Here is a 54244-nt window from a genome sequence, read left to right as displayed (position 1 = left end):
GGTCCTGAGGCGCGATGCTGGAGGCATGACCGGTCCGTCCCGCTCCTCCGATGCCGACTCCGCCGTCGCCGCCGTGGAGGGTGAGCTCAGCACCCTGTTCAACCGCGTGCGCGCGGCGATGCGCTCGTACGCCGAACGGCTGCATCCCGAGCTGACCCCGCTGGGGTACAAGACGCTCTCCGCCCTCGAACGGCGCGGCCCCGTGCACTCCGGTGCGCTGGCCGAGCTGCTCGAGATGGACAAGTCGGCGCTCAGCCGCCAGATCACGGCGCTCGACCGGCTCGGCTTCCTCGAGCGCGCCCCCGATCCGCGCGACGGGCGCGCGACGATCCTCTCGGTGACTCCGCAGACAGCAGAACGGCTGCGCGAGATCCGCAGCTCGAACCAGGCGCTGATGCACGAGGAGCTACGCAGCTGGGACCTCGCGGAGGTCGAGCTCTTCGCCGAGCTCCTTCACCGGATCAACGCCCTCGACATCTGACGCTTAGCATCCCCCCGAGCCGGGGACAATCGGCCGCTGCGGGCCCTCGGACTGCGTAGTTTCGGAGTCGATGGATCCGCACGCACCCGCCTCTCTCCCCGCGTCCCTCCCGGACGACGTCGCCGGGGCTCTCGCGCTCGCGCGCACCCTCAGCACCGACGCTCCCCGGCCCGGCACCGGGCGGACGGCCGAGCTGCACGCTCTGCTACAGCGGCTCGCGCGGCACGACCTCGGCGTCGCCCGCACCGTCGAGCCGCACCTGGACGCGCTCGGGATCCTCGGCGAGGCCGGGCTCACCACCGACGACCTGGGCCTCGCGTCCGACACCGCCTGGGGAGTCTTCGCGGCGGAGGGCGGAGACGAACCGCTCGTCGCCCGGCGCGAGGGCGGGACCTGGCGGCTCGACGGGGTGAAGCCGTGGTGCTCGCTGGCCGACCGCCTCGATGCCGCGCTGGTCACCGCGCCCGCGGGCGACGCCTCCGGGGAGCGCCTCCTCTTCGCCGTGCCGCTGCGGGAGGGAACCGCGCTGCCGGTCGACGGCGCCTGGCACGCGCGCGGTCTTGCAGAGGTGCCGAGCGGCCCCGTCCGCTTCTCCGGCGCCCGAGCCGAGCCCGTGGGCGCCCCCGGCTGGTACCTCTCGCGACCCGGCTTCGCCTGGGGCGGGATCGGCGTCGCCGCCTGCTGGCACGGCGGTGCACTCGGAGTCGCGTCGGCCGTCGCCGTGGCCGCCGCCCGACGCGACGACCCTCACCTCCTCGCGCAGCTCGGCTCCGTCGACACCGCGCTCTCGGCCTCGCGCCGCGCCCTCGACGAGGCCGCCGCGGCGATCGACGCGGGCCGGGCCGACGGCGTCAGCGGCTCCCTGCTCGCCAAGCGCGTGCGAGCGAGCGTTGCCGGCGCAGTGGAGGAGATCCTCGTGCGGGCCGGCCGAGCGCTCGGCCCGGCGCCGCTTGCCCTCGACGCCGAGCACAGCAAGCGCGTCGCCGATCTCACTCTCTACGTGCGCCAGCATCACGCCGAGCGCGACGACGCGGCCCTCGGTCGCGCGGTCCTCGCTTCAGGTGCGGCGGACCGCTGGTGAGCCGGCCCTTCGACGGGCGCCTCGAGGGAACTCCGCTCGAGCGCTGGAGCGAGGACGGCCGGCGCGACCGGCTCCCGCTGCTGACCCTGCCCTCCGGGGTGGACCGGGTGCTCGCCGTCGTCGCGCACGCCGATGACGAGACGCTCGGCTGCGGAGGCACCCTCGCTCTAGCGAGGAGGCGCGGCCTCCCCGTCGACGTGGTGATCGTGACCGACGGAGCCGCCTCGCACGGCGAGCGCGACTCCGGACTCGTGGCCACTCGGCGAGCCGAGGCGGAGGCCGCTCTCGCTCAGCTCGGAGACGGAATCGGGCTGGCGTTCCTCGACGTGCCCGACTCCGCGACGCCCGGGCACCGCGAGCGCATCGGCCGGGAGGTGCGCGAGCGCGCCGCGGGAACCACCGGCTCGGTCCTCCTCCTCTCGACCTGGGCGGGCGACGGGCACCGCGATCACCGGGTGGTCGGCGAGGTCTGCGCCGAGGCAGCCGGCGATCTCGGACATCCGCTGCTGGCCGCGCCGATCTGGCTGTGGCACTGGGCCGAGCCGGAGGACGCCGAGGTGCCGTGGGAGACGCTGGTGCGCGTGGGGCTCGACGACGAGCTCCGCGAGCGGACGCGGCGAGCGCGAGCGTGTTACCGGAGCCAGACAGACCGCGGGCCGGAGGGCGCAGATCCGGTGCTGCATCCTCTCTTCCTGCGGACCTTCGCGGGAGACGACCGGCTGGTGAGGATCCGATGAGCTACTTCGACGAGTTGTATGCGCGGCACGAGGACCCGTGGGGCTACACCAGCCGCTGGTACGAGCAGCGCAAGCGGGCCCTCACGCTCGCGAGCCTCCCCGAGCGGCGCTACGGCTCGGTGCTCGAGATCGGCGCCTCGATCGGGGTGCTGGCCGAGGACCTCGCGGTGCGCGCCGACCGGCTGCTCGCGATCGACGTGTCCGCCGCCGCGGTCGAGCGGGCCGAGCGGAGGCTCGCTCCGCTCGACCACGTCCAGGTCGCGCACCACGACATCACCCGAGGCACGCCGGCCGGACCCTTCGACCTGGTGGTGCTCTCGGAGGTGGGCTACTACCTCGGCCGAGAGGCGCTGACGAGCGTGCTGCACAGCATCCGCGACTCGCTCGCTCCCACCGGCGAGCTGGTCACCGTGCACTGGCGCCACCCGATCGATGGGCTCGAGCTCGACGGGGACGCGGTGCAGGCCGCCGTCGCCGGGCTGGGCCTGCACCGTCTCGCGCGGCACGAGGAGGAGGACCTGCTGCTCGAGGTGCACTCCCGGGACGGCCGCTCGGTCGCCCGGCGGACAGGGCTGACGTGAACCGGATCGAGCAGGTCCTCGTCGTCATACCCGCCCACGACGAGCAGGGGCGGATCGGCTCGGCGATCGCCTCGGTGCAGGCCGGCGCGGCCTCCCTCGCCCGCACGGCGCCGGACGTCGCGGTCCGAATCCTCATCGCTGCGGACGGCTGCACGGATGCGACGGCGCAGCACGCCCGGGCGGCGGGCGCCGAGGTTCTGGAGCTCGCACGCTGCGGCGTCGGGGCGGCCCGCTCCGCCGGGATCGCGCACGCGCTCGCCTCCGTCGCGACACCGGCCGAGCGGGTCTGGATCGCCAGCACCGACGCGGACACGGTCGTGCCCCGGGACTGGCTGGCGGCGCACGTCGAGCACGCGCGCTGGCACGACGTTCTCCTCGGGACCGTGCGGCCCGATCCCGCCGATCTCTCCCCCGGGGCATACGCGCGCTGGCGCGACATCCGGGCGCGGGAGGAGTCGATCGGCAGCATCCACGGAGCGAACCTCGGGGTGCGGGCGAGCGCGTACCTCGCCGCCGGCGGCTTCGGCTCGGAACCGCTGCACGAGGACGTGCTGCTCGTCGAGCGGCTGCGGGCCTGCGGCGCGCGGATCGGAGCGACCGACCGCGGCGAGGTCGTCACCTCCGGGCGCCGCGACAACCGCGTCGAGGGCGGCTACGGGCGCTACCTGCACGCGCGCTTCTCGACCGGGACAGCGTCCAGTCCTGTGTAGAGCGGATGTCCGTGCCGAGTCCGCCACCTCGGCCGAGTCGGGTATACGCGCACGCGGAACACGACGAGAGGGGGCCGTGTCAATGGTCGGGCACCGGTTTGTCACGACTTGCGCAGGAGAGTCAAATGGATGTCGAGCACGACCCGGTGCTCTCCCACGGAAGGGTCACCGCATGAATCCCCGCCTCGTCCTGCTGGCACTGGTCGCCTTCGCCGCGTACGTCTTCGGCGCCCGCGCCGGTCGTGCTCGCTATGAGGAGCTCCGTCATCTCGCTCTCGGCGTGTGGAACGACCCGGCCACGAAGAAGACGCGCAAGAAGCTCAAGAAGACCTCGAAGCGTGAAGCGAAGCACTTCGCCAAGGTCGCGGCCAAGGCTCGCGACAAGGTGCAGCGCTCCCTCCGCTGACCGTCACCACTCGACTCACGACGCCATCACGACCGGCGTCGACGCTCGCATCGGAACGGCCGATCGAGCATTGACACGAAGGAGAAAACACCATGGGCATCATCGGTTGGATCGTCCTCGGCCTCATCGCCGGGGCACTCGCAAAGCTCATCCTCCCCGGCAAGCAGGGCGGTGGCTGGATCATCACCATCATCCTCGGCATCGTCGGCGCGCTGCTCGGCGGATTCATCGGTGGAGCGCTCTTCGGGCGCGACGACCCGATGGGCTTCAACGTCGTCAGCATCATCCTCGCGGTGGTCGGCGCGATCATCGTCCTGCTGATCTACGGCGCGATCACGGGCCGCAAGTCCCGCGCGTAAGCATCACGCGACTCGAAGGCCCCCGCGTCCGCGCCGGGGCCTTCGTCGTGTTCGCGCGCCGCGCAAGGCCTTGCAGCCGAGAGGCTCCGGGGCCTGGACTGGAATCTGCACACCGACGAAAGGACGCTCGAGTATGAGCACGGACGAGAACACTGTCCCCACGATCACCCTGAACAACGGAATCGAGATTCCCCAGCTGGGATTCGGCGTCTTCCAGATCGACCCCGCCGAGACCAAGGACGCCACCCTCGCGGCGCTCGAGGTCGGCTACCGCCACATCGACACCGCCGAGATGTACGGCAATGAGGCCGGCGTGGGCGAGGCCGTCCGCGCCTCCGGCCTGAACCGCTCGGAGGTCTTCGTCACGAGCAAGCTGAACAACGGCTTCCACGCTCGCGAGGACGCTCTCGCCGCGATCGACGTCACCCTCGGCGAGCTGCAGTTCGACTACGTCGACCTCTTCCTGATCCACTGGCCGCTGCCGAACGTGGGCGACTACCTGGAGACCTGGAAGGCGATGGAGGAGATCTACCGCAGCGGCAAGGCGAAGGCGATCGGCGTCTCCAACTTTCAGACCAACCACCTCAACCGGCTCCGCGCCGAGGCGACCATCGTCCCGGCCGTGAACCAGATCGAGGTCCACCCCTACCTGACCCAGGAGGAGCTGCGCGCCTACGGCACGGAGCACGGCATCGCCACGGAGGCGTGGTCGCCGATCGCGCAGGGGCTCGTCCTCGACGACGAAGCCATCACGCGCATCGCCGGCAACGTCGGCCGCTCCCCCGCCCAGGTCGTGTTGCGCTGGCACCTCCAGCGCGGCGACATCGTCTTCCCGAAGTCGGTGACGCGCGCCCGCGTCGAGGAGAACTTCGCGCTCTTCGACTTCGAGCTGGACGACGAGTCGATGACGGCGATCACGGCGCTCAACCGCGACCAGCGGACCGGGCCCGACCCCGACTCGTTCAACTACATCCCCGACTGAGGTCTGACCTCCTGAGCTCCGGCTCGTGACACCACGTTCGGCTCGCAGAATCCGCGGATTCCTGCGAGCCGAACGTGTTTCTGCGAGCCGGAGGTGCTCCCGGTGGGGCGTCAGCTCTGCGAGTCGCGCCAGGAGTGCTCGGGGGCGTAGCCGAGGACCTCGCGGGCGTGGTCGATCGAGAGCAGGGTGTCGTTCACTCCGAGCTCGCCGTGGATCTCGACGCCGGGGAAGACCTCGGCGACCAGCTCGGCGTTGGGCCGCGTCATGACGGTGTCGGCGGCCGCGATGATGAAGCGGTCGTAACCGGTCGCGTCGAGCTCGAGCGCCTTCTCGACCGCCTGGGCACCGTCGCGGCCGTCGATGTAGCCCCAGAGGTTCCACTTGCGGGCCAGGGCGTCGGAGTCGAACGACGGGAACTCGGCGTAGTCCGCCTCGTCCATGACGTTCGAGAAGCGCAGGCCGATCATCGTGAGGTCGGGGTGCCAGCGGCAGAGCTCGACGGCGAGCGCCTCCTCGAGCACCTTGGTCAGCGAGTACACCGACTCCGGGCGGGCCGGGTACTGCTCGTCGACGGGGATGTAGGGCGGTGCCTCGTCGAACGGCAGGCCGAGGACGGTCTCGCTCGACGCGTGCACGATGGTGCGGATCCCCGCGCGGATCGCCGCGTGGAAGACGTTGAACGTCGACGTCATGTTGTTGTGGAAGGTGGCGATGTCGGGGACCATCCCGGGAGCCGGGATCGCGGCGAGGTGCACCAGGGCGTCGACTCCGTCGTACTGGTCGTTCACCGACTGCAGGGCGTCGACGACCTGGCCGTAGTCGGAGACGTCGGTGCGGACGAAGCCCGCCCCGCGCTCCCCCGCACGGTCGAGGTTGAACACGTCGTGGCCCGATGCCCGGAGGCGGGTGACGACGCTGCGGCCGAGCTTGCCGGATCCACCGGTGACTGCGATTCTCATGCCTCGAACGCTAGCGACCCCCGTGGATGCGGACGAGGGGTGGCGGATCAGTCGCGGGAGTGGAGCGAGATCCCGCCGCCGACCTCGGGGGTCGTCTCGTCGGCGACGAGCTCGGTCCAGCGCTTCAGCACGCTCGCGCCGGCCTCGTCGTTGACCAGGCCGTCGACCACGAGCACGGGGTAGGGCTTCTCGGGCACGCCCTCCGCCGGGCGGACGTCGACGTGGGCGACGTCGTACGCGTGCTCGAACAGCCAGTCGGCCATGGCGTAGTCGCTCCGGGAGTCGCCGACCGTGCGCCAGCGCTGCGGGATCGCCCCCGTCGCGCCGAGCAGCTCGACGGCGCGCTGGGCGCCCAAGTCCTTGCCGAGGCGGTTCGACTCGATGTCGGTCGAGATCACCGTCGGGTCGATGCGGTAGTCGACCGTCCCCTGCTCGTTCGGGTAGCGGATGCCGCGGCGCTCGACTCCGAGGCCCGCGGCCGTCATGATCTGCAGCGCGTCGGCGTCGAAGACCAGCTGGCGCTCGAGGTAGTCCTCGCTTGGGAGGTCGACGAGCTGCTCCGCCGAGACCATCGCGCGCTTGGTCTCGTCGAAGAAGACGAGGTCGTCGTAGTCGGAGCGGATCATCCGCTCGAGGTCGCGGGCCACCGCCTCGGGGATCGCGAGCGACTCGTCGACGATCGGCTCCGAGGTGCCGCGGTAGTCGACGGTGAACCACACCGCGCCCTTCTCGCAGACGCAGACGATGCGCGCCTCGGGCGAGACGCCCCGCTCGAGGAGCGAGGGCAGCACGCGCTCGCGCAGGAACGCGTCGGAGCGACCCGTGTTGAACACGAGCGGGATCCCCGCGTTGGCGAGCGCGACGAGGTCGTCCGCGATCGCCGGGATCGAGATGGTGCGCGTCACGGGGCTGGCGATGGGGCCGTCGACGTCGAGGAGGAGGCCGAGCGGAGGCGGTGTGGAGGTCATCCCGACCCATTCTGCCGTGCACGCGCCTCCGGCCGGTGCGCGGCCGCGACGATCACGCGGACTCGCCGATCGGGAGGATGCCGGCGAACCGGTCCAGGAAGTCGCGGATCGTCGTGAGGGTCGCCGAATCGTAGTCCGCGAGGGCGGCGTCCAGCTCCTCGGCACGGCTGCCGAGGAACCCGCTGCTCTGGCGCCGCGCCGTCTCGGTGACGCGGAGGCTGACGATGCGCCGGTCGGTGCTCTCTCGGCTGCGGCGGACGAGGCCGCGCTCCTCGAGGCGGTTGACGAGGGCGTTCGTCGCGCCCGACGTCAGACCGATCCGCAGCCGGAGTCGCGCCGCCGAGAGCGGGTCGCCCGCGTTCTCGGCCCAGAGGATCTCGCCCAGTGCCACGCCGTCGGTCGTGGGGAGCCGCATCCATGTCGCGAAGTGGTGCGACGACTCCTGGTAGCGCACCGCGTAGCGACGGAGGGCCTCGAGCGTCTCGGAACGGAGGTCTGTCATGCAGGGGATTCTGCCGTGTCACGGCCGACGCGCGTCACGCCCTGAGGCTCGGGTAGGCCGGCAGCTCGGGCACGTTCCGCGCGCTGGTGAGCAGGGCGCTCTGCGCGAGGCGGCGTAGCGGTGCGGCGGAGGCCGCGCGGTGCAGGGTCTGCATCGCCCTGACTCCCGCCCGGGACGACGGGTGCAGCAGTCGCGCCCCGCCGCGCGGAAGGCCCTGCGCACTGTCGGCGTACCGGCGCAGCAGTCGCTCGTAGCGGGCGAAGGCCTGCTGCGGAGGACCGGCCGCCGCGAGCTCTCCGGCCAGGATGTGAGCGCCGACGAGCGAGAGCGTCGTGCCCATGCCCGTCGGACCGGATCCCCACGCCGAGTCGCCGAGGAGGACGACACGGCCCTTGCTCCAGCGCGACACGACCACCTGCTCCATCCGCTGCGTGTAGAACTCGTCGGGGCGGGCGGCGAATCCGTCGAGGATGCGCTCGGTCTGCCAGCCCGCACCTCGGAAGCGCTCGCGCAGGATCGACATCTGCGCGTCGACCGGCAGCTTCTCGAACCCCATCGGCTCGGACTCGAACGACATGCTCGCGCGGATCGTCCCGAGGTTGTCCGGGCGGATCGAGGCGACCCGGCCCTTCGTGGCGGTGTACCAGTCCCACTGGTCGACGTCGGAGTCGAGGCGGTCGATCGTGCCGTAGGTGATGCTGACGCCGAAGTCGCGGTACTCGGTCTCGTCGGCGAAGAGGAGCCGCCGTGTCCGCGAGCTGCGCCCCTCGGCGACGACGACGAGATCGAAGCGCTCGGCGGCTCCGCTGTCGAACCGGACGTCGACACCGGTGGAATCCTGCTCGACACCGGCGATGAAGTCGCCGTATCGCAGGTCGACAGAGTCCGAGACGAGATCGACGAGGATCTGGGCGAAGGCACCGCGGAGGATCTCGATCTCAGCGGTCGGGCCGTCCTCCCCCTCCGCTCGGGGGAACAGGGCGTAGGGGCGCCCGGAGTCGTCGACGTACCGAGTGCCCTGCTCCCCCGTGAGGTTCTGCAGCACCGTCTCGCGGATGCCCATCCGGTCGACGACGTCTCTGCCGATGCCGCGGACGTCGATGTTCTGCCCGGTCTCGCGCTGGGCGGGCGAGCGCTCGAGCACCGTGACGTCGAATCCGGAGCGCTCGAGACCCCAGGCGAGCGCGGGTCCGGCGATGCTCGCGCCGGTGACGAGGACGCGGGGGGTGGAGGTGGTGGGCATCGTGGATCGCTTCCGTTCCGTGACGACCTCGTGCCGCCTCCGATCATGATAGCTTCATGGTGATAACACTTCACTGTGAATGCACCCCGGAGGCAGGCTCCTCCGCCTACCCTGGACCCGTGAAACCCGCGCTCGCCCCGGCCGCGGGGATCTCGCTCTCGGCACTGCTGCTGTTCGGTCTGCGCCTGCCGATCGCGGGCTACCTCGTGCTCGCGGCGAGCCTCCTGCTGGCGCTCCTGATCGACCGCACTCTCGCCGTCGACCTGTCGCTGATCGCGGCGGGGCTCGTCATCGTCAGCACGATCTCGGTCGAGGCCAACCTCGACTACCCCAACATGGCGCTGATGGGGTTCGTGCTCTCGGCGGCCGTCGCCGTGCCCTGGGCGATCGACCACTACGGGACGAAGCGGCGGATCATCCGCTTCCCGCTGCGGACCGGTCAGCGCTGGACGACCCTCGAGAAGTCGTATCTACCGGCGGTCGTCGTGCTCGGCTGGATCCTGCTGCCGTTCTACTTCATCCGCTCGGGCGCCTACCTGAACTGGCCGGCGATCTCTGCGCCCGACGAGATCGCGCGCCTGTTCGTCGGCGTCGGGTTCGTCGGCATCTGGGACGAGCTGTTCTTCATCTGCGTCGTGTTCGCCGTGCTGCGCCGCCACCTCCCGATCTGGCAGGCGAACATCCTGCAGGCGGTGGTGTTCGTGTCGTTCCTCTGGGAGCTCGGCTACCGCGAGTGGGCTCCGGCGTTCACGATCCCCTTCGCCCTGCTGCAGGGCTACATCTTCTCGAAGACGAAGTCGCTCACCTACGTGATCTGCGTGCACTTGCTCTTCGACCTGGTCGTGTTCCTCGCGCTCGTGCACGCGCACAACCGCGAGTGGCTGCAGTGGTTCGTGTACTGACGTCGTCCTCGGTCAGGTCGTACCGGATCGTTATCGCGCAGCATGCCTGATGGGGGCTCCTCGGCCCGAGGATGAGCGGAGGGGGACGATCCGGGGCCCCCGCCCTCCGTCTCCGAAGGCCCTCCACCATGCGCATCCGTTCCCGCACCCTCGCGGCCGCCGTCGTGACGGCCGTCGTCGCCGCCACTCTGGCCGGCTGCGTCCCCGTCGAACCGGGAACGGAGCCGACGTCCTCCACCGGGGAGGCTGCCACCGCTCCGGTCTCGACCGACCCCGCGCCGGCCTCCTCCACCGCTCCGACGGCGAGCGATCCCGGATCCCCGACGCCCACCCCTGGCGTATCGGGCCCACCGGAGCCCGCGATGTCGGACGCGACGAGCCTGCTGATCGGCCCGACCTCGTTCTCGCTGGTGGACGCCTCCGGAGCCGGGCTCGGCACCTGGGACTACCGCAACGGGACAGGCGCGATCGCGGCGCTCACGGAGGCGTTCGGCAGCACTCCCACCGAGTCGGACGACGTGCCCTACGAGGGGTTCCGCTCGCGCGCCTACACCTGGCCCGGATTCACCGTCAAGGACACCGAGGTCTACGACGCGGGCGATCCGGAGCCGGAGTACCCCGAGCCCGACTTCCTGGTCGGCGCAACCGCCCCCGCGGTCGGCGATGTCGCGGTCAGCACCCTGGGCGGAGTCTCGGTGGGCGACGCGACCGCCGACGTGCGCGCAGAGCATCCCGAGAGCGCAGGCGCCGGGGCCGCCGGGCTCTTCCTGTTCGACGCGACCTCGGTCGGGTCCTCCGACGGCTCCGATCTGGTGAACTCCGTGATGGCGATCGCGGACGACGAGGTCACCATCTCGGCGATCCGCGCGCCGTCGGCGAACTGGGGCGTCTGAGCGCCGCAGGGCCGACCCCTGTTTCCTCGACAGCGGCCCCGTCGATCTGACGTTCGCACCGACGGGGTGTTTCCACTCGGGCACGACGTCCTCCTCCGGTCGTCGCACCGAACGCGGTCGCACCCGGGGCGTCGCGGCTGCCGAGCGAGCGCAGGACTCGAGCATCCGGGACGACACGTCCCGGAGTCTCGTGGCGGACGAGAGCGGGGCGAGCCGCGGAGCTCGGGATAGCGTGGACGAATGGCACTGACGCTCCCGGAACCACGGCTCCCCTCCCTCCTCGACTCCCCCGCTCGGAGCTTGCCTGTTCTGGGCTGGGGGGTCGTCGCTCCGGGCTCGATCGCCGGGAGCTTCGTCGGCGCTCTGCAGAAGCACAGGCGGCAGCGCGTCGTCGCCGTCGGCTCCCGGTCCCTCGAGCGCGCCCAGCAGTTCGCTCAGCGTTTCGGCTTGGAGTCCGCGGTGTGGATCCTTGGCGGCGTCCCGTTTGGGGATCGTCCAGCGGGACGCTCCGGGCGCCTGCTGTGCTCTGCGTGTGGAGTTGCTCATTCGGTGGCGGCACTCTGTGCTCACTCGGAGTCGCTGGCTAGGACTGGGGACGAGCATGCTCGCGGCGACCTCCCCGTCTCGAAGCCGAACACGGAGCCGGTCTGGGTGAGAGTGCCGACTCGGCCAAGAAGAACGGCGAGGTGACGACCTGGAGCGGTCACCACCTCGCTGCTCAATACGAGGTGCTATCGCACCCGGCGTGATTCATCGGGATTTTGCTCGATCGCGCCCTCTGCGCTTAGCGATGAGTGGCACAAGAATCCCGATCGCAACTACACCGATTAAGGTTGGGAACGACCAGTTCATGGTTTTGTAAGCCGATTCAAGTTCTGGCGTGGTCGCGAGTCCGGCGTCGCCTCCCGGAATCTGATCGACGAGAATTGTCGCGGTTATCACGGCGATGAGTAGCGTGATGAGCAGGGCGAGCGCAATAAGACCAACTACAACAATCCACGCAACAAGCCTTGCTCGTGAGTTCCATTGGGATGTAATCACGGCCAATTGCAGTCCTTCGGGTCAGTAAACCAATTCGGGTGGGATTGGCGAGCAGTCTCGAAGTCCCACCAGATCCCCGCTTTCCAGATTGCGTATCCGAAGACCGCATGGCAGTCAAACTGCTGGTGAATAGTGGTCGTGGTCGGGGCAACTCCGTTGACCCACTCGACCCAGCCCTGCGTCTTCACCGTCTGGTGTCCGACGAGGCCCGAAGCCCATACTGTGGCTCCCCATGCGCTGAGCCGGGTGGACCACTGCGAGCCGGTGCCGTAGGAGTATCCGCCCGGCCTGTTCTTCCAGACACCCTCGAGGAGGGTGTAGCCGGCTTGAGGGTCGGCAACCACTGGGAAGACGATGTCAGGCGAGCTCAGGTCTACGATCTGCGTCAGTTCGCTGCCGGTGATTTCGTAGCGAGTAGGTACGTCGTTGCCTGCCGCGTCGCGAGCCCAGGCAGGCAGAAATCCGCCGAGGATGTTTTCGTTCGCTTCGTCCATCAGGAAAACCGTTCCGTCGGTCTGCGCCTGAAGGGAACTGCCCGGAGCACCGTTCACCGTGTAGGTGTACCGATCGGGAGCGTCGCTGCTGTCGATGACGGTTGCGATGACGAGGCTCCCGTCATCCTTGGTGACAGCTGCCGTGCTGGTGTTGTTGTTGTTGAATGAAACAATACCGGGGCTGAGAACTTCGGCCGATGAGGCTTTGTCTGAGAACGGCAACGAGATTGTCATTCCCGCGTCCGACCCCGGGATCCAAAGGTTGACCGGGTCGGACAGGTCAGTCGGAATAACGACCTCCGCGCCCTGGACGGTCGTGTCGACAGCCGAGTTGCCCGCGTTATCCATGGGAACAACGGCGACGTTATCGAGAACTCTCGTGGCTGTCGACGCGGATTGAGCCGTGACGTCGGTCAATGCTTCGAGTACGCCGTCGCTCTCCTCGGCGCTAGCAGCCCCGCCCTGCACCACCGTTGAGGCAAGCAATACCCCGCACATAACGGTCCATCCAATCTTCTTATGCATCTGCATGATGCCTCCTGTTGGTTGTTTTGGCACAACATACAGGCGGGGCTTCATCTGCAACAGACCCGCTTCTGTGGGAGTCTGAGGCATGAATTTGTGCTGAATGAGACATAGATAGTTGCTGAGTGAATCCTGGCCAATAGATGCGTACAATCTGCACGATTTCGGCGTGTGGAAGCTTTCGAGCACTGCACGACCAAGAGGCTTATGCAAAACCCTCAGCACACCCCACGAAAGGCCTGGTCGGGGGCGCCATCCGGGTCGACAAATCGGAGTTTTGCATAAGCCTCCATGACTCCAGCGAACGACGGCACCCGTACCTAGGGCCGGACCGACCCGGGACCGCGTCGCGGAGGAGGCTGCCGCGATGGCCGACGAGGTCGGTCTCGCGACGCTCACCCTCTCCGCCCTCGTCGAGCGGCTCGGCGTCCGTCAGCCCTCCCTCTACAAGCACATCGACTCGATGGCTGGCCTGCACCGCGACATCGCCGTCCGGGCCAAGCGCGACCTAGGCGAGGTGCTCGCGAGGGCCTCCGCCGGCCGCTCGGGAGCGGAGGCGATCTCGGCGATGTCGCACGCGTACCGCGGGTGGGCGCTGCAGCACCCCGCCCGCTGCGAGGCGGCCAACCGGATGCCGGCGCCCGGCGACGTCGAGGACGAGGCGATCTCGGTGGCGGCGATCCAGGTGATCGCCGACGTGCTCACCGCCTACCGGCTCGACGGGGACGACGCCATCGACGCGATCCGCGCCTTCCGCTCCACCCTGCACGGGTTCGTCTCCTACGAGACGGCCGGGGCGTTCCAGTGGAGCGCCAACGTCGATCGCAGCTTCGACCGGCTCGTCCTCCCCCACCGCGTCGGCGAACGCCGGCCACCGGCTCTGGATGTCGTCGAGCGTGCCCGCCGTGATCGCGGATCCGGTGGTGTACGACTCCATGCACGGACCGTCGCCGGCCGAGAGCTGCAGTGCCTCGATGAGGTGCATCCGCTCGCTGGGGGCATGCGAGGTCCTACTTTCCGTCGTCCGACGCGGCGTCGGGAGTGAAGTCCAGGGTTCGCGCGACGACGCGCGACGCGACCTCGCGGACGGTCGTGCCGGTGGCGACGGCGTGCGCGCGGATCAGCAGCAGTGCATCGTCGATGGAGGATCCGGTCTGGCTGACGACCATCCCGGTCGCCTGATGGACCTCGCAGCGGGAAAGGGTCGCGTCGTGCGTGCCGCCTCCGCTCTGCGCCCTCTCGAGCGCCTGCGCGATGATCGCGCGGGCCAGGACGGCGGCGAGGCCCCTCGCTACACGCAGCTCCTCGGGCTCGAGCACGACCGATGCGTCGCAGTAGAGCGAGACGGCGCCGACGCCGAGCGTGCCGAGGACGAGGAGGACGCAGAGCACCGACTGCACGCCGGCCGCCGCGAGGTCGGAGCAGAAGAAGAGCCATGCGCCGACGTCCTCGGCGCGCGAGACGTTCAGCTCGTCAGGCCGTCCGCTCCGATAGGCCCTCCAGGGGGGCCCTTCGCCGAGGTCGATCTGCGCCTCGTCGAGCGCACCGGCCCGCATGCTCGTCGCGACGAGCACCTCGGGGTCGAACGGGTCGCTGAGCGTGGACGCGGCGGCGTCGTCGACGGGGAGCATCGTCACGAACGACGCGAGCAGCGTCGTCGCCCAGCAGGAGGATGTTGTACCGGCCGTCGACGGGCGCCGCGATCTGGCCGTCGCCGAACACGTTCGAGAGCAGCTCGCGCGAGATCCCGATGAGGTGACTGCCGTAGCCCGCTGTTCCAACTGACGCAAGGAGAACGAGGACCGTCGCCGCCAACGCTGCACGGGCGCGCGGTTCGACCTTCACGAACCGCGCCAGCCACAGCGTGTCCAGGGTGACGACGAGCCACAGCGCGCTGTAGGCGAGGAGGAGGACCTGGGCGACGGCCGTGGGCGGAGCACGACGCGCCCTCAGGAGTCGCGGAGAGCGGCGAAACAGGCGGTGACGAGTTGTGCGGGACTCCGGGTCTCGTCGCGCCGGGCCCAGGTCGCGATCGCGACATCGAAGCAGGCGAGGCTCGACTGCACGATCGCACGTGCCCGCACCTCGGCGTCGTCACCTCTCGAGCGGGAGGCGACGACGGGCGAGAGCAGCTGCTCCCACTGCAGGTGCTTCTCGAGGTTGCGCGCACGGAGGGACGGGGTGCTGCCGAGGACGCGGATCGCGCGCTTCTGGCGATCGTCGTGGGCGTCGGAGAGAGCGAGCAGGGAGAGGAAGGAGTGGCGCAGAGAGTCCCACACCGGCTCGTCCAGCGGGCGCGCGACGAGCGCCTCGCGGACGTGCTCGCCCCAAGCCGCCGTGTCGCCGATCACCGCATCCTCCTTGGCTGGGAAGTAGCGGTTGAAGCTGCGCGTCGAGATGCCGACCTCGGCAGCGACCTGCTCGACCGTCACCTCATCGAAGCCGTGCTCGGCGAACAGGTCGATGGCGGTGGCGGAGATCCGGGCACGGACAGCATCGCGCGTCACTTCCCGCAGGCTCGTCCTCTGATCGCGCATGAGCCGAGCATAGTCGGACAATAATGTCTGATTCAGACAGTTATGTCGTAGAGTGTCACTATGACACCTTCAGGATCTCCCCATCAGCGCGCCCTCGGCACCGAGGGCCTCCAGGTCTCGGCCATCGGCTACGGCGCAATGGGCGCCGCCATGGGCTACGGGCCGAGCGACGACACCGAATCGATCGCGACCATCCGCCGCGCTCACGAGCTCGGAGTCACGCTCTTCGACACGGCGGAGATGTACGGCTGGGGTGAGGGCGAGAAGCTCCTCGGACGCGCCGTCGCACCCTTCCGCGACGAAATCGTCCTCGCGACGAAGTTCGGCGTCACCCGCGAGTTCGGAGTCGACTCCCGGCCCGAGCACATCCGCGAGGTCGTGGCCAACAGCCTCCGCAATCTCAGGACCGACTCCATCGATCTGCTGTACCAGCACCGCCCCGACCCCGCGGTGCCGATCGAGGACGTCATCGGAACGATGAAGGAGCTCATCGACGAGGGGAAGGTCAAGTACCTCGGTCTCTCGGAGGCGGACGGCGATCTGCTCCGCGCTGCCCACGCGGTCCACCCGATCACGGCCCTGCAGACCGAGTACTCGATCTTCGCGCACGACGTCGAGCCGATCCTCCCGGCCGTCGAGGAGCTCGGGATCGGATTCGTCTCCTACTCGCCTCTGGCGCGGGGCTTCCTGACCGGAGCCGTCCAGCACCGCGACCGCTACGACGAGACCGACTTCCGACGCGGCCTGGCGTGGTGGAACGACGAGAACTTCGACGCGAACCTCGCGATCGTGGGCCGGCTCTCGGCGCTGGCCGAGCGCAAGGGCGCGAGCCTCTCACAGCTGGCGCTGGCGTGGCTGCTCGCCCGCAAGGACTACATCGTCCCGATCCCGGGCTCCCGCAGCCCTCGACGCGTCGAGGAGAATGCGGCGGCCGCGGCGGCCGTTCTGACGGACGACGACCTCGCCGAGATCCAGTCGATCGCACCCGACGGAGGCGCGGGCGGGCGCTTCAGCTGAGGGCGGCCTCGGGTCGTCGTCGGCGCTCCTCGGATCGAAGGACCGGGTCAGCGGGAACGGCTCGCCCGCGCTCGAGCCGGGGGCCGTTCGCGGCGGATCGATCCGGGGACGGCCGCGCTCAGCGACGGCGGAAGGCAGGCAGGAGCGCGTAGGCGATGACGGCGCCTCCGACCGCGATCCAGCGCTCCACGGAGTCGACGGGCGAGTCGCTCGTGCAGACACCGGTCGCGCTCACGTCATCGGTGCAGCTGCCCGATCCGACGCTGGCCAGGACGACGAGGACTCCCGCGGCGAAGACCACCGCGACGGCGATCCACCCCCGGCGGATTCCCCGCTGCGGTCGCGCGCTCATGGATCGACCCTTCGCGCGGGTCCGCCCGCCACGGCTCTCCGCACGAAGAGTCGTCAGCGCAGCACCAGCGAGAGCAGCAGCGTCATACCCAGGGCGAGGACGGAGGCGAGCGAGACGCCGACCGTCACCGACTTGAGGGCGCCGCGCACCGACTGGCCGAGGAAGCTCTGCAGTAGCCAGAAGGTGTTCGACGTGACGTGGATGCAGAACAGGGCACCCGAGCCGGCGGCGAGCGCCACCAGGAGCGGATCGAGGCCCAGCGTCGCCGCGACCGGTGCCACGACTCCGGCGGCCGTGATCGCCGAGAGCGTCACCGAGCCGACCGCGATGTGCAGGGCGGCCGCCATCAGCCAGACGAGCATCAGCGGCGCGGTCGCCGACGCCGAGAAGTAGCCCTTCAGCAGCTCGCCGAGGTCGCCCTCCGCGATGATAGCCGCGAGGCTGCCGCCGACCCCGGTGAGCAGGAAGATCTGGCCGCCGTCCTGGAAGCCCTTCGCGACCGCCTTCTCGATCCGCTTCGCTCCGACCACCGAGCGGCCGATCGCTCCGGTCGCGATCACGGCGATCAGCAGGGCGATCACGGGATCGCCCAGGAACTGCAGTACTGGCACCTCGGCTCCGGCGACCGTGAGCACGGCCTCGGAGGCGATGAGCAGGAGCGCGACGAGCATCGGGGCGAAGAGCAGCAGGAGGGGACGTTCGCGCGGGGCATAGGAGTCTGCGGATCCCTCGGGGGCGGGGTGTCCCGGGAACGAGAAGTCGGGGCTGGTGGGCCCCGACTCGCCTCCCGACGCCGCCACGGGCACCGGGACCTCGTCGCGCAGCAGGGCCTGCTCGTCGCGAGCCGGGTCCCAGAGACCCATGCGGAACGCGAGGGACATCAGGAGGATCGTGACCACGACGGTCGGTGCGACGACGGCGAACCCGCCGAGCATCATCACGCCGAGCGGCACGCCGAGCAGGCCCGCGAGGGCGACCGCCGCGAATGCAGGGACCATCATCACGATCCCCATCTCGAGCCCGACGGCGAAGGTGACGGCGACGATGCCGGTGCCCGCGCGACCGAGCCGGGGCGCGATCCTCCGCGCGAGCGGCGCCGCGATGACGATGAGCGCGTCGACGAAGATCGTCTGCAGATAGGTCGCGAACGAGAGGCCCAGTGCGTACGGGATGCCGCGGCGGCCGAAGATCCGCATCAGGCCCTCGACGAGGCGCACCACGGCGCCCATCTCGTTGAGCATCGCGCCGATCAGCACGCCCCAGCCGATGAGGAGGCCCGCCTCCCTCATCACCTCGCCAAACCCGCGGGTCATCGTCGAGACGGTGTCGACCGGTCCGAGCCCGGTCAGGAGCCCGATCGCTGCGGCACCGACCGCGAGCACGAGCACCGGGTTCTGGCGGAACCGGACGATCGCCACCACCACGACCACGATGACCGCACCGACGACACCCAGGGTGTACCACTCAGGCATGTGTCCTCCTCCGCCGCCGCTCCGCGCGCGGTCACACCCTAGGGCGCCGAGACCCCGAGAGAACACAGGAGTCGTCGTACTCGACGACCGAGCACGACGACTCCTGGACGCTCGAGCGGGGCGGGCCGCGGAGCTCGGGATAGCGTGGACGGATGGCACTGACGCTCCCGGAACCACGGCTCCCCTCCCTCCTCGATTCCCCTGTTCTGGGCTGGGGGGTCGTCGCTCCGGGCTCGATCGCCGGGAGCTTCGTCGGCGCCCTGCAGAAGCACACTCGGCAGCGCGTCGTCGCCGTCGGCTCCCGGTCCCTCGAGCGCGCCCAGCAGTTCGCTCAGCGTTTCGGCATCGAGCGCGCCTCGGCCGGCTACGACGCGGTCGTGGACGACCCCGAGGTCGACGTCGTCTACATCGCGTCGCCCCACTCCGAGCACGCCCGTCAGGCCCTGCTCGCCATCGCGGCGGGCAAGCACATCCTGGTCGAGAAGCCCTTCGCTCCGACTCCGGGCGAGGCCGAGATGATCGTGCACGCCGCCCGCGACGCCGGAGTCTTCGCGATGGAGGCCATGTGGATGCGCTACCTCCCGCACACGGACGTGGTGCGCCGGCTGGTCGCCGACGGCGGCGTCGGCCCGCTCGCACTGGTCTCGGCCGACTTCGGCGGGGCGTTCCCCTTCGATCCGACGAGCCGCATCTTCGACCCGGCGCTCGCGGGCGGCGGCCTGCTCGACGTCGGCGTGTACGCCTCCTCGTTCGTCTCGATGATCGCCGGCACCCCGCAGAGCACTGAGGTGTCGGGGAGCCTCACCGAGACCGGAGTCGACGCGACCGCGACGATCGTCGGGCGGCATGCCGACGGCGTGCAGTCGATAGCGACGTCCACCGTGCTGGCCGACACTCCGCAGGCCGCGTGGGTGGCCGGACGCGACGGGCGGATCGACGTGCACTCTCCGTTCTGGAGCCCGAGCGCCGTGACGCTGACGCGCGGCTCCGAGAGCGGGACGTGGACCGACCGGTCGCCGCTCCGAGGCGGCGAAGGGCTCGCCTGGGAGGCGCTGCACCTCGCGCAGTACGTCGCGGAGGGTCGCACGGAATCGCCGCTGCATCCGCTCGACGAGGTGGTGCAGGTCGTCCGGACCCTCGACGACGCGCGCCGACGTCTGGGCGTCTCGGTCTAGCGACCACGGGATGCCGCCGGCGCGGCGGGGGCGTCACCCCGCAGGGAGTTCCACGCGGAAGCTCGTCCGACCCGGCTCCGAGTCGACGAGCACGCGCCCGCCGTGCGCATCGACGACCGCCGCGACGATCGCGAGGCCCAGCCCCGTCGATCCGGTCGTGCGGGCGCGCGAGGAGTCGCCGCGGGCGAATCGCTCGAAGAGCCGCGGCATCAGCTCGGGGGCGATACCGGGACCGGAGTCCGTGACCGTCACCACGGCGATCGGCCGACCCGCCGAGCGCCCCTCGGCGAGCGCCGCCACCACCCGTGTGCCGGGAGGGGTGTGCACGGCCGCGTTGCGCAGGAGGTTCCCCACCACCTGGTGCAACCGGAAGTCGTCACCGCGGATTTCGATCGGCTCCTCCGGAAGCTCCAGGTCCCACTCGTGGTCGGGTCCGGCCGCGTGGGCGTCCGAGACAGCGTCGATCAGCAGCAGGGTCAGGTCGACGGGAGCCTTCTCGAGGTCACGGCCCTCGTCGAGCCGGGCGAGCAGCAGGAGATCCTCGACCAGCGAGGTCATCCGGGTGGCGGCCCACTCGATCCGGTCGAGGGAGTAGGCCGCCGTCTCGGGCAGCTCGACCTCGCCGCGTCGGGGTAGCTCGGCGTAGCCGCGGATCGCCGCGAGCGGCGTGCGCAGCTCGTGCGAGGCGTCGGCGACGAACTGGCGCACCTTGTTCTCGCTCGCCTGCCGTGACTCCAGGGCCCCGGTGACGTGATCGAGCATGCGGTTGAACGCGGCGCCCACCCGGCCGACCTCGGTGCGGGTGTCGGCGTCCTCCTCCGGGACGCGCTCGACCAGCTCGACCTCACCACGCTCGAGGGGCAGCTCGGCGACCCTCGTCGCCGTGGCCTCCACCCGCTCAAGCGGGCGTAGCGCCACGCGGATGATCGCCATGGCGAGCAGGGCCACGACCAGCATCGCGAGCAGGACGACGACCACGACCGCCCACGAGAGGGAGGCGAGCGTGTCGGTGACGTCGCCCAGCGGGACCCCGACCACGACGACCTCGCCGTCGATCACCGTCGCGCGCACCCGGTACTGGCCCAGGACGTCGCCGAGGTCGATCGTGGTGGTCGCGCCGCCGGCATCGACGGCGGCCGTCAGGACCGAGTCCGGCTCCTCGGCGAACTGCTGACACGCGCCGTCGCGGTCGATGTACGCGCCGGTGAAGGAGCCGTCCTCGCCGCGTGCCGCCGTGATGGTGCTGAGGTTCTGGCTGGGACCGCTCCCGTAGCTGCTGCCGGGGCAGGTGGTCGCCCGCTCGATGCCGGAGGCGCCGACGTAGGGGCTCGGCCCGTCGAACTTCTGGAGGCGCTTGAGCGACTGGGCGAGCGCCGTGTCGGTGCTCTCGTAGAGGATGTGGCGGAGCGAGACCACGCTGACCGTGCCCACGATCCCCGCCGTCACCGCGACGAGCGCGACCACGGCGACCACCATCCTCCGCCGCAGGGTCCACGGGGCCCGCCGACCGCTGCGCGAGTTCCGCAGGGCGGAGCGGGTCGCGAAGTCGCCGAACGTGGGGCGGCCGGGGAGGGTCACTGCTCGGCGGGCTTAAGCAGGTACCCGGCACCGCGCACGGTGTGGATCATCGGCGAGCGGCCGGCATCGATCTTCTTGCGGAGGTAGGAGATGTAGATCTCGACCACGCTCGACTTGCCGCCGAAGTCGTACGACCAGACGCGGTCGAGAATCTGCGCCTTGCTGAGGACGCGGCGCGGGTTGCGCATCAGGAAGCGGAGCAGCTCGAACTCGGTCGCGGTCAGCTCGATGTCGTCGCTGCCGCGGCGCACCTCGTGGCTGTCCTCGTTGAGGACGAGGTCGCCCACGACCACCTCGGGGTCGTCGGCGTCGTTCGCGAGCAGCGTGCTCCGGCGGATCAGGCCGCGCATGCGGGCCACGAGCTCCTCGAGCGAGAACGGCTTGGTGACGTAGTCGTCGCCGCCCGCCGTGAGCCCGGCGATCCGGTCGTCGAGAGCGTCCTTGGCCGTGAGGAAGAGCACGGGGGTCTCGCTGCCGTCGGCGCGGACCCGCTGGAGCACCTGGAGCCCGTCGATGTCGGGGAGCATCACATCGAGCACGATGACGTCCGGGCGGAACTCCCTCGTGATCGTGATCGCGGCGCGGCCCTCCGCGGCGGTGCGCACCTCCCAGCCCTCGTAGCGCAGTGCCATCTGGAGCAGGTCGGTGAGGCTGCTCTCGTCGTCGACGACGAGGACACGGATGGGAGTCCCGTCGGCACGCTTGAGGCGGGTCCGCTGCGCGGGGGCGAGGTGCTTCGACGAGGCCGGGGTGCTCATGCCTCCAGTATCGGGAGTTTCCTATGGACGAGCTATGGCCGGCCGATGTCGTCGCTGTGCGCTCCCGGTGCGGCCGGGTCGGCGTCGAGCTCCTCCGGGTCGATCGCCGCCGTGCGGGCGTACACCCGTAACGGTGGCGACCGCATCGTCGACCTCGTGCGCCAGGCAACCGGAGTCGACCTGCTCGATGCCGCCGTCGCGATCCGCTCGGGCCAGAAGCTCGAGCCCGACACGATTGACACCCCACAGGCCGCCACCGTGCGCTTCTTCATGATCGAGCCCGGAGTGATCCATTCGATCAGCGGGATCAGCGCTGCGCGCACGTCCCCTGGAGTCATCGACCTCCAGATTCACGTTAGTCCGGGCGATCGGACGAGCGAGATCAACTCATCAGATGATCGCGCGGGCCTGGTCGTCGCAATCGGAGCCACCCCGGAAGAAGCCTCCGCCCGCGCTGACAGCGCAGCGGCAACGATTCAGTTCACCACCAGCTAACACCCCGGTCCGCGTGTCGAAGCTGGTCATCGGCAGAAGAGCCGCAGAGCGTCCGGGCTCAGCGGCCGGTCGGCGAAGACGAGACGTACTGCGCTCGGATCCGGGTTGCCGCGGTCGGGACCGCTCCAGATCAGGTTCAGGCCGGCGCGCTCGGCGGCTCGGCGCGAACCCTCATTGTTCTCGAGCAGGTAGGCGACGAGCGGGAGATCCGAGCCCATCGCCGCGAGCGCGGTGCGGGTCGCTGCGATGATTTCCTGCGCGTAGCCGCGGCCCCACGCCGTGGGCGCAAGCCGGTAGTAGAGATTCCAGGCGAGTCCACCGCGAAGACTCGGCCCACCGATCCCCACGAGCGCACCGGTCCCTTTGTCCCGTGCTACCCAGACGTCGAGACCGTTCGACTTCCATCCCGCGATGTACGGGTCCACCAGAGCGTGAGTCTGTTCCATGGACGTGTGACGTCCCGCGGGAAGGTGCTCCCATACGCGAGGGTCAGCATGGAGCTCATTCAGTTCTGGAAGATCTCGCTCCGTCGGAGGAACCAGCGCGAGCCGAGCTGTCGTCAAGACCGCGGAGTGAGGTGTAGTCACGATCATCATCATCCCGCCCCCGAGCCTCAAGTCCAGCGCCACGCCCCTCCAGCACTCCGCACACTCCTCGTGCCAGCGTCGCCGGCGCAACCAAGCTCGTCCCGGTCGACCCGGGCGACGACGTTGCGACCGGCCGCCTTGAGATCGAAGCCCTGGACGTGCAGCTGATTACCGTCGCAGTGGCCGGTGAGCAGGGACCGCCTGGACGGGCTGCGCGCTCGGACTATCGAATGATGGCAGAGGAGGACGGAATAACGTTGCTACGCCGGGACGACCGGGTCCCCTGAATGTTTCCGACGGCGGCGCGCCCGAGCCAGGTTGTCGTGCCACGGCGTGTTGGCCCGCATTCGACGGATCACGACGGGAGGAGACCGGCGTGCGCAGACCGCGCCGCACCTCAGACGCCATCTCCGTCCGTGTCGCCTGGGACGTCGAGATCACCTTCTCCGCCGGAGACCCCAGGGCTACTGCCCGGGCCGGAATCGGCTGCAGCGCTCGGCACGCGCGATCTCTCAGCTGAGAACGACCGCCTTGCAGACTTGAAGGGGTCGACCAGAAATCAGCGGGAAGGCGAACTCCGCCTCGACGGCTAGTCACGGCCGGCTAGGGGCGAAGGCCCCGGAGGAGAACGTCGAGGAGAATCCGTGCCGCGTCGCTGTCGGGCGCGAGCCCCGCGCTGCGGACTGAGTGCGCAGTCCCGCAGGCGAGCAGGAGGATCGACGCGGCGTCCACGTCGACGCGTACCCGTCCTCTCGACCGGGCGTCCTCGAGCACCTCGGCGAGGCGGTCGAGGAGCGCGGCGCGCTTCGCGGCCGTTTGAGGGAGCACGGCGTCCGGACGGGCGGTGACTCTCTCGAACAGCGGATCAGTAGCCAGCAGGGCGACGTGCTCGGTCAGTGTCCGGTCCAGGCCGTCTGGCGCCGTCTCGTTCAGAAGGCGGTCGAGCTGGTCGAAGCGGTCCCAGACGACGACCTCTTCGAGCTCCTCGACGGTCGCGAAGTGCCGGTAGACCGTGGCCACCCCGACATCGGCCGCGCGCGCGACCGCATTCATGGCCAGCTCGTCCCCGCGATGGAGAAGCTCCTTCGCCGCCTCGATGATGCGATCGCGATTGCGAGCGGCGTCACGCCGAAGACCGTCCATAGATCTGAAGCCTATCGAGCCTTCGGCAAAACGGATGATCTGTCCGAACGGACTAAGTATCCGTTTAGTCTGAGGGGACACGGAAGGACACCATGACCCCCACGACACGCCCCCTCGCCCTGATCACTGGAGCGAGCTCCGGGATCGGCGCCGAGTTCGCTCGCCGCTACGCCCGCGAGGGCTTCGACCTCTTGCTCGTCGCCCGTTCGGAGGCCGCCCTGTGGGCGCTGGCTGAGGAGCTCTCGGCGGAGCACGCCATCGCCGCCTCCCTCCACACGGCAGATCTCTCGAACCCGACCGAGGTCGCCGGCCTCGTTTCGGTGATCGATCAGCAGCTGCCCCGCCTTGACCACCTTGTTAACAGCGCGGGCACCGCTCCGGAGGGCGACATCGATCGGATGAACCCCGACGAGCTGCGCCGGATGGTCGACATCAACATCACCGCGTTGTCCCTGCTCACGCAGGCCGCCGTCATCCGGATGCGAGGCGCAGGATCCGGCACGATCATCAACATCGCCAGCGGAGCCGGCTACCAGGCGCTCCCCCATTTCTCCGCCTACGCCGCCTCCAAGGCCTACGTGATCCGCTTCACCGAGGCGCTCTCGGAGGAGCAGCGCAGCCACGGTCTCCGGATCTTCTCGGTCGCCCCCGGCGACACCGAGACTCCGATGAACCCCGGCGCGGCGAAGGGCAAGCGGCAGGCGCACCAAGTGGTCGAGACGGCGTGGAGGGCGGCGTCGACTACAGCGCCGTCAGTGATCGACGGCCGCATGAACCGCGTCCTCGCCACTGTCGACAAGGGTGCTCGGCAAGCGTCTCGCACTTCGCATCGGAGAGCGGATGATGCGCCCGAAAGCCTGAACGGTGCACGATCCGGCGGCGCTCGCGCGTTCAGCGCGCGGTGCGCGCGTACCTCCGCGCCAATTCGGCGAAGGCGTCGCGGAGTTCGGGAGGCTCGATCACGTCGATCTCGGCGCCGAATCGGCCGAGCAGGGCCGCGAGCGACACCCAGGACCAGGAGCCTGCTTCGTAGGTGGAGCGGCCGTCGCCGAGGTCTTCGAGGGTTCCGTCGCCGGCGAACGGGGCGAGAGTCGCTGCCGGCAGCTCGATGACGACTTTCCCGTGGCAGGGCCAACGGTTCTTCTGCTCGGAGCCTTTGAACCGGGCGGCGAGGAATTCTGCCGGGTCGTCGCCTGGGATCTCGTGGCGGTCGAATCGGCGGCCGTTGTGCGTGCGGAGAGTGAGGCGGTCGACCCTGAAGATGCGCCAGTCGTCCTCGGGGGTCGACCATCCGATCAGGTACCAGCGTCCGTTGCTGAGCAGCAGGTGGTGCGGTTCGGTGCGCCGAGGCGGCCCGCCCTCGGCCCCCGAGTCGGAGGCCGGGGTCGCGTAGTCGAAGCGGATCTCCTCGCGCTTCTGGACGGCCTCGCCGATCCGAAGCAGCACCTCCGGGTCGACGTCGGCGCGCGGCGCCCGCGGCTCCGATGCGAGCGCTCCGACGCGCAGGCCGGCGATCCGCTGCGCGAGTCGATCCGGCATGAGCCGCGTGACCGTCTGGAGCGCACGGGCGGCCGCTTCCTCGATTCCCGCACCTGTGATTGCGGCGGTCTGCAGGGTGATGGCGACGGCGAGTGCCTGCTCGTCGTCGAAGAGAAGAGGCGGCAGGCTCTCCCCCGCGCCCAGCCGGTAGCCGCCCTCCGGGCCGCGGGTGGTGTCGATCCGGTAGCCCAGTTCACGCAGCCGGTCGATGTCGCGGCGAATGGTGCGTTCGCTGATCCTCAGACGAGAGGCGAGGGTCGGTGCCGTCCATTCGTGGTTCGACTGGAGCAGGGACAGGAGCGCCAGGAGGCGCTGAGAGGTGATCACGGCGGGTCCGGCAGGCATGTCTCGAGTCTCGGGCATGTACCGGACACATGATGACCGGTACGGGCGCTGGACTGAGGTCACTTCGAACTCGTCGAAGCATTTGCACTCTGTAGGAGAAACCATGAGCGTCACCAGCGCCCTGCACGTCAACTTCCGCGGCACAGCGAAGGAGGCGCTGGAGTTCTACCACTCCGTCTTCGGCGGTGACCTCGTCCTCGCTCCCTACGGTGACGTCGACGCCGGCCAGAGCGCGGCCCAGTCCGAGCAGATCGCCTGGGGCCAGGTCCAGGCGCCTAACGGGTTCCACATCATGGCGTACGACGTGCAGGAGTCCCTGCCCTACGCCGCCGGCGAGAACGCCTTCTACGTCTCGCTCCGCAGCACCGACACCGAGGAGATCGAGCGGCTCGGCACGGCGCTGGCCGAGTCCGAGGGCGTGACGATCCACGTCCCCTTCGGCCCCTCGGTGTTCTCGCCGCTCTACGGCAAGCTGACCGACCGGTTCGGCGTCACCTGGATCATCGACGTCGTCGCCCCCTGGGGCTGAGACGCCCGCAGCCACGCGGGCCGTGGAGCCGATCGAGCGCCGTCATCGTCGTGTTCGCCGGGTGAGGCTCCGCCATCGGGTCTGCTCGGTGAACACGACCGCGACGCAGAGGGCGGTGACCGCGGGCGCGGGCGCGGTGGTCACGATCGTCCTGCCGCTCGGAGGCCGCGGTCGATGAAGTCGACCATCCAGGTGAAGCTCTCGTCGACGTCGGTGCTCATCTGGAATCCATTGGAGGTCTCGAGGGTGGCGAAGCCGTGCAGGATGCTGCGGAGCATCCGGATCGCATGGATCTGCTGAGCGGGGTCGAGGTCGTATCCGTGCAGGACGGCGGCGAACGAGCCCAGGGTGTGCTCCAGCGCCGCGGCCAGGGGATCCTCGGGGCCGGTCGGGGTGGCGCCGACGGTGGCGGCATAGCGGCCCGGGTGCTCCTTGACGTAGGTGCGGACCGTCTGGGCCGCAGCCGCGAGGGCGTCGCCACCGGCTCGTCCCTGCATCGCGTCGCGGAGCGCATCCCCGAGTTCGGTCGCGCCGAGAACGGCGACCCGGTGGGTGAGGTCGGCGAGCCCGTCGACGTGCTTGTACAGCGAAGGCGCCTTCACGCCCAGGCGCTCAGCCACGACGCTCATGTTCAGTGGCGCCGGGCTGAGCTCGTCCGCCAGATCCGCAGCCGCCTGGGTGACCGTCGCGGGCGCCAGACCTGCTCTAGGCATTGCTCGACGTCGGGGCGAGGGTCTTCGCGAGGAACGGGAGGAGCAGCGCGAGGACGGCGGCGGGGGTCTCCGTGTGCGGGTAGTGCCCGGCCCCGTCGACGACCTCGACGACTCCGAGGCCCGTGGGCAGGTCGCCGATGATGCGCATCCCCTCGGCGCGCGGATCGACCCAGTCCGGGTCGGCGCTGCCCTCGATGACGAGAACCGGGCAGCGGACCGCTGCCAGGTGCGCGCCGGCGTCCGCCGGCGAGGTCTTCGTCATGGCGTGCAGAACAGCCATCCGCTCGGGCCGGCGGAGCGCCGTCTCGATGCGGGCCCGTTCGACGGCCCAGTCGGCCGGCTTGGCCGGGATCGCGATGTCGAGGTACTTCATCCACCCCGCGAGGCTGCTGCCCATCATGACCCGGGTGAGCTGGGTCATGCCTGCGCGGACGTGCTTGTGCCGGAGGACGCCAAGGAGGTCGAAGGACTGCTTGCGGGTGAACGGGGCCAGCTCGACGATCCCCGAGATCACGTCGGGTGCCGTCGCCGCGGCGATGGTCGCCGCTCCCCCGCTGATGGACTGGCCGACGATGACGGCAGGGCCGCCCAGGTGGCGCACAACGGCGACCAAGTCGCCGGCGATGGCCGTCCGCTCGTAGGAGGACCAGCCGACACTGGAGTCACCGCAGCCGCGGATGTCCACGTTCGCCACCCGGTACCCGGCAGCGACGAGCTCGTGAACAAGGAACCGGTACGAGTGCCGGCTGTCGCCCATCCCGTGCGCCAGGACGACGAGAGGGCCGGTCCCGGCGACGTCGTAGGCGATGGATCCCTCGTCGGTGATCAGGTGTTCGAGCATGTCGGCCTCCATTGCTATTGGGTATAGCCACAAGCTATGGGCATTAGCCGCGCGCTGTCAAGTCGCGCTCGGGTCGTGTGCGCCCTGCGCGACCTCCGGCGGGCGAGGTCGGTGCGGCGGTAGAGTGCGCCTCTGGAGGGAGGGAGGGCGCATACCGATGAGTGCGACCATGGCCGACGTCGCGGAGCTCGCCGGCGTCTCGAAGAAGACCGTCTCGAACTACTTCAACGGCTACCCGTACATGACCGCCGAGACGCGCTCCCGCGTCGCGTCGGCGATCACGACGCTGAACTACAAGGTCAACATCTCGGCGCGCAACCTCAGTTCCGGCAAGACGGGCACCATCGCGCTCGCCATCCCGGAGATCGCTCATCCCTACTTCGCCGAGCTCGCTCAGTCGGTGGTCTCCGCTGCTCAGCTGCACGGCCTGAACGTCGTCGTCGAGGTGACCCACGGCGAGCACGACCGCGAACTCGCGCTCCTGCACGGGGAGAGTGGGCGGTACGTGGACGGCCTCCTCTTCCACGCGATCGCCCTGGGGCCCGAGGACATCGAATCGTCGACACTCGACGTGCCGGTCGTCCTCATCGGCGACCGGGTCTACGACGGTCGCTTCGATTTCGTGACCGTCGCGAACGCCGATGGTGCGTACGAGATGACGCGTGTGCTGCTCGGCGCCAAGAAGCGGCGCATCCTCGCCCTGGGGATGGAGCGCTCGACGATCGCGACCGCTGCTGCTCTGCGTTTCGAGGGGTACGCGCGCGCGCTCGATGAGGCCGGCCTGAGCCTCGAGGACGACCTGCTGATCGGCCCGATCCCGTGGAATCGCTCCTCCGGCGCGACGGCACTGGCAGCAGCACTCGACGCAGGTGTCGCGTTCGATGCGGTGTTCGGCTTCAACGATGCACTCGCGCTGGGGGCACTGAACGAGCTGCAACGCCGTGGTCGAAGCGTCCCGGGCGACGTCTCCGTCGTCGGCTTCGATGATGTCGAGGAGGCGGCGCTGTCGTTCCCGCCCTTGACGTCCCTCGATTCAGGGCGGAACTGGATCGCCGAGCGGGCGGTCGATCGGTTGCACGAACGGCTCCGGGACAACTCGCTGGAGCCAGAGGTCATCCTCGCCGAGCACGGCGTCGTACTCCGCAGCTCCGTGTAAGCGCAGTCCCACGCTTCGCTACTTCCCTCTTGCGCTCGTAGTACACCGGTGTACTGTTACGTGCAGTGCACCGGTGTACTACCGGATGCACCACACGCTTTCGCTCAATGAGGAGAACCATGGTCACCGCCTCCGACTCGCTCGCCGCCCCGGCCGCCCCGGCTCGCGCTGCAGCCCGCCGCCCTCTCGACGTGCGCCGTGTTCGCCTGAACGGAGGTTTCGTCGGCGACTGGCAGCAGGTCAACCGCGAGGCCACGCTCCCGCACTGCATCGAGCGGATGGAGACCTCGGGGGTTGTGGACAACCTTCGGCGCCTCGTCGGCGAGAGCGATGCTCCGTTCCGTGGCCCGCTCTTCGCAGACTCGGACCTCTACAAGACCCTGGAGGCCATCGGCTGGGAGGCCACTCGCGGCGACGTGAGCGAACTCCTGCCGTTCGTTGACGAGTCGATCCGCCTCCTGGCCGCCGTGCAGGGCGAGGACGGCTACCTGGACAGCTATTACCAGGGACCGCACGCCGGCGAGCGCTTCACGGATCTGCCCCAGGGGCACGAGATGTACAAGCTCGGCCACCTCGTCCAGGCGGCGATCGCCTGGGCACACGCAGGTCGCACCGACCTGCTCGAGATCGCGCAGCGCTATGTCGACCTCGTCCACACCACGTTCGGTGAAGGCGCCCGCGACGACATCGACGGACACCCCGAGATCGAGACGGCGCTCGTAGAACTCTCCCGCCTCACCGGGGAGCCTCGGCACCGGGAGCTCGCTCGCCGGATGGTCGAGCTGCGCGGCTTCCGCACGATCGGCGAGGGCCAGTTCGGGGGCGCCTACTACCAGGACCACACGCCGGTGAAGGACGCCCGTGAAGCGACCGGTCACGCCGTGCGCCAGCTGTACCTGCTCGCCGGAGTGAACGACCTCGAGCTCGACGACCCCGATGCGGGATACCGCGACACGCTCGATGCACTGTGGACCAGCATCCACCGCGAGAAGCTGTACGTCACCGGCGGTCTCGGCTCGCGCCATCGCGGCGAATCGTTCGGAGACCCGTACGAACTGCCCGCCGACCGCGCCTACTCCGAGACCTGCGCCGCCATCGCGAACCTGCACTGGAACTGGCGGATGCTGCTGCTGGACGGTGGTGCGCAGTACGCGGACGAGATCGAGCGCGGCCTCTACAACGCGATCGCCGTGTCGACGTCGCTGGACGGGAAGTCGTACTTCTACTCCAACCCTCTCCAGCTGCGCACCGGCCACACTCACGAAGAAGACGCCCCGTCGACCCGGCTCGACTGGTACTTCTGCGCCTGCTGTCCGCCCAACCTCGCTCGGCTCCTCTCGTCGATCAACGGGTACCTGCTCACCGAGTCCGACGACGCGGTGCAGTTCCAGATCTACACGCCCGGTGAGTTCGAGATCGGCGACGGGGTCACGGCAACGGTGCAGACCGGGTTCCCCTGGACCCCCGAGATCCGAGTCGTCTTCGACACTCCGACGACGCGCGTGACGCAGTACCGGATCCCCGCCTGGGCGGCCGGCGCGACGCTCTCGGTCGACGGCGGCACAGCCGTCGACGCCGCATCCGGCTTCACCGACGTGCCCAGCGGTGCGAGCAGTGTCGAGCTGCACATCCCTGTCGAGCCGGTGTTCGAACGTGCTCACCCCTGGGTGGACGGAGCGCGCGGAGCTCTCGCTCTGCGCCGCGGGCCGGTCTACTACTGCCTCGAAGAGGCGGACCTGCCGGGCGGCGTCCGGCTGGAGGACGTCGTCATCCCCGACCGCCCCTCGGCTTCGGACGCCGGCAGCGACCCCGTGCTCGCTGTGCCGGTGCTCGACATCGCCGGTGCGCGCACTCACGCCACCGCCGACGCCCTTTACCCGTCGGACCTCGATCAGAGCGCGGAGTCCGAGATCGGCACCGTGCGCGCGATCCCGTACTTCCGCTGGGCCAACCGGTCTGCCGGTGCCATGCGCGTCTGGATGCCCACCGTCTGAGCAGCGGGATGCGGCCGGTCCGCCGGTCGTCCTCGCCGAAGAACTCACTCACTCTCCTGAAAGACCCCTCCTTCGAAAGGACACGCAATGAGGCGTACGACCACCACCATCCTCGCGATGACCGCACTCGCGGCCACCGTCGTCGGACTGAGCGGATGCTCCACCTCCAGCTCAGGCGGCGACAGCAGCTCCGGAACGATCAGCGTCTGGACCCGCGACTCGCAGGCGACGTTCATGAACGCGCTCGCCGACGAGTTCAACAGCACTCACGACGACCTCCAGGTGGACGTGACCGTGGTCCCCGCGGCCGACTTCGTGCAGAAGTTCGGCACTGCAGCGGCCGGAGGCAACGCCCCGGACGTGGCCTCGATGGATCTCGTCTACGCTCCCTACTTCGCCTCGGCCGGCGCCCTCCTGGACATCAGCGACCGCGTCGACGAGCTCGACTACAAGGACCAGATGAGCCCGGGGCACCTCGCCCAGGGCGAGTACGAGGGCAAGACCTACGCCCTGCCCTTCAGCGGAGATGTCTCCGTCATGTACTACAACAAGGACCTCTTCCGAGCAGCCGGCCTCGACCCGGAGACGCCGCCGCCGACGATGGCCGAGGTGCAGTCGGCAGCGGAGGCGATCACCGCTCTGGGCGACGGCACCTATGGCTTCGCGTTCTCCGGAGCGTGCGGCGGATGCAACATCTTCTCCATCACGCCCTACATCTGGGCCAGCGGCGGCAACGTCCTCTCGGATGACGGCACGAAGGCTCAGCTGGACAGCGCCGAGGTCACCGACACCGTCACCATGTACCGCGACCTCTGGAGCGGCGGCGCGATGCCGGAACTCGTCCAGTCCGACAGCGGCGCCAACGCCGGCGACGCCTTCAAGCAGGGCAAGGTCGGCATCTTCAACTGGGGCAACTTCTTCATCAGCTCCCTCACCGACCCTGCCGAGGGTGCGGAGTTCGACTGGGGCGTCGCACTGATCCCCGGCGCGGAAGCCGGCCAGAGCGGATCCTTCTCCGGAGGAGACGACATCGCGATCACGGCGGGAGCGAAGAACCCCGATGGTGCATGGGAGTTCCTGAAGTGGGCCACCGGCGAGGACGGCCAGAAGGTCGTCGCCGACAACGGAGTGATCCCCATTCGCCTCGACCTCCTCGACAGCCTCTACATCCCGAAGGATCCGCGGTACCAGGTGTTCGCGGATGCCCTCGCCGTAGGCAAGGTGCCCTACAGCGTGATCGAGAACGAGCTCTTCAACGACTCGAACGGCATCTGGTCGACGATGCTCCAGGAAGCGGTCTTCGGCTCCGGATCCGTCGCCGATGCACAGGACAAGGCGCAGAAGGCTGCGCAGGCGCTGCTCGACGAATCGCAGTAATCGCCTCAGCGTTCGGTGGAGCGGGCCGTGAGGCCCGCTCCACCTCCCCGAAGAAGTTTCGACAATGACCGTCGAGGAGCATCGACAATGACCGCACTCCAACAGGCCCGCCCGATCGCCCCGGCGCTACCGCCTTCGCCGCCCCGTCGTCGCAACAGCATGGACCGGCGCCGTGGCACGCTCGGGTTCCTGCTGAGCTTGCCGGCCTTCATTCTTCTGGGGCTGTTCTTCCTCTGGCCGCTGCTGCGCACCGTCTACATGTCCCTCAACGACTGGCCGCTGCTGGGCGCCCCGGAGTTCATCGGCTTCGACAACTACGTCAAAGCCGCGACTGATGGGCAGTTCCTCAGTGCTGTCGGCTTCACCTTCTTCTACACCGCCGTCATGACGCCGATCCTGCTGGTCCTCGCCTTCGCGCTCGCGTTCCTCGTGCGCCGCGGCGGACGCGCGCACCGCTTCTTCCAGACCATCTACTTCCTGCCGGTCGTGATCGGTCTCGCCTCGGGCAGCTACATCTGGTTCTTCATGTGGCAGTCCGACATCGGCCCCACCACCCAACTCCTGGGCGACTGGGGATTGGTTAGTCCCACGAAGAACTACTTCGCCGACTTCTGGAGCGCGTTCGCGATCGTCGTCGCGATGGTGACGTGGAAGGTCGTCGGCCTGCAGATGCTTCTCGTTCTCGCCGGCATCCAGGCGATACCGGAAGAGGTCACCGAGGCCGCCCGAATCGACGGTGCCACGAGCTGGCAGAGCTTCTGGTACATCACGGTGCCGCTGCTGCGACCGACCCTTGCGCTGGTCCTCGTGTTCTCCGTCGCCGGCTCACTGCTCGCGTTCGACCAGTTCTACATCATGACCACCGGCGGACCGGCTGGTTCTACCCTCACCGCCGTGTACGAGATCTACCGCAACGGCTTCGTCAAGTTCGACGTCGGATACGCCTCCGCCCTCTCCATTCTCCTCATGCTCGTGCTCGGCCTCGTCAGCGCCGGACAGATGCTGCTGCTCAGGAACTCGGACAACGCATGAACGCCATCGCCACATCGGCTCACGCTCCTACGGCTACCGCCGCCCCCTCGAAAGTGGTTGTACCGCGCTCGCGGGCGCGCATCCTGCCCGTTGCGGCCTGGTGGGTCGTCTCACTGTGCCTCGCTGTGCTGACCCTCTACCCGATCGGGGTGATGCTCTCTCAAGTCAGCATCGCGAACGTCGTGAAACTGGCTGATGCCAGCCGCGGCCTCAGCCTGCTGCAGAGCCTCGGCAACTCTGCGTTCGTGTCGATCTTGGCGACGTTAGTTACCCTCGTCGCGAGCACCTTCGCCGGATACGCGTTCGCGAAGCTGCCGTTCCGAGGCAGCAAAGTGGCGTTCTTCGTGATCCTGATCACGTTCATGGTCCCGTTCCAAGCCGTCATCACACCGCTGTACATCGTGCTGAGGGACATCGGACTGCAGAACAACCTCGTCGGGGTCGCCCTCGTCATCGCCACGTTCAATCTGCCGCTGGGCACCTTCCTGATGCGCAACTCCTTCGCGGCGATCCCGGCCTCGCTCGAGGAGGCGGCTCAGATCGATGGCGCCAGCCCCTTCGCCGCACTGTGGCGAGTGATGCTCCCCATCGCCGTTCCCGCCCTCGTCTCGACCACGCTGCTGTCGTTCTTCGCGGCCTGGAACGACTTGTTCGCCGCCCTCATCCTGATCACCGACCAGAACCTCTACACACTGCCGGTCAGCATCGGCATCCTCTCCACCGATAGCCAGTTCGGCGTGAACTTCGGGCTGATGCAGACCGGCGTCACGGTCACCGTCATCCCCTGCGTGATCATCTACGTGCTACTGCAGCGCTACTACGTCGCCGGCCTGCTCGGCGGTGCCCTCAAGTGATCGGCCCCGCCCGACGCGCATCACCTCGAATCAGAAAGCTCGCAGCATGATCGTCCGCACTCCTCTCACCTCCTGGACCGTCGAAGCGTCCGGCTCGGCCGTCCCTGCTGCCGTCGGTTCAGCCGGCGCGATCGCCGCAACAGTGCCCGGCTCGGTGCACACCGACTTACTCGCGGCCGGTCTGATCGATGACCCGTTCCTTGACGAGAACGAGAAGACCCAATCGTGGATCGGACGCACCGACTGGACCTACCGAACCGTCGTCGACTGGAATCCCGACGGGAGCGAACATCATGAGCTCCTCTTCGAAGGCATCGACACCATCGCGACGATCTCTCTCAACGGAGCCGCACTCGCGTCGACGAGGAACATGCACCGCAGCCACCGGATCGACGTCACCGGGATGCTCGTCCCAGGCGCCAACGAACTCGAGGTCGCGATCAGCTCACCCCTCCGTGCCGCGGATGCCGCCAGTCTCGAGTTGGGCTACCGCCCGCACACCAACCACCACCCCTACAACGCCATCCGGAAGATGGCGTGCAGCTTCGGCTGGGACTGGGGAATCGACACCGCCACCTCCGCCCTGTGGAAGCCGGTCACTCTCGAGACCTGGAGCGGCGCGCGCTTGCGGGACGTCGCCCTGGCGGGTGTGGTCGTCGGCGGGGTTCCCCGCCTGCGCGGCACAGCGCACGTGACCGGAGAGGTCTCGGCACATGTCGTCGTCAGCATCGCGGGTGACGATCATCGCCTCACGACGGTCGACGGAGTCGCACGATTCGACGTCCCCGTCGACGGCGCGGCGCTCTGGTGGCCACGCGGTTACGGCGATGCTGCTCTGCACGACGTGCGAGTGCGGCTCGTGTCCGGCGACGACGCGCTCGACGAACGTGCCCACCGTGTCGGGTTCCGGTCGGTCGAGGCCCGCAGCACACCGGACGATGCGGGAACCGGATTCGCCATCATCGTGAACGATCAGGAGATCCACGTCCGCGGCGCGAACTGGATTCCGGACGACGCCTTCCTGCACCGCGTCGACCGCGCCCGCTACGCGCGCCGGCTCGCCCAAGCGGAGTTCGCGAACATCAACCTGGTCCGCGTGTGGGGCGGCGGGATCTTCGAGAGCGAAGATTTCTACGCCGAATGCGACGAACGCGGCATCCTCACCTGGCAGGACTTCCTCCTCGCCTGCGCCGCCTATGCCGAGGACGAGCCGCTGTGGTCCGAGTTCGAGGCGGAGGCGCGCGAGGCGATCATCCGGCTCGCCGCGCACCCGTCGCTCGTCGTCCTCAACGGCAACAACGAGAACATCTGGGGGTACCAGGACTGGGACTGGGACAAGAAGCTCGACGGACGCACCTGGGGCGCCGGCTACTACTACGACCTCTTCCCCGCCCTCGTCGCCGAGCTCGCCCCCCATGTCGCCTACACCCCCGGGAGCCCGTTCAGTCCCGACCGTGCCGCCCATCAGAACGACCCCGACAGCGGTACCGTCCACGTCTGGGACCTGTGGAACCAGAAGGACTGGCCCCACTACCGCGACTCGCGCCCCCGGTTCGTCTCCGAGTTCGGCTGGCAGGGCCCGCCCACCTGGAGCACCCTGACCCGAGCCGTCCACGACGACCCCCTCACCCCGGAATCACCCGGCATGCTCATCCACCAGAAGGCCATCAAGGGGAATGACAAGCTGACCGACGGACTCACGGCGCACTTCCCGCTCCCGAACACAATGGCGGACTGGCACTGGGCGATGTCACTCAACCAGGCGATCGCGATCCGCACAGCGATCGAGTGGTACCGCTCCCTCACGCCGCACTGCACCGGAACGATCGTCTGGCAGCTCAACGACTGCTGGCCGTCCACCTCCTGGGCAGCGGTCGACGCCGACGAACGACCCAAGCCGCTCCTCTACGCCCTCAAGCAGGCACACGCCGACCGGATGATCACGATCCAGCCGGACGGCGGGACCGGTCTCCGTCTCGCGCTCGTCAACGACTCGACGAAGGACTGGGCGGGTCCGGTCGAGGTGCAGCGGCTGCACTTCTCCGGCGACGTTCTCGAACGCTTCACCGTCCATGTCGCAGTCCCGGCGGGCAGCTCACGGAACGTCGTGCTCGACTTCCCGCTCACCCGACCCGACGACGTCGCGAACGAACTCCTGGTCGCCACCTTCGACGGCGAGCGAGCGCTCTGGTTCTTCGCGGAGTACCGGGCCAGCGGCCTGCAGCCCGCTCGCGTGTCAGTCGACGTGCGCAGAGACGGAGACGTCCACCTCGTGAGGGTCACTGCAGAGAACCTTGTCCGCGAACTCACCCTGCTCGTCGACCGCGTCGCTTCGGATGCCGTCGCGGATCGGGCGCTCGAGACGCTGCTTCCAGGCGAGACGGTCGAGTTCCGCGTCCGCGGCACATCAGAAGCGGACCCTGAGCAATTCGCCCACGCACTCGTCCTCCGTTGCGCCAACGACCTCGTCTGAGCCCAGCGCCCGCGGGTACAACCGCTCCCCAGAATGCCGGGCCGGCGCTCGCGCTGACGAGCCTCACGCGTTACCGAACAAGAGCGAACCGGCCCCGAGCCGATCCGGCTCCTTCCCAGGAGAGGGATCCGACCTACGCGGGGCCTGGCTTGGTGTGGAGGAAGCAGCTCGCCACCGCGGCAGCGATGATGAGTACGGCTGCACTGGTGAGGCTGAGCTGCAGGCCCAAGACGAAGGAAGCTTCGTCGGCGATGAACGCGCCGAAGACGGCGATCGCCACCGCGCCTCCGACCTGGCGGAACGTGTTGAACACGGCGCTGGCTGTTCCCGCTCGAGCGGGCGGGACGCTGCTCAGCACCACAGAGGTGACAGGTGGCATCGTGACCGCGCCGCCGAATCCGGTCAGGCAGACCGCCGTCCCGACGAGCAAGGGCGACTCGAGCGGAGCAGTGAGGACGGCGAGGGCGAGACCAGACGCCATCAGGACCAGCCCCGAGACGATCGGGACGCGGATCCCGAAGCGGTTGGCCAGCGTTCCACTGAGGACGTTGCCGAGGATGCTGAAACCTGCTCCGGGCAGGAACACGAGTCCGGCCAGGAGCGGAGGCAGGCCGAGCTGCTGCTGGAGGAACAGGCTCAGGACGAAGACCGTGCCGAAGTTGCTCACCATGAAGGCGAAGCCCACCCCGAGCGAGATACGCATTCCGCTTGAGCGGAACAGGTCCAGCGGCATCATCGGATGCGCTGCTCGCGCCTGGATTGCGAGGAACAGGACGATGGCGGCGACGGCCGTGGTGAGGCTCGCGAGGACGAGCGGTGCGGTGAACCCGACTGCTCCGCCCTCGATGAGGCCGAAGACCAGTGCGGTGAGCCCGACGACGGAGGCGACCTGACCGGCCCAGTCGAACGGGGAGGGCACGACCGGGGAGCGGCCCACAGCGCGCAGCAGGACGAGCATCAGCACGCAGACAGGCAGGTTGATCGCGAAGACGAGCCGCCAGTCTCCGGTGGTGAGCGCTCCCCCCAGCACCGGGCCGACGGCCGTCGCGACCGCGCCTCCGACGGCCCAGATCCCCAGCGCCCGCGTCCGTTCACGATCGTCGACGTAGGCCTCGCGGATCAGCGCCATCGACGCCGGCAGCATCACCGCCGCCCCGGCCCCCTGGAACGCGCGCGCCGCGATCAGCAGCTCGATCGAGGGAGCCAGTGCGCACGCGACCGAGGCGGCCGCGAACAGGACGATCCCGGACCGGAAGGCGCGCTTCGCGCCGAGGCGCTCGGACAGGTTCCCGGCGAGCAGAAGCAGAGCCGCGAACGTGAGCGTGTAGCTGTCGATGGTCCACTGCAGCGCGACCGTGTCACCGCCGAGGTCCCGGCCGATGGCAGTCAGGGCCACGTTCACGATCAGGATGTCGAGCGTGATCAGGAAGAAGCCGGACGAGCACAGCAGCAGCGTCAACCGGCGACGCCTGGCCGACGGTGCCTCCGTCACGAGCGGTGGGGACGGCGGGATCGCCGAGTCCGACTCGCCAGTGGGCAGGCGTCGGCGAGGGGGTCGTCGTCGGTGATCGGGTGTTCGAGCATGGAGGCTCCTTGAGAGAGGGTCGGCACGGGTTCAGACGGTGACGAGGACCTTGAGCGCCTCGCGCGCGTCCATGGCGGCGTAGCCGGCGGGAACGTCGGTGAGGGCGATGGTCCGGTCGAAGACGCGGCCGGGGTCGATGGTGCCGTCGAGGACCAGAGGGATCGCCTGCTCGAGGTACGCCCGAACCGGAGCGGGTCCTCCGGTGAGAGTGATGTTCTTGCCGAACAAGGACCCGAAGCCGACGGGGGCGTCCTCATACTGGGGCACTCCGACGCGCGAGATGACGCCACCGGGACGGATGACCCCGTAGGCCTGCTCGTAGGCCGGCATGTGGCCTACGGCCTCGAGGACCACGTGGCTGCCTTCGCCGCCGGTGATCTCCATCACCTCCGCGATGCCCTCGTCGCCACGCTCGGCAACGACGTGGGTAGCGCCGAAGTCGCGGCCGAGGTCGGTGCGCGCGGTGTGGCGGCCCATGAGGATGATCGTCTCGGCGCCGAGCTGCTTCGCCGCGAGGACGGCGGAGAGACCCACGGCTCCGTCACCGATGACGGTGACCGTCTTACCCGGTTCGACGCGGCCCATGTGGGCGGCGTGGTGTCCGGTGAGGTAGACGTCCGAGAGTGTCAGCAGGCTGGGGAACAGTGCGCTGTCGTTCTCGGTGACGCCGGGAACGACGACGAGGCTGCCGTCGGCGAGCGGGATGCGGGAGAGCTCGGCCTGCAGGCCGCCGACCTCGGGCGTGCCGTAGAAGCCGCCGTGCTTGCAGGCGGTGTGGAATCCGTCTCGGCAGAAGGAGCAGGTGTTGTCGCTGAAGGAGAAGGGGACGATGACGAAGTCGCCCTTCTTCACGGTGGAGACGGCGGAGCCGGTCTCCTCGACGATCCCGATGAGCTCGTGGCCCATCGGGGTGCCCTGCTCCGAGGCGGGGAGGGAGTGGTAGGGGTGCAGGTCGGAGCCGCAGATGCAGGAGCGGACCGTGCGCACGATGGCATCGGTGGGCTTCTGGATCTTGGGATCGGGGACGTTCTCGATGCGCACGTCGCCGGCGCCGAACATGAATGCTGCTCTCATGGGTTCTTCCGGTTCCTTCTTCTGTCGAATGAGGTGGGGGTGGGGAGTGGGCGGTCAGTCGGTGAGGACGCGCTTGGCGACGTTCATTGCGCCCATGCCCTTGGGCCAGCCGGCGTAGAAGGCGACGTGGGTGATCGCCTCGATCAGCTCGTCCCGGGTGAGGCCGTTCTCCACGCCGCGGCCGAGGTGGAACTCGAGCTGGTCGAGGTCGCCGCCGGCGGCGAGGACGGCGACGGTGATGAGGCTGCGGTCGCGGGGCGAGAGCTCGGGGCGGTTCCAGACGTCGTCGAAGAGCACGTCGTCGGTGAGGGCGGCGAGCTTCGGGGCGAAGTCGCCGAGGCTGCGGCGGCCTCCGCCGACCTGCTTGAGAGTGGAATCAGTCATCGTCTTCTTCTTTCGGGTCTGGGGACTGGTCTTCGCGGGAGCAGTTCGAGGGTCGTCTCGCGGGCGGTCGGTGCCGGAACCGCTTCCGCAGGAGATCCTGCTGATCGCGGTACGGTCAGGCGCAGTTCGTCGGCGTCGCCGATCGCGTCAAGCTGCTGCTCGCTCCGGCCGTCGGTACCGCCTCCTCACGTGCCACAGACGAGTCCACTCCCTTTCTGTCGTGGGCGGGAGGAACCGGTTGTGCACGTACTCACAGGGCATGTCTGGATCGGTGGGGGCGACCTAGCGTGGACGTCATGGACAACAGCAACGAGGTCCGCGAGTTCCTCACCTCCCGGAGGGCGCGTCTGCGCCCCGAGGATGTCGGCCTGCGGGACTTCGGTGGACGCCGTCGCGTTCAGGGACTGCGTCGGGAGGAGGTGGCCATGCTCGCCGGCGTCTCGACCGAGTACTACTCGCGCCTCGAACGCGGGCAGATCTCCGGCGTCTCCGAGCAGGTTCTCGATGCTCTCTCGAACGTGCTGAAGCTCGACGATGCGGAACGCGAGTACCTGGGAAACCTCGCTCGGGGAGCTCAGATCACGGCGCGAAGCAGGACGCGGAGGCCCTCTTCTCCGGGAGTGCGTTCCGGGATCCGCGCCGCGCTCGCTGCCATCACCGGAGCGCCTGCCTTCGTCCGCAACGGCGCCATGGACATCCTCGCCGCCAACGACCTGGGCCGTGCCTTCTACTCGCCGATCTACGCCAAGCGACCGTCGAGACCGAACCTGGCCAGCTTCACCGTCTTTGACCCGGCCGCGCAGACCTTCTATCCCGACTGGATCGCTGCCGTCGACGCGACCGTCGCAGTCCTTCGCCAAGAGGCAGGGCGAGACCCCTTCAACAAGCGCATCACTGAGGTCATCGGTGAACTCTCCACTCGAAGCGAGCCGTTCCGCGACCGTTGGGCGAACGCGAACGTGCGTCGCCACGACGCCGTCGCGAAGATCGCGAAGCACCCCGTGGTCGGGTCCATCACCCTCGAGCTGGTCGGGACTGAGCTGCTCGCCGATCCCGGTCTGTCGCTGATGATCTACGCCGCGACCCCCGGTACCCCCGCCGAAGACCAACTGCGCCTTCTCGGCGCTTGGGCCGCCACCAACCTGCAGGACGTCGCCGGGGCTCCCCGCGCCGACGCCTGACCCTGTGGCGGCGACGCCGACTGACACGACAGCTGCCCCTGACCGAAGGAACACCGTGAACATCGAACCCAGCTCCCCCACCGTCAAGAACCCGCCCGAGCAGTTCGCCGGCGACGTCTGGCTCGACCCGATCGTCGCTCCCCACGACGCCGACCAGCGCACCGTCGTCGCCCGCGTCCGCTTCGCGCCCGGCGCGCGCACCGCCTGGCACTCCCACGCCCGCGGCCAGTACCTCCACGTCACCGCCGGAATTGGACGCTTCGGTACTCGAGACGGCAGCATTCTCGAGCTACACGCCGGCCAGACGCTCTACACCCCGCCCGGGGAGGAGCACTGGCACGCTTCCGCGCCCGGCGTATTCATGGAGCACCTCGCGATCCTCGAGAGCGCCGACGACCCCACGACCACCACCGCCTGGGCCGATCACATCACTGACGACGAATACGAGGGCCGCTAACCGGCCCGAGAATTGCCCACCCTTCCGTCGAACGACGCACGGCATCCGCCGACCGGTCCACACCATTCCACCGACTTCGCCGGACCATCCGATCAGAAGTGAACGAAGGAGAACTGACATGCATATGCGCACACTGGGACAGGGACTCGAGGTGTCGGCGATCGGTCTGGGCTGCATGGGCATGTCCCAGAGCTACGGCCCGAATCCCGGCACCCGGGACGACATGATCACCGTGCTCCGCTCGGCAGTCGACCGCGGCGTCACCTTCTTCGACACGGCGGAGGTCTACGGCCCTTTCGTCAACGAGGAGCTCGTCGGCGAGGCCCTTCAGCCTCTCCGCGACGAGGTTGTCCTCGCCACCAAGTTCGGCTGGGACATCCAGGACGGGACGAGCGTGGGACTGAACAGCCGTCCCGACCGGATCCGCGCCGTCGCCGAGGACTCGCTGCGCCGCCTCCGCACCGACGTGATCGACCTCTTCTACCAGCACCGCGTCGATCCGGACGTCCCGATCGAGGACGTCGCCGGCACAGTCGGCGAGCTCGTCGCCGAGGGGAAGGTCCGCCACTTCGGACTGTCCGAGGCTGCCGCGGGGACGATCCGTCGCGCGCACAGCATCTTCCCCGTGACCGCTGTCCAGAGCGAGTACTCGTTGTGGACCCGCGATCCGGAGGCGGAGGTGCTGCCCACCCTCGCGGAGCTCGGTATCGGTTTCGTGCCCTTCAGCCCGCTCGGCAAGGGGTTCCTGACCGGCACGGTCGACATCTCGACGACGTTCGCGGACGGCGACGTCCGCGCCAGCATCCCCCGCTTCACCGAGGACAACCGGACCGCCAACCAGGCCCTCGTCGACCACGTGACCGACCTCGCGGCGCGCAAGAACGCGGCCCCGGGCCAGATCGCTCTGGCCTGGCTCCTCGCGCAGCAGCCGTGGATCGTCCCGATTCCGGGCACGCGTCGCACCTCCCGCATCGAGGAGAACGCCGGCGCCACGACCGTGGCCCTCTCCGCGGACGAGGTCGCCGACCTCACCGGACTCGCGCAGCGCATCGGCGTGCACGGCGACCGGTACAACGACCAGCACATGAGCTACGTCAACCGATGACCGTCGTCGTCATCCCCTCCCCCTCGACGCGGAAGAAGAACCCGTGAAGATCGCAGTACTCGGAACCGGAGCGGTCGGGTGCGCCCTCGCGGCACGCCTGGCAGGGCTGGGCCACGAGGTCGCCCTCGGCACCCGCGACGTCGAGCGGACGCTGACCCGCACAGAGCCCGACGGCTCCCCCTCGTTCGCCCAGTGGCACAGAGAGCACGAGGACATCACGATCCTGCCCTTCGCCGCCGCCGGAGCGTTCGCGGAACTCCTCCTCAACGCGACAGCCGGAGCGAACTCGCTCGCGGCACTCGACGCGGTCGGAGCGGACAACCTCGCCGGCAAGACCGTTCTCGACCTCGCCATCCCACTGGATCTCTCCCAGGGTCTCCCGCCCACCCTGACCACGGCGAACGACGACAGTCTCGGCGAGCAGATCCAACGTGCGTTCCCCAACGCACGAGTCGTGAAGTCCCTCCACACCGTCTACTTCGAGGTCATGATCGAGCCGGGAAGGATTCCCGGTCAGCACTCGATCTTCGTCGCGGGCGACCACGACGACGCCAAGCAGGAGGTCGTCAGCATCCTCCGACAGTTCGGGTGGCCCACCGACTCGATCATCGACCTCGGAGACATCACCACCGCGCGAGCGACCGAGATGTACTCCCGTCTCTTCTTCGCCCTGCACGCGCAGCTCGGCACGTTCGACTTCAACATCGCGCTCGTCCGAGCCTGACCGACGCCCCCTGACGCCTCGCCGTGATCACTCCCCCGGCCTACGGCCGGCCCGCCGAGGGGCAGGGCGGCCGTTGCAGGGCCGGCGCGGGGAGGTGATCATGTCGGTTCAGCCCTCGCTGAACAGGAGAACGAGAGTGAACGATGTACAACGCCGCCGTCAGGCGATCGCTCCCCCCAGCGTCCCGATCGGCGCGGACGCCTTCGGAGACGGCGTCGGCACCACCCTGCACTGGCTGGGGATGGCCGGCTTCCTCCTCAACGCCCGGGGAACGACGATCCTGATCGATCCGGTCCTGCACAGCTTCGACATGCCGCTGCTGATCGACATCCCTCTGGGCATCGCCGAGGTTCCCCGCGTCGATGCGGTGCTCGTCACCCACGCCGACAACGACCACTTCAGCATCCCGAGCTGCCGCGATCTGGTGCCCGTGACGGAGGCCTTCCACTCGACCCGCTACGTCGCGTCGGTGATGACGGAGGAGGCGATCCCCGGGACCGGCCACGACATCGGAGACGACTTCACCGTCGGCGACCGGGTCCGCGTCACCGTGCTGCCCGCCGATCATGCCTGGCAGAACGCCCAGCCCGGCTATCAGGGGCTTAGGTTCGAGGACGAGGACAGCTGCGGCTTCTGGATCCGGACGCCCGACGGAGTCGTGTGGGCGCCGGGCGACTCCCGCCTGATCCGCGAGCACCACCTCACGATGCCCGCGCCCGACGTCCTCCTCTTCGACTTCTCTGACAGCGAGTGGCACTTCGGATTCGACGGCGCGGTCGAGATGGCGAATGCGTATCCCGACGCCGATCTGGTCCTCCACCACTGGGGTTCCGTCGACTCGCCCGATTTCGCACCGTTCAACGCCGACCCGGCCAAGCTCTGGTCGCGCGTCGTCAACCCGTCCCGCGTCCGCGTGGTCGCTCCCGGAGAGGCCTTCACCGTCCGCTCGCGGTGAGGATGCTGTCTGTGGGCAGGCGGATCGCGGCCGGTGCCTGTGTTCTCGAAGAACGAAAGAAGCAGTGCCTCCCACCGCAGAACGGCCGCGCCGCCCTCGGTCGGTGATTCCGGCATCCGCCTCAGCCGGTCCGCGATCCGGTCCCAGCTCTCGGCCCCTACGGCGGCCAGGAGGCTCTCCTTGTCCGGGAAATGCCGGTAAGGGGCGCCGCGCGACACGTCCGCGCGCGCACCGACCTCTCGCAGGGTGACCCTCGCCGGCCCGCCCTCGTTGAGCAGCTGCCTGGCGGCGTCGAGCAGAGAGCGACGAGTGGCCGCTGAGGATTCGAGACGACTGACCATGACGACGACTCTAATGTTGACAACGTCATCTGGAGTGCTATGGTTTCAAGATGACAACGTCACCTGAAGCAGTCGAGCTCATCCTCGTCACCGGCGCCTCAACCGGCATGGGCGCCGCCACCGTCCGCGAGCTCGCCGCGCGCGGTTACCACGTGCTCGCCGGCGTCCGACGCGAGAGCGACGGTCGTGCCATCGCCGCCCCCCGCATCCAGCCCGTGCTCCTCGACATCACCCGCCCGGAGCAGATCCAGGAGGTGGCAGCCCTCATCGAGACAGACGGCCGACCGCTGAGGGCGGTCGTCAACAACGCGGGCATCGCCGTCAACGCTCCGGTCGAGGTCCTTCCGATGCAGGAGTGGCGGCGGCAGTTCGACGTCAACTTCTTCGGCCACATCGAGGTCACGCAGGCCGTGCTCCCGGCGCTGCTCAGGAGCCGAGGGCGCGTCGTCATGATCAGCTCGATCGGCGGGCGTCTCGCCCAGCCGACCTACGGGGCGTACTCCGGATCGAAGTTCGCTCTCGAGGCAGTCGCCGACTCGCTCCGTCGCGAGCTCGCGCCCACCGGGGTGCAGGTCGCGATCGTCGAACCGGGTGCCGTGCGGACGGAGATGGTCGGGCGCGGCGGGGTCACCCTGAAGAAGCTGAGCTCCGAGATGAGCGCGGAACAGGAGCGGCGGTACGGCGGCCTCATGAAGGCGATCCTTCTCCAGTCCGAGGGGTTCCTCCGCAGCGGAGTGGACGCGTCGCAGGCGGCGAGGACCATCGCGGCCGCCGCCACGGAGCGGCGGCCGAAGACCCGCTACACGATCGGCCGCGACGCGGCGATCCTGATCCGCCTCGCGCGCTTCCTGCCGGACCGCGTGCTCGACCGTCTTCTCGCGTCGTCCCTGCGCGGCCTACTGCGCAAAGTGCAGTAGCGCCGCTCCCCCGATCCCCCTCCCCCTGAACGACCATCGGAGAACACCATGACCACAACACCTGTTACCACCACCGATCGGGAAGTCGCCCGTCCCGACGGCCACCTCGACATCGACGATCGCGGTGCAGTCCTCGTCGCCCGCATCGACGGAGGGCCGCACGCTCTCTTCGACGTCGCCATCGCCAGGGAGCTCAAGGAACTGGTCGATCGAGCGGACAGGGATCCGGACATCCGCGCCGTCGTCTTCACCGGCGCGCACCCCGACCGGTTCCTCAGCCACGCCGACGTGACGTGGCTCCAGCAGGGCGGGGTCGGGTTCCCTCCCATCGGCACACGGACCGCCGGCCTGGTCGCGCGCCTCGCCACGGCGATCAACAGGACACCCGTCCTCCGGACGCTCGCGCGGAGGTCCCCGCTCAAGACCCTGCTGCAGCTCGACGAGATCCACGCGACCTTCCTGAAGATGAACGCGAGCGGCACCGTCTTCATCGCGGCGCTCAACGGCTCGGCCCTGGCCATCGGCGCGGAGTTCGCGTGGGCCTGCGACCTGCGCATCATGGCGGACGGCGACCACGTCATCGGCCTCTCCGAGGTGCTGCTCGGACTCACCCCGGGCGGCGGCGGCTCCCAGCGTCTGCCCCGCCTCATCGGCACCCAGAAGACCCTCTCCGCGGTCCTCGAAGGCAGGCCGTTCACGCCCGCCGAGGCGCTCGAGCTCGGCGCCGTCGACGAAGTGGTCCCGCAGCAGGACGTCCTCGCGCGCGCCGTCGAGCGCGCGGAGTACCTGAGCCTGCGCGCGAAGGGCTCTCTCGGCGCCGTCAAGCGCTCGCTCTACTTCGGCGCCTCCCTCCCACTGAAGGAGGGCCTGCAGTACGAGCACGCGGAGTTCCTCGTCCGCGACCAGCAGAAGGAGGCCCAGGACCGGATGCTCGGCTACATCGCCGACACGCAGAGCACCGGCGAACTCGCGTTGCTGAACCCGCAGAAGTACGCGGAGGCGCTGCGCACGGGCCGCATCGGAGCGGCGCAGTAGCGACTACAGCCCTAGTCACCACCATTCACCCCCACACGGAAAGCAGAACCCATGCCCTCTCTCACCAACGCCGTCGTCCTCGTCACCGGAGCCAACGGAGGCATCGGCACCCAGTTCGTCCACTCCGCACTCGCGCGCGGCGCCGCCAAGGTCTACGCCTCCGCCCGCATCCCTCGCACCTGGGACGACTCCCGCATCGTGCCGCTGACACTCGATGTGACCGACGCCGCGTCGATCGACGCCGCGGCCGCCGTCGCCGCCGACGTCACGGTGGTCGTCAACAATGCCGGGGGCCTGCCGCCGACCGCCAGCCTGCTCGACATCGACGAGCAGGCCGTGCGGCAGAACATGGAGATCAACTTCTTCGCTCCGCTGTTCGTGGCTCGGGCGTTCGCGCCGATCCTCGCCGAGGCGGAGAACGCTGCCCTGATCGACATCCACTCGGTCGCCAGCTGGTACGCGGGCGCGGGCGTCTACAGCGCCTCGAAGGCAGCGATCTGGTCGGCCACCAACTCGCTCCGGCTCGAACTCGCTCCTCGCGGCATCCACGTGACCGGCGTGCACATGGGATACGTCGACACTGCGATGGCGGCCCACACCGACGACGCCAAGATGCGACCCGCGGACCTCGTGACAGCGGTCCTCGACGGCGTCGAACGGGACGAGTACGAGATCGTCGCCGACGAGCTCAGCCGACAGGTGAAGGCCGGACTCGCCGCTCCGATCGAGGCTCTCTACCCCGAACTGCGCGCCCAGTAGCGCATGATCCGGCACCGCATCGACCCGCGAGCGCCCGCGACGCGGCCCCCGCGCCGTCACCGGCTACCCCCTCTCCCAGCACCCCACCGCACGCCCAGGAGCCTCCCGTGATCATCGCCTTCTTCATCATCGCCGGACTCACCGCGCTCGCTTTCGTGGGCTCGGGCCTTCTCAAGCTCGTCCGCACGTCAGCCGCCCTGAAGGAGAACGGTCTGGTGTGGGTGGACGACTTCTCACCGTCGACAGTGAGGCTGATCGGTGCGGCCGAGATCCTGGGGGGACTCGGGCTGATCCTCCCTGTCGTCACCGGCGTCGCGCCGGTGCTCGCCCAGGTCGCCGGAGCCGCCCTCGCGATTCTGATGGTCGGCGCCATCGTGGTCGATGCCCGCCACAGGTTGACCGTGATCCCCGCCGTGTTCCTCGCCCTGGCCTCGAGTGCCTCCGCCGTTCTCGGCGCCCTTGTCACCGGCTGATGGTTGCTTTTCGCGTGCAAGTTGATCCCTCGCTTCAGCTTGAGGGACGGAGAACTGAATTGCCTCGCGGATGAACTGAGGCTCAGCGACCCGCTCCGGATCGATGCGTGAGACGAAGCTGCCGGGCGACGGGACGATCTGCACCAGTCCCTCCTCGCGCAGAAGCATGAGGCTGTCCGGCCATGGCGGCGCACCCTGATGAAGAGAAGATGACTTCCGCAGACCTGAGCGGGTTCCCGGCCGCGGCGGCGAGCAGCAGGTCGGACAGCAGCTCTTGGCCCTTGCCGTCGAAGTAGGCGTCGGTCTTCGCGTTCATCGCCGGGGTGCCGGAGGCGAAGTGCGTCGCGAGCTTCGCGGCCTTGGTGTCGTCGGTGACGTAGGAGAGGGCGTTCCACCACCAGGTCGCGTCTTCGAACGCGACGCGCTGCGGGTCGAACACCCACACGTGGCCCTTGGCGGCGCGCACGTCGCGGGTCGCGTCGAGCACGTCCCGCTTGTTCGACGTCGTGACCACGGCGCCGGGCGCGGCCATGATCGCGGGGATGACGAGGGAGGTCGACGTGCCCACGCGAGGGCCGGCGATCAGCAGCATCATGTCCTCGAACGAGGCGTAGAGCATCTGCGGCGGCCTCGCCGAGTCCGAAGCCGGTGGCGACATTGCTCGCGAACGCATCGGAGGCGGCGGAGGCCGAGGTGATGCCGCTCGCCATTACGGTGAAGCAGACCAGGAACGTGACGAAGTGGATCCCGAACGCCCTGTGCGCGTAGAGGGCGGCACCCGCGGCCTGCGGGAACTTGGTGACGAGCTCGAGAGAGGAGCAGGCGGTCAGCGTCGCGACGACGAAGGCGATCACGAACGGCAGCCATGCGGCGCCTCCCACCTCGGCCGCCACCTGGCCTGTCAGCGCGTAGATGCCGGTGCCGAGGATGTCGCCGACGACGAACAGCAGCAGCAGTTTCGGGCCGAGCACGCGCTTCAGCTCGGGTGGGGCGCTGGTCTCTTATGTCGCGGTCATGCTCGGCGCCTCCCCCGGTTGCGGATGAGCGCGAGCCTACGACCGAGGGGCCCGCCCGCGGCAGGGCGCCGGCCCGCCGCGATCAGGCGGTGCAGGCATCCGCGCGACGACGGCGAGGTGCGGGCGGGCGGGCGGCGTGGAGCGCGAGTGCGACTCCGTCACCTCGAGTCCCGCGGCGGCCAGCGCGTCGGAGAGCCCCCGCTCGGACCAGAAGAAGGCCCCGGTGATCGCGTGCTTGAAGGGCTCGCCCGACGGACCGAGGAAGGCGCCGATCAGCAGGGAGCCGCCGGGGCGCAGCACCCTGGCGAGCTCCCGGAACAGCGGCGGGCACTGCTCGGGAGGCGTGTGGATCACCGAGTACCAGGCGAGGACACCCGCGAACCGCGCGTCCTCGTAGGGGAGGCTCCGGAGATCGCCGACGTCGTAGTCGGCGAGCGGGAACCGTCGACGGGCGGAGTCCACGAACTCGGGGACCAGCTCGATCCCCGTCACGTCGCTCCCGCGGTGGCGGAGGAGGTCTGTCCAGTGCCCGGGGCCGGATCCGGCGTCGAGGAGCGGGCCCGCGACCGCCGCCGCCCAGCCGGTGATCCGGGCCACGTCCTCCGGATGCATGGCCTCGATCGATCCGAGCGCGGCCGAGTACTCCTCGGCGCGCTCCGCGTAGGCGCGCTGCACCTCGATCGTCATGATCTCCTCCTCCCGGGCGAGAAGGCTGCCTCCGCTCACCGCGGGAGAGCATACGGCCCCGGTGCCGCAACGAGCGCCGCCTCATCGACAGCCCGTCGCCGGTGGCGACGAGCCGCAGAGGCGTGCTTCCGACGGTCGGTCATCGAGCGATCCCGAGCTCCCCGTGATCGAAGGACACCATGCTCGTTCCAGTCCGCGCTTCCCGACGCCGCGGTCGCCACCCAGGCCGGCCACCGCCGAGGCCGCGGCGGTCCCGGACGCCCGCTCAGGCGGAGTGGGCCCGCAGGAACGCCAGCGCCCGCGGCCACGCGTCGGTCGCCGCCTCCGCCTGGTACGTCTGCTCGTTCGCGTCGTTGAAGAACGCGTGCCCGGCCCCCGGGTAGACCACCACCTCCACGTCCTTGCCCGCCGTGGCCTCCCGGATGGTCGGCACCTGCTCGACGAGCGGCGCGTCCTGATCGCCGACGAACGCGAGCACCGGCACCGGCAGGGCCGCCAGCTCCTGCGCGGAGGCGGTGACGTGCCCGTAGAAGGGCACCGCCGCCGCCAGGCGCGGCTCGGCCAGCGCGAGGGCCCACGAGAAGGTGCCGCCGTAGCAGAAGCCCGTCACCGCGACGCTCGTCATCCCCTCCTGACGCAGCAGCCGCTCGACGAGCGCGCGAAGGATCGCGACAGTCCGCGTGCCGTGCTCCGGAGTGAAGACGGGAGCGAAGAACGTGCGCAGCTCCACCTGGCGAGGCAGACGACGCACCGGGTGGTCGTAGTCCGCCCGCTGCTCCTCGTCGAGCTGCTCGAGCAGCCCACTCTCGGCGAGCAGCTCCGGCGCGATCACGCTGTAGCCCTCCGCGGCGTACCGGTCGGCGACCGAGCGGATATGGCCGTCGACCCCCCACACCTCGTGGATGAGGATCAGCGCGCGGCCGCCCTCTCCGCTCCGGTACACCGGTACATCGTGCTCGGCCAGGGTCCAGGTCTCATCGCTCGTGGGCATGAGCGCACCCTAGCCGGGCATTCCGGGAGAATCGGCGGCTCGGCGTTCGCGCTCGGGCGCGACACACCGCGTCACACCGCGAGGACATCCAGCTAGGGCAGGACTTCGATCAGCACCGCAGTGAACTGGGTCGACTCCTCACCCGCATGAGCGTGCAGATCGATTCCCATCACCCAGAGCGGCCTCACGTGCGCCGCGCCGACAGCCCTCCGACTCGCGCGGTTGGTCATCGGCTTCCGGACCGTCTCACGGGTCTTGCCCGCATTCTTCGGAGCGTCATTCCCGATCCAGTACAGCAGAACGCGCTTGACCCCCGGAACCCGCTTCACTCCTGAGCGAAGGTCTCGCAGTTTCGCCGAGTCGTCCTTCATCTTCTGAACCGAGAAGCGTCCGGCTTCAATGAGGATCGGGGCGCCTCCTCCGCGAGGGGTCAGGACGACATCGACCCGCTTCGGGTTGCCAGCCCCTGACGCGTAGGGCACTTCCCATCCGACCCTGTACTCCCTGAAAGCGGGAGACATCATCAGGTACTGGTAGAGGAACTGCACAAAGGTCACTTCGTAGAACTCGCTCTTCGACGAAGCCTGAGCGGGCAAGCCTTGCGTGAGCACGAAGAGATCGGTGGCCGAACGCTGCGCAGCCGGCTCCAACAACTGCATCAGAGATTTCTCGATCTGGTGGAGGGATGGCCGTGGACGCCCCTTGTCGAAGCGCGCAAGGAAACGAGACATGATCGCGACGGTACACGACAGGACACCTCCGAAAAGGGGATGATCGAGCGCATCGAGAAGAGGCATTCGATCGCCCGACGGGCCTCGGTCGGCGTGCAGCTCGGTTCTTCGCGAGAGACCGCGCGCTCACGACTCCCGCGGTGCGGCCGACAGAATGTCGTCCCACTCGAGGGCGCGCTCGAAACGGAAGCCGTGCCGCTCGTAGAGCCGCCGGGCAGCGCTGCCCTTCAGTACGTCGAGGCGGAAGGGCAGGCCCTGGCGCGCCTCCTCCCGCATCACCCGGCGCAGCACGGCGCCGCCGATGCCGCGGCCCTGAGTGTGCGACGCGAGGTAGAAGTGCTCGATCCAGACAGCGTCGCCCTCGAGTCGGACGGCGATGCTCCCGGCGAAGACGCCGTCGACCTCGATCACCTGCGTCCGCTCAGGCCGGTAGCCCTCGAGGAAGCGGTTCCGTACCCGGTGCTCGTCGTAGCGGCCGAGTGCCTCGAGGGAGGGTCGCATGACCACCGCGCGCAGCTCGGCGATCGCGGTCGCGTCGGCCTGTGTCGCTGGGCGGAGTGTCCAGGTCGGCTCAGCGCCCACGGGGCTTCCTGGTGCGCCGGACCGCGGGCGCCGAGGCCTTCGCGCGGGCCGGCTTCTTCTTCCCGCCGCCCGCGCGCCCGGCCTTCTCGCGCGCCTCCCTGGCCCTGGCCTTCGCCGCCTTGGCCCGCGACTCGACCTTCGGAGTCGCGGCTGTCCCGCGCGTCGTGTTCGCGCTGCGGCCGCGGACGACACCGATGAAGTCCTCGACATCGTCCCCCTTCTCCGCCGTCACCCACGCCAGCCGGACGGACGAGCGCGCGACGCCCGAGACGGGCACCGCGCTGATGTCCTTGCGGCCGTGCACGCGGGCGACGGACTGGGGCACGATGAGCACACCCACGCCGGCAGCGACCTGCTCGACGGCGTCATCGAGACCCGCCATCCGGGGCAGCGGGCGACGCGAGCCGTCGGCGATCTCGGACGCGACGGCGGCCCACTCCGGCACGTCGGCGGGCTCCTGCAGGAGGTGCTCCTCGGCGAGGTCGGCGACGGCGAGCTCCTCGGCCCCGGCCAGCGGGTGCTCGCGCCAGAGGACGGCAACCGGCTGCTCGTCGTAGAGGTGGATCGAACTCAGGGCCGGCGAGGCGAGGCCGCCGCGCACGAACGCGAGCTGCGCGCGACCCGCGAGCAGCGCCTCCTCCTGCTCGCGCTCGGTCACGACGGTGATGCGCAACGGCAGATCGGCGCGCCGGTGGCCCCAGACGCGGGTCCAGGTGGTGGGGGTCACGCCCGCGACGAGGGCGATCGCCAGCGCGGGCCCGGCGGAGGCGTCGGCGCCGTCCGGCACCGTCGCCGGGTGGTCGGGCACCGCCTCCGCAGCCCCCTGGTGGTCGCCGGTTCCGGGGTGCTCGCTCATCCCCCCAGGGTAGGTGCTCCGCGCGGCGCCGGTAGGGTTGCCGCATGGCCAAGGCGACACAGACGATGAAGGCTGCGACCGCGGCGAAGAAGCTACAGGTCTACCTGCCCGCGACCCCCGCAGAGTTCCAGGCGTCGGCGATCACCCGCGAGCAGTACGACGAGCTCGTCGCGAACCCGCCCGCCTGGCTCGTGCAGCTGCGCGAGGAGGGGCCGCACCCGCGCTCCGTCATCGCCTCCCGGCTCAACGTCTCGATCTCGGGCCTGGCCCGCGGCGGCGTCACCGAGGCGCTGACCACTCCCGAGATCCAGGCCCTGCTCGACGAGGTCCCCGAGTGGCTGCGCGTCGAGCAGAACCGCTACGCCGAGGTCCGCCGTGAGCAGGCCCGCATCAAGTCCGAGCGCGCCGCCAGGTCCGCCGACTGAGCCGGGCGGCTACTGGTTCGAGAGGGCGGCGTCGAATGAGGCGGTCGGCGTCGTCCAGCGCAGCGAGCGGATGTAGCCCAGGCCTCCTTCGCGCCGTGCAGTCGGTCCCCGAGCGTGCGGGCGACGCGGGCCTAGCGCTTCGTGTCCTCGGCCGCCCGCTGACGCACCCCCTCCGGCTCGCCGTCACCCAGGTGTCGTCGCGAACGAGGGCCCGGTGGCGGACGTCGATCGGGTCGTCGCAGACGGCCTGACCGGCGAGGTGGTTCGAGATCGCGAAGAGCTCGAGACCGTACCGGTCGAGGATCTCGAGCCGCGAGGCGACGTCGGCGTCGTCCTGGTCGGCGCGCTGGAGGTCGAGGTGGACGCTCGAGGCCGCGATCTCGAGACCGTCGTAGCCCCACTCCGAGACGAGGCGGTCCACCTCCTCGAAGGGCAGGTCGGCCCACTGGCCGGTGAACAGCGTCAGGGATGCGTCACGGCGTACGTCTTCTCGTCGTTCCTGCGGCGACCTCCGTCCGGTCGTCGGCGGCGGGCACGGTGACCCAGGCACCGGTCTCCGCCGCGTCGAGGACGGCCTCGGTGATGAGCGCCGCGCGCAGGCCGTCGTCGAAGGTGGGCAGACCCGCGACCTCGTTCCCCGCCACGGCGGCGTAAGTGTCGCGGGCGAACGCCGTGAAGGCGTCCTGATAGCCCATCGGGTGTCCGCTCGGCACGATCGAGAGCCGTGCGGCATCGGGAGCGAGGATCGACGCGTCGCGCGGCACCAGCACCGCGCTTCCACGGCGACCGACCCAGAGCGTCTCCGGCAGCTCCTGCTCGAAGCGCAGCGACTCCTCGAGCCCCGAGACCTCGAGCACCAGCTCGTTGCGGTGCCCCGCGGTCACCTGCGAGACGAGGAGCGTTCCCACGGCGCCGCCCTCGAGCCGCACGATTGCTCCGGCCACGTCCTCCGTCTCGACCGGGCGACCGCCGCGCTCGGCGTGCACGGTGCTCGTGATCGCGGCGAGCGAGCCGATCCGCTCGCCGGTCACGAACTCGAGGAGATCGACGAGGTGCGAGCCGATGTCGCCGAAGGCGCGCGAGCGGCCGCCGACCGCCGGGTCGACCCTCCAGTCGTCGTCCGAGGCGCCGAGCA

General features: G+C 69.3%; 57 protein-coding genes and 5 pseudogenes (1 of these 62 cut by a window edge). 32 read left to right on the top strand and 30 right to left on the bottom strand.

Annotated elements, in window-relative coordinates; translation table 11 throughout:
• The first annotated feature begins 25 nt into the window (after nucleotides 1–25).
• The 8 genes from GSU10_RS03515 (at nucleotide 26) to GSU10_RS03480 (ending at nucleotide 5337) form a co-directional block, all read left to right on the top strand.
• Entirely contained in the window at nucleotides 26–481 is a 456-nt protein-coding gene (locus GSU10_RS03515) for a MarR family winged helix-turn-helix transcriptional regulator (RefSeq protein WP_158286089.1), read from the top strand.
• Between the two features lie 70 nt (nucleotides 482–551).
• The gene (locus tag GSU10_RS03510; RefSeq protein ID WP_132504732.1) at nucleotides 552–1562 is read left to right on the top strand and encodes an acyl-CoA dehydrogenase family protein; all 1011 of its coding nucleotides are present in this window, start codon (nucleotides 552–554) and stop codon (nucleotides 1560–1562) included.
• Complete coding sequence (locus tag GSU10_RS03505) at nucleotides 1559–2299, top strand: PIG-L deacetylase family protein (protein WP_068207611.1); 741 nt, start codon at nucleotides 1559–1561, stop codon at nucleotides 2297–2299. Before GSU10_RS03510 ends, GSU10_RS03505 begins: the two co-directional genes overlap by 4 nt.
• The gene (locus GSU10_RS03500) at nucleotides 2296–2880 is read left to right on the top strand and encodes a class I SAM-dependent DNA methyltransferase (RefSeq protein WP_068207614.1); all 585 of its coding nucleotides are present in this window, start codon (nucleotides 2296–2298) and stop codon (nucleotides 2878–2880) included. The genes GSU10_RS03505 and GSU10_RS03500 overlap by 4 nt, the downstream gene beginning before the upstream one ends.
• A complete protein-coding gene (locus tag GSU10_RS03495; RefSeq protein WP_132504734.1) occupies nucleotides 2877–3590 on the top strand; it encodes a glycosyltransferase family 2 protein in 714 nt (237 codons plus the stop codon). The genes GSU10_RS03500 and GSU10_RS03495 overlap by 4 nt, the downstream gene beginning before the upstream one ends.
• A 172-nt stretch (nucleotides 3591–3762) precedes the next feature.
• Entirely contained in the window at nucleotides 3763–3996 is a 234-nt protein-coding gene (locus GSU10_RS03490) for a hypothetical protein (protein ID WP_068207620.1), read from the top strand.
• 92 nt (nucleotides 3997–4088) lie between these two features.
• Complete coding sequence (locus GSU10_RS03485; RefSeq protein WP_068207623.1) at nucleotides 4089–4355, top strand: GlsB/YeaQ/YmgE family stress response membrane protein; 267 nt, start codon at nucleotides 4089–4091, stop codon at nucleotides 4353–4355.
• A gap of 133 nt (nucleotides 4356–4488) precedes the next feature.
• Nucleotides 4489–5337: an aldo/keto reductase gene (locus GSU10_RS03480; RefSeq protein ID WP_068207626.1), complete on the top strand. Its 849-nt coding sequence runs from the start codon at nucleotides 4489–4491 to the stop codon at nucleotides 5335–5337.
• A 110-nt stretch (nucleotides 5338–5447) separates the two neighbouring features.
• On the opposite strand, the gene GSU10_RS03475 is transcribed toward GSU10_RS03480, so the two are convergent.
• Genes GSU10_RS03475 through GSU10_RS03460 form a run of 4 tightly spaced genes read right to left on the bottom strand, consistent with a single transcriptional unit; the run spans nucleotide 5448 to nucleotide 9009 of the window.
• Nucleotides 5448–6296 carry an NAD-dependent epimerase/dehydratase family protein gene (locus GSU10_RS03475; protein ID WP_132504736.1) on the bottom strand — a complete coding sequence of 283 codons (849 nt, stop codon included), beginning with the start codon at nucleotides 6294–6296 and terminating at the stop codon, nucleotides 5448–5450.
• Between the two features lie 47 nt (nucleotides 6297–6343).
• Nucleotides 6344–7264, bottom strand: coding sequence for an HAD family hydrolase (locus tag GSU10_RS03470; protein WP_068207630.1), 921 nt, complete (start codon nucleotides 7262–7264; stop codon nucleotides 6344–6346).
• 52 nt (nucleotides 7265–7316) lie between these two features.
• Nucleotides 7317–7766 carry a MarR family winged helix-turn-helix transcriptional regulator gene (locus GSU10_RS03465; RefSeq protein ID WP_068207633.1) on the bottom strand — a complete coding sequence of 150 codons (450 nt, stop codon included), beginning with the start codon at nucleotides 7764–7766 and terminating at the stop codon, nucleotides 7317–7319.
• Nucleotides 7767–7800: 34 nt separating this feature from the next.
• Entirely contained in the window at nucleotides 7801–9009 is a 1209-nt protein-coding gene (locus GSU10_RS03460) for an FAD-dependent monooxygenase (RefSeq protein ID WP_068207636.1), read from the bottom strand.
• 119 nt (nucleotides 9010–9128) lie between these two features.
• Between GSU10_RS03460 and GSU10_RS03455 the strand changes: the two genes are divergently transcribed.
• Both GSU10_RS03455 and GSU10_RS03450 read left to right on the top strand, forming a co-directional pair.
• A complete protein-coding gene (locus GSU10_RS03455) occupies nucleotides 9129–9911 on the top strand; it encodes a CPBP family intramembrane glutamic endopeptidase (protein ID WP_068207639.1) in 783 nt (260 codons plus the stop codon).
• A 128-nt stretch (nucleotides 9912–10039) separates the two neighbouring features.
• Complete coding sequence (locus GSU10_RS03450; protein ID WP_068207644.1) at nucleotides 10040–10804, top strand: RAD23 family protein; 765 nt, start codon at nucleotides 10040–10042, stop codon at nucleotides 10802–10804.
• 750 nt (nucleotides 10805–11554) lie between these two features.
• On the opposite strand, the gene GSU10_RS03445 is transcribed toward GSU10_RS03450, so the two are convergent.
• Nucleotides 11555–11851, bottom strand: a complete 297-nt coding sequence (locus GSU10_RS03445) for a hypothetical protein (RefSeq protein WP_132504738.1) — start codon at nucleotides 11849–11851, stop codon at nucleotides 11555–11557.
• Entirely contained in the window at nucleotides 11842–12870 is a 1029-nt protein-coding gene (locus GSU10_RS03440) for a hypothetical protein (RefSeq protein WP_068207647.1), read from the bottom strand. Before GSU10_RS03440 ends, GSU10_RS03445 begins: the two co-directional genes overlap by 10 nt.
• A 361-nt stretch (nucleotides 12871–13231) precedes the next feature.
• Between GSU10_RS03440 and GSU10_RS03435 the strand changes: the two genes are divergently transcribed.
• Nucleotides 13232–13909: a TetR-like C-terminal domain-containing protein gene (locus GSU10_RS03435; protein WP_068207649.1), complete on the top strand. Its 678-nt coding sequence runs from the start codon at nucleotides 13232–13234 to the stop codon at nucleotides 13907–13909.
• On the opposite strand, the gene GSU10_RS03430 is transcribed toward GSU10_RS03435, so the two are convergent.
• Both GSU10_RS03430 and GSU10_RS03425 read right to left on the bottom strand, forming a co-directional pair.
• Entirely contained in the window at nucleotides 13875–14495 is a 621-nt protein-coding gene (locus tag GSU10_RS03430; RefSeq protein ID WP_236713489.1) for a GAF and ANTAR domain-containing protein, read from the bottom strand. The genes GSU10_RS03435 and GSU10_RS03430 overlap by 35 nt on opposite strands.
• Nucleotides 14496–14813: 318 nt before the next feature.
• Complete coding sequence (locus GSU10_RS03425; RefSeq protein WP_068207655.1) at nucleotides 14814–15401, bottom strand: acyl-CoA-like ligand-binding transcription factor; 588 nt, start codon at nucleotides 15399–15401, stop codon at nucleotides 14814–14816.
• 60 nt (nucleotides 15402–15461) lie between these two features.
• Here GSU10_RS03425 and GSU10_RS03420 point away from each other — a divergent pair, with 60 nt between their 5' ends.
• Nucleotides 15462–16418 (top strand): aldo/keto reductase, encoded by a 957-nt coding sequence (locus tag GSU10_RS03420; protein ID WP_068207658.1) that lies wholly within the window; start codon nucleotides 15462–15464, stop codon nucleotides 16416–16418.
• Between the two features lie 118 nt (nucleotides 16419–16536).
• Here GSU10_RS03420 and GSU10_RS03415 read toward each other — a convergent pair whose 3' ends face one another.
• Together GSU10_RS03415 and GSU10_RS03410 are read right to left on the bottom strand one after the other, a co-directional pair.
• Nucleotides 16537–16770, bottom strand: a complete 234-nt coding sequence (locus GSU10_RS03415) for a hypothetical protein (protein WP_068207660.1) — start codon at nucleotides 16768–16770, stop codon at nucleotides 16537–16539.
• Nucleotides 16771–16823: 53 nt separating this feature from the next.
• Nucleotides 16824–18242, bottom strand: a complete 1419-nt coding sequence (locus GSU10_RS03410) for a GntP family permease (RefSeq protein ID WP_068207663.1) — start codon at nucleotides 18240–18242, stop codon at nucleotides 16824–16826.
• A gap of 152 nt (nucleotides 18243–18394) precedes the next feature.
• Here GSU10_RS03410 and GSU10_RS03405 point away from each other — a divergent pair, with 152 nt between their 5' ends.
• Complete coding sequence (locus GSU10_RS03405; protein ID WP_068207666.1) at nucleotides 18395–19417, top strand: Gfo/Idh/MocA family protein; 1023 nt, start codon at nucleotides 18395–18397, stop codon at nucleotides 19415–19417.
• A gap of 33 nt (nucleotides 19418–19450) precedes the next feature.
• On the opposite strand, the gene GSU10_RS03400 is transcribed toward GSU10_RS03405, so the two are convergent.
• Nucleotides 19451–20995 (bottom strand): sensor histidine kinase, encoded by a 1545-nt coding sequence (locus tag GSU10_RS03400; RefSeq protein ID WP_068207669.1) that lies wholly within the window; start codon nucleotides 20993–20995, stop codon nucleotides 19451–19453.
• On the bottom strand, nucleotides 20992–21753 hold the full coding sequence (locus tag GSU10_RS03395) for a response regulator transcription factor (protein ID WP_068207672.1): 762 nt from the start codon (nucleotides 21751–21753) through the stop codon (nucleotides 20992–20994). The genes GSU10_RS03400 and GSU10_RS03395 overlap by 4 nt, the downstream gene beginning before the upstream one ends.
• 111 nt (nucleotides 21754–21864) lie before the next feature.
• Between GSU10_RS03395 and GSU10_RS03390 the strand changes: the two genes are divergently transcribed.
• Nucleotides 21865–22248, top strand: a complete 384-nt coding sequence (locus GSU10_RS03390) for a hypothetical protein (RefSeq protein ID WP_132504740.1) — start codon at nucleotides 21865–21867, stop codon at nucleotides 22246–22248.
• Nucleotides 22249–22274: 26 nt separating this feature from the next.
• Here GSU10_RS03390 and GSU10_RS03385 read toward each other — a convergent pair whose 3' ends face one another.
• Together GSU10_RS03385 and GSU10_RS03380 are read right to left on the bottom strand one after the other, a co-directional pair.
• On the bottom strand, nucleotides 22275–22841 hold the full coding sequence (locus GSU10_RS03385) for a GNAT family N-acetyltransferase (protein ID WP_068207777.1): 567 nt from the start codon (nucleotides 22839–22841) through the stop codon (nucleotides 22275–22277).
• A gap of 597 nt (nucleotides 22842–23438) precedes the next feature.
• The gene (locus tag GSU10_RS03380; RefSeq protein WP_068207678.1) at nucleotides 23439–23978 is read right to left on the bottom strand and encodes a TetR/AcrR family transcriptional regulator; all 540 of its coding nucleotides are present in this window, start codon (nucleotides 23976–23978) and stop codon (nucleotides 23439–23441) included.
• Between the two features lie 92 nt (nucleotides 23979–24070).
• Between GSU10_RS03380 and GSU10_RS15700 the strand changes: the two are divergent.
• Nucleotides 24071–24643, top strand: a pseudogene (locus GSU10_RS15700) (SDR family NAD(P)-dependent oxidoreductase); the annotation flags it as partial.
• Nucleotides 24644–24869: 226 nt separating this feature from the next.
• On the opposite strand, the gene GSU10_RS03370 reads toward GSU10_RS15700, so the two are convergent.
• A complete protein-coding gene (locus GSU10_RS03370) occupies nucleotides 24870–25862 on the bottom strand; it encodes a helix-turn-helix transcriptional regulator (RefSeq protein WP_068207693.1) in 993 nt (330 codons plus the stop codon).
• 103 nt (nucleotides 25863–25965) lie between these two features.
• On the opposite strand from GSU10_RS03370, the gene GSU10_RS03365 reads away from it, so the two are divergent.
• Entirely contained in the window at nucleotides 25966–26391 is a 426-nt protein-coding gene (locus GSU10_RS03365) for a glyoxalase/bleomycin resistance/extradiol dioxygenase family protein (protein ID WP_068207695.1), read from the top strand.
• A 140-nt stretch (nucleotides 26392–26531) separates the two neighbouring features.
• Here the strand turns inward: GSU10_RS03365 and GSU10_RS03360 are convergent, their stop codons facing one another.
• On the bottom strand, nucleotides 26532–27104 hold the full coding sequence (locus tag GSU10_RS03360; protein WP_082844921.1) for a TetR/AcrR family transcriptional regulator: 573 nt from the start codon (nucleotides 27102–27104) through the stop codon (nucleotides 26532–26534).
• Nucleotides 27097–27945, bottom strand: a complete 849-nt coding sequence (locus GSU10_RS03355) for an alpha/beta fold hydrolase (protein ID WP_132504742.1) — start codon at nucleotides 27943–27945, stop codon at nucleotides 27097–27099. The genes GSU10_RS03360 and GSU10_RS03355 overlap by 8 nt, the downstream gene beginning before the upstream one ends.
• Nucleotides 27946–28114: 169 nt before the next feature.
• On the opposite strand from GSU10_RS03355, the gene GSU10_RS03350 reads away from it, so the two are divergent.
• From GSU10_RS03350 to GSU10_RS03325, 6 genes are all read left to right on the top strand, one after another.
• Nucleotides 28115–29101 carry a LacI family DNA-binding transcriptional regulator gene (locus GSU10_RS03350; RefSeq protein WP_159316545.1) on the top strand — a complete coding sequence of 329 codons (987 nt, stop codon included), beginning with the start codon at nucleotides 28115–28117 and terminating at the stop codon, nucleotides 29099–29101.
• Between the two features lie 119 nt (nucleotides 29102–29220).
• Nucleotides 29221–31095 (top strand): glycoside hydrolase family 127 protein, encoded by a 1875-nt coding sequence (locus GSU10_RS03345; protein ID WP_158286090.1) that lies wholly within the window; start codon nucleotides 29221–29223, stop codon nucleotides 31093–31095.
• Nucleotides 31096–31182: 87 nt separating this feature from the next.
• Nucleotides 31183–32472, top strand: a complete 1290-nt coding sequence (locus tag GSU10_RS03340) for an ABC transporter substrate-binding protein (RefSeq protein ID WP_068207705.1) — start codon at nucleotides 31183–31185, stop codon at nucleotides 32470–32472.
• An 87-nt stretch (nucleotides 32473–32559) separates the two neighbouring features.
• Nucleotides 32560–33504, top strand: a complete 945-nt coding sequence (locus GSU10_RS03335; RefSeq protein WP_236713486.1) for a carbohydrate ABC transporter permease — start codon at nucleotides 32560–32562, stop codon at nucleotides 33502–33504.
• Between the two features lie 53 nt (nucleotides 33505–33557).
• Entirely contained in the window at nucleotides 33558–34358 is an 801-nt protein-coding gene (locus GSU10_RS03330; protein ID WP_068207709.1) for a carbohydrate ABC transporter permease, read from the top strand.
• A gap of 46 nt (nucleotides 34359–34404) precedes the next feature.
• Nucleotides 34405–36831: a glycoside hydrolase family 2 protein gene (locus GSU10_RS03325; protein WP_068207712.1), complete on the top strand. Its 2427-nt coding sequence runs from the start codon at nucleotides 34405–34407 to the stop codon at nucleotides 36829–36831.
• A gap of 133 nt (nucleotides 36832–36964) precedes the next feature.
• On the opposite strand, the gene GSU10_RS03320 is transcribed toward GSU10_RS03325, so the two are convergent.
• The 3 genes from GSU10_RS03320 to GSU10_RS03310 all read right to left on the bottom strand — a co-directional run bounded on the left by GSU10_RS03320 (nucleotide 36965) and on the right by GSU10_RS03310 (nucleotide 39874).
• Entirely contained in the window at nucleotides 36965–38290 is a 1326-nt protein-coding gene (locus tag GSU10_RS03320) for an MFS transporter (RefSeq protein WP_082844924.1), read from the bottom strand.
• Between the two features lie 156 nt (nucleotides 38291–38446).
• Entirely contained in the window at nucleotides 38447–39490 is a 1044-nt protein-coding gene (locus GSU10_RS03315; protein WP_199220844.1) for a zinc-binding dehydrogenase, read from the bottom strand.
• A gap of 54 nt (nucleotides 39491–39544) precedes the next feature.
• Nucleotides 39545–39874 carry a carboxymuconolactone decarboxylase family protein gene (locus GSU10_RS03310; RefSeq protein ID WP_068207717.1) on the bottom strand — a complete coding sequence of 110 codons (330 nt, stop codon included), beginning with the start codon at nucleotides 39872–39874 and terminating at the stop codon, nucleotides 39545–39547.
• A 296-nt stretch (nucleotides 39875–40170) separates the two neighbouring features.
• Here GSU10_RS03310 and GSU10_RS03305 point away from each other — a divergent pair, with 296 nt between their 5' ends.
• From GSU10_RS03305 to GSU10_RS03285, 5 genes are all read left to right on the top strand, one after another.
• Complete coding sequence (locus GSU10_RS03305; RefSeq protein WP_068207720.1) at nucleotides 40171–41055, top strand: helix-turn-helix transcriptional regulator; 885 nt, start codon at nucleotides 40171–40173, stop codon at nucleotides 41053–41055.
• Between the two features lie 55 nt (nucleotides 41056–41110).
• Nucleotides 41111–41512 carry a (R)-mandelonitrile lyase gene (locus tag GSU10_RS03300; RefSeq protein WP_068207723.1) on the top strand — a complete coding sequence of 134 codons (402 nt, stop codon included), beginning with the start codon at nucleotides 41111–41113 and terminating at the stop codon, nucleotides 41510–41512.
• 118 nt (nucleotides 41513–41630) lie between these two features.
• Nucleotides 41631–42617, top strand: coding sequence for an aldo/keto reductase (locus tag GSU10_RS03295; RefSeq protein WP_068207726.1), 987 nt, complete (start codon nucleotides 41631–41633; stop codon nucleotides 42615–42617).
• A gap of 43 nt (nucleotides 42618–42660) precedes the next feature.
• The gene (locus GSU10_RS03290; RefSeq protein ID WP_068207729.1) at nucleotides 42661–43341 is read left to right on the top strand and encodes an NADPH-dependent F420 reductase; all 681 of its coding nucleotides are present in this window, start codon (nucleotides 42661–42663) and stop codon (nucleotides 43339–43341) included.
• Between the two features lie 136 nt (nucleotides 43342–43477).
• Complete coding sequence (locus tag GSU10_RS03285; RefSeq protein WP_236713487.1) at nucleotides 43478–44296, top strand: MBL fold metallo-hydrolase; 819 nt, start codon at nucleotides 43478–43480, stop codon at nucleotides 44294–44296.
• Between the two features lie 218 nt (nucleotides 44297–44514).
• Here the strand turns inward: GSU10_RS03285 and GSU10_RS15450 are convergent.
• Nucleotides 44515–44637, bottom strand: a pseudogene (locus GSU10_RS15450) (TetR family transcriptional regulator); the annotation flags it as partial.
• 50 nt (nucleotides 44638–44687) lie between these two features.
• Between GSU10_RS15450 and GSU10_RS03275 the strand changes: the two are divergent.
• The 4 genes from GSU10_RS03275 (at nucleotide 44688) to GSU10_RS03260 (ending at nucleotide 47821) form a co-directional block, all read left to right on the top strand.
• Complete coding sequence (locus GSU10_RS03275; RefSeq protein WP_068207734.1) at nucleotides 44688–45554, top strand: SDR family NAD(P)-dependent oxidoreductase; 867 nt, start codon at nucleotides 44688–44690, stop codon at nucleotides 45552–45554.
• Between the two features lie 48 nt (nucleotides 45555–45602).
• Nucleotides 45603–46589: an enoyl-CoA hydratase/isomerase family protein gene (locus GSU10_RS03270; protein WP_068207737.1), complete on the top strand. Its 987-nt coding sequence runs from the start codon at nucleotides 45603–45605 to the stop codon at nucleotides 46587–46589.
• Between the two features lie 51 nt (nucleotides 46590–46640).
• Nucleotides 46641–47348, top strand: a complete 708-nt coding sequence (locus GSU10_RS03265; RefSeq protein ID WP_068207740.1) for an SDR family oxidoreductase — start codon at nucleotides 46641–46643, stop codon at nucleotides 47346–47348.
• A 107-nt stretch (nucleotides 47349–47455) separates the two neighbouring features.
• Nucleotides 47456–47821, top strand: a complete 366-nt coding sequence (locus GSU10_RS03260; RefSeq protein ID WP_068207743.1) for a DoxX family protein — start codon at nucleotides 47456–47458, stop codon at nucleotides 47819–47821.
• A gap of 235 nt (nucleotides 47822–48056) precedes the next feature.
• Here GSU10_RS03260 and GSU10_RS15695 read toward each other — a convergent pair.
• From GSU10_RS15695 to GSU10_RS15440, 7 genes and pseudogenes are all read right to left on the bottom strand, one after another.
• Nucleotides 48057–48443, bottom strand: a pseudogene (locus GSU10_RS15695) (type IV secretory system conjugative DNA transfer family protein); the annotation flags it as partial.
• 13 nt (nucleotides 48444–48456) lie between these two features.
• Nucleotides 48457–48801 (bottom strand): annotated as a pseudogene (locus GSU10_RS15690) (amino acid permease); the annotation flags it as partial.
• Between the two features lie 72 nt (nucleotides 48802–48873).
• The gene (locus GSU10_RS03245) at nucleotides 48874–49563 is read right to left on the bottom strand and encodes a class I SAM-dependent methyltransferase (RefSeq protein ID WP_236713488.1); all 690 of its coding nucleotides are present in this window, start codon (nucleotides 49561–49563) and stop codon (nucleotides 48874–48876) included.
• 226 nt (nucleotides 49564–49789) lie between these two features.
• Nucleotides 49790–50515 carry a dienelactone hydrolase family protein gene (locus GSU10_RS03240; protein ID WP_068207751.1) on the bottom strand — a complete coding sequence of 242 codons (726 nt, stop codon included), beginning with the start codon at nucleotides 50513–50515 and terminating at the stop codon, nucleotides 49790–49792.
• A gap of 92 nt (nucleotides 50516–50607) precedes the next feature.
• A complete protein-coding gene (locus tag GSU10_RS03235) occupies nucleotides 50608–51246 on the bottom strand; it encodes a hypothetical protein (RefSeq protein ID WP_208859922.1) in 639 nt (212 codons plus the stop codon).
• A gap of 126 nt (nucleotides 51247–51372) precedes the next feature.
• Nucleotides 51373–51828 (bottom strand): GNAT family N-acetyltransferase, encoded by a 456-nt coding sequence (locus GSU10_RS03230; RefSeq protein WP_068207758.1) that lies wholly within the window; start codon nucleotides 51826–51828, stop codon nucleotides 51373–51375.
• Complete coding sequence (locus tag GSU10_RS15440) at nucleotides 51818–52684, bottom strand: LysR substrate-binding domain-containing protein (protein WP_082844925.1); 867 nt, start codon at nucleotides 52682–52684, stop codon at nucleotides 51818–51820. The genes GSU10_RS03230 and GSU10_RS15440 overlap by 11 nt, the downstream gene beginning before the upstream one ends.
• A 44-nt stretch (nucleotides 52685–52728) precedes the next feature.
• Between GSU10_RS15440 and GSU10_RS03220 the strand changes: the two genes are divergently transcribed.
• Nucleotides 52729–53109, top strand: coding sequence for a DUF5997 family protein (locus GSU10_RS03220; RefSeq protein WP_068207759.1), 381 nt, complete (start codon nucleotides 52729–52731; stop codon nucleotides 53107–53109).
• 134 nt (nucleotides 53110–53243) lie between these two features.
• Here the strand turns inward: GSU10_RS03220 and GSU10_RS03215 are convergent.
• Nucleotides 53244–53575 (bottom strand): annotated as a pseudogene (locus GSU10_RS03215) (sugar phosphate isomerase/epimerase); the annotation flags it as partial.
• Nucleotides 53576–53582: 7 nt separating this feature from the next.
• Nucleotides 53583–54244 carry the 3' portion of a Gfo/Idh/MocA family protein gene (locus GSU10_RS03210; RefSeq protein WP_068207761.1) on the bottom strand. It continues 472 nt past the right edge of the window, so the window shows 662 of its 1134 coding nt (coding positions 473–1134); the start codon falls outside the window, past its right edge — the gene reads right to left on this strand; the stop codon is at nucleotides 53583–53585.

Source organism: Rathayibacter tanaceti, assembly GCF_009834165.1.
Taxonomy (GTDB): Bacteria; Actinomycetota; Actinomycetes; order Actinomycetales; family Microbacteriaceae; genus Rathayibacter; species Rathayibacter tanaceti.
Note: the sequence above shows the minus strand (reverse complement) of the source record. Positions and strands in the feature narration are given on the sequence as shown.

Bases quoted from the DNA above. Each gene is read 5' to 3' on its own strand.
- GSU10_RS03515 (WP_158286089.1), top strand. From the start codon at position 26: ATGACCGGTCCGTCCCGCTCCTCCGATGCCGACTCCGCCGTCGCCGCC.
- GSU10_RS03510 (WP_132504732.1), top strand. From the start codon at position 552: ATGGATCCGCACGCACCCGCCTCTCTCCCCGCGTCCCTCCCGGACGAC.
- GSU10_RS03500 (WP_068207614.1), top strand. From the start codon at position 2,296: ATGAGCTACTTCGACGAGTTGTATGCGCGGCACGAGGACCCGTGGGGC.
- GSU10_RS03490 (WP_068207620.1), top strand. From the start codon at position 3,763: ATGAATCCCCGCCTCGTCCTGCTGGCACTGGTCGCCTTCGCCGCGTAC.
- GSU10_RS03485 (WP_068207623.1), top strand. From the start codon at position 4,089: ATGGGCATCATCGGTTGGATCGTCCTCGGCCTCATCGCCGGGGCACTC.
- GSU10_RS03480 (WP_068207626.1), top strand. From the start codon at position 4,489: ATGAGCACGGACGAGAACACTGTCCCCACGATCACCCTGAACAACGGA.
- GSU10_RS03475 (WP_132504736.1), bottom strand. From the start codon at position 6,296: ATGAGAATCGCAGTCACCGGTGGATCCGGCAAGCTCGGCCGCAGCGTC.
- GSU10_RS03470 (WP_068207630.1), bottom strand. From the start codon at position 7,264: ATGACCTCCACACCGCCTCCGCTCGGCCTCCTCCTCGACGTCGACGGC.
- GSU10_RS03465 (WP_068207633.1), bottom strand. From the start codon at position 7,766: ATGACAGACCTCCGTTCCGAGACGCTCGAGGCCCTCCGTCGCTACGCG.
- GSU10_RS03460 (WP_068207636.1), bottom strand. From the start codon at position 9,009: ATGCCCACCACCTCCACCCCCCGCGTCCTCGTCACCGGCGCGAGCATC.
- GSU10_RS03450 (WP_068207644.1), top strand. From the start codon at position 10,040: ATGCGCATCCGTTCCCGCACCCTCGCGGCCGCCGTCGTGACGGCCGTC.
- GSU10_RS03440 (WP_068207647.1), bottom strand. From the start codon at position 12,870: ATGCAGATGCATAAGAAGATTGGATGGACCGTTATGTGCGGGGTATTG.
- GSU10_RS03435 (WP_068207649.1), top strand. From the start codon at position 13,232: ATGGCCGACGAGGTCGGTCTCGCGACGCTCACCCTCTCCGCCCTCGTC.
- GSU10_RS03430 (WP_236713489.1), bottom strand. From the start codon at position 14,495: ATGCTCCCCGTCGACGACGCCGCCGCGTCCACGCTCAGCGACCCGTTC.
- GSU10_RS03425 (WP_068207655.1), bottom strand. From the start codon at position 15,401: ATGCGCGATCAGAGGACGAGCCTGCGGGAAGTGACGCGCGATGCTGTC.
- GSU10_RS03420 (WP_068207658.1), top strand. From the start codon at position 15,462: ATGACACCTTCAGGATCTCCCCATCAGCGCGCCCTCGGCACCGAGGGC.
- GSU10_RS03415 (WP_068207660.1), bottom strand. From the start codon at position 16,770: ATGAGCGCGCGACCGCAGCGGGGAATCCGCCGGGGGTGGATCGCCGTC.
- GSU10_RS03410 (WP_068207663.1), bottom strand. From the start codon at position 18,242: ATGCCTGAGTGGTACACCCTGGGTGTCGTCGGTGCGGTCATCGTGGTC.
- GSU10_RS03405 (WP_068207666.1), top strand. From the start codon at position 18,395: ATGGCACTGACGCTCCCGGAACCACGGCTCCCCTCCCTCCTCGATTCC.
- GSU10_RS03395 (WP_068207672.1), bottom strand. From the start codon at position 21,753: ATGAGCACCCCGGCCTCGTCGAAGCACCTCGCCCCCGCGCAGCGGACC.
- GSU10_RS03385 (WP_068207777.1), bottom strand. From the start codon at position 22,841: ATGATCGTGACTACACCTCACTCCGCGGTCTTGACGACAGCTCGGCTC.
- GSU10_RS03380 (WP_068207678.1), bottom strand. From the start codon at position 23,978: ATGGACGGTCTTCGGCGTGACGCCGCTCGCAATCGCGATCGCATCATC.
- GSU10_RS03370 (WP_068207693.1), bottom strand. From the start codon at position 25,862: ATGCCTGCCGGACCCGCCGTGATCACCTCTCAGCGCCTCCTGGCGCTC.
- GSU10_RS03365 (WP_068207695.1), top strand. From the start codon at position 25,966: ATGAGCGTCACCAGCGCCCTGCACGTCAACTTCCGCGGCACAGCGAAG.
- GSU10_RS03360 (WP_082844921.1), bottom strand. From the start codon at position 27,104: ATGCCTAGAGCAGGTCTGGCGCCCGCGACGGTCACCCAGGCGGCTGCG.
- GSU10_RS03355 (WP_132504742.1), bottom strand. From the start codon at position 27,945: ATGCTCGAACACCTGATCACCGACGAGGGATCCATCGCCTACGACGTC.
- GSU10_RS03350 (WP_159316545.1), top strand. From the start codon at position 28,115: ATGGCCGACGTCGCGGAGCTCGCCGGCGTCTCGAAGAAGACCGTCTCG.
- GSU10_RS03345 (WP_158286090.1), top strand. From the start codon at position 29,221: ATGGTCACCGCCTCCGACTCGCTCGCCGCCCCGGCCGCCCCGGCTCGC.
- GSU10_RS03340 (WP_068207705.1), top strand. From the start codon at position 31,183: ATGAGGCGTACGACCACCACCATCCTCGCGATGACCGCACTCGCGGCC.
- GSU10_RS03335 (WP_236713486.1), top strand. From the start codon at position 32,560: ATGACCGCACTCCAACAGGCCCGCCCGATCGCCCCGGCGCTACCGCCT.
- GSU10_RS03325 (WP_068207712.1), top strand. From the start codon at position 34,405: ATGATCGTCCGCACTCCTCTCACCTCCTGGACCGTCGAAGCGTCCGGC.
- GSU10_RS03315 (WP_199220844.1), bottom strand. From the start codon at position 39,490: ATGAGAGCAGCATTCATGTTCGGCGCCGGCGACGTGCGCATCGAGAAC.
- GSU10_RS03310 (WP_068207717.1), bottom strand. From the start codon at position 39,874: ATGACTGATTCCACTCTCAAGCAGGTCGGCGGAGGCCGCCGCAGCCTC.
- GSU10_RS03305 (WP_068207720.1), top strand. From the start codon at position 40,171: ATGGACAACAGCAACGAGGTCCGCGAGTTCCTCACCTCCCGGAGGGCG.
- GSU10_RS03295 (WP_068207726.1), top strand. From the start codon at position 41,631: ATGCATATGCGCACACTGGGACAGGGACTCGAGGTGTCGGCGATCGGT.
- GSU10_RS03275 (WP_068207734.1), top strand. From the start codon at position 44,688: ATGACAACGTCACCTGAAGCAGTCGAGCTCATCCTCGTCACCGGCGCC.
- GSU10_RS03270 (WP_068207737.1), top strand. From the start codon at position 45,603: ATGACCACAACACCTGTTACCACCACCGATCGGGAAGTCGCCCGTCCC.
- GSU10_RS03265 (WP_068207740.1), top strand. From the start codon at position 46,641: ATGCCCTCTCTCACCAACGCCGTCGTCCTCGTCACCGGAGCCAACGGA.
- GSU10_RS03240 (WP_068207751.1), bottom strand. From the start codon at position 50,515: ATGCCCACGAGCGATGAGACCTGGACCCTGGCCGAGCACGATGTACCG.
- GSU10_RS03235 (WP_208859922.1), bottom strand. From the start codon at position 51,246: ATGTCTCGTTTCCTTGCGCGCTTCGACAAGGGGCGTCCACGGCCATCC.
- GSU10_RS15440 (WP_082844925.1), bottom strand. From the start codon at position 52,684: ATGAGCGAGCACCCCGGAACCGGCGACCACCAGGGGGCTGCGGAGGCG.
- GSU10_RS03220 (WP_068207759.1), top strand. From the start codon at position 52,729: ATGGCCAAGGCGACACAGACGATGAAGGCTGCGACCGCGGCGAAGAAG.